This is a genomic window from Microbacterium sp. M28 (genome assembly GCF_025836995.1).
Lineage (GTDB): Bacteria > Actinomycetota > Actinomycetes > Actinomycetales > Microbacteriaceae > Microbacterium.
The window spans coordinates 1,184,892-1,239,840 of sequence record NZ_CP107546.1 but is presented as its reverse complement, the minus strand read 5'-3'; the positions used below and the strand labels follow the sequence as shown (position 1 = coordinate 1,239,840).

At 69.4% G+C, this 54,949-nt stretch carries 60 protein-coding genes, 1 tRNA gene and 1 riboswitch (2 of these 62 only partly in view); of the genes, 26 read left to right on the top strand and 35 right to left on the bottom strand.

The annotated features are described in order from the left end of the window. From atpE to prmC, 6 genes are all read right to left on the bottom strand, one after another. On the bottom strand, positions 1-137 hold the 5' portion of the coding sequence (gene atpE, locus OED01_RS06120; RefSeq protein WP_067198640.1) for an ATP synthase F0 subunit C. 100 nt of this gene lie to the left of the window's left edge; 137 of the gene's 237 nt are visible here — the first part of the coding sequence; its start codon is at positions 135-137; the stop codon falls past the left edge of the window. A 43-nt stretch (positions 138-180) separates the two neighbouring features. Continuing rightward, positions 181-921, bottom strand: a complete 741-nt coding sequence (gene atpB / locus OED01_RS06115) for a F0F1 ATP synthase subunit A (protein ID WP_264157488.1) — start codon at positions 919-921, stop codon at positions 181-183. A gap of 179 nt (positions 922-1,100) precedes the next feature. Further along, positions 1,101-1,610: a hypothetical protein gene (locus tag OED01_RS06110; RefSeq protein ID WP_264157487.1), complete on the bottom strand. Its 510-nt coding sequence runs from the start codon at positions 1,608-1,610 to the stop codon at positions 1,101-1,103. Next, entirely contained in the window at positions 1,607-2,815 is a 1,209-nt protein-coding gene (locus OED01_RS06105) for an MraY family glycosyltransferase (protein WP_264157486.1), read from the bottom strand. Before OED01_RS06105 ends, OED01_RS06110 begins: the two co-directional genes overlap by 4 nt. Next, on the bottom strand, positions 2,812-3,537 hold the full coding sequence (locus OED01_RS06100; protein WP_264157485.1) for an L-threonylcarbamoyladenylate synthase: 726 nt from the start codon (positions 3,535-3,537) through the stop codon (positions 2,812-2,814). Before OED01_RS06100 ends, OED01_RS06105 begins: the two co-directional genes overlap by 4 nt. A gap of 59 nt (positions 3,538-3,596) precedes the next feature. Continuing rightward, complete coding sequence (prmC, locus tag OED01_RS06095) at positions 3,597-4,454, bottom strand: peptide chain release factor N(5)-glutamine methyltransferase (protein ID WP_264157484.1); 858 nt, start codon at positions 4,452-4,454, stop codon at positions 3,597-3,599. Positions 4,455-4,551: 97 nt separating this feature from the next. Between prmC and cysK the strand changes: the two genes are divergently transcribed. Together cysK and epsC are read left to right on the top strand one after the other, a co-directional pair. Next, positions 4,552-5,490, top strand: a complete 939-nt coding sequence (gene cysK, locus OED01_RS06090) for a cysteine synthase A (protein WP_264157483.1) — start codon at positions 4,552-4,554, stop codon at positions 5,488-5,490. Beyond that, entirely contained in the window at positions 5,490-6,074 is a 585-nt protein-coding gene (epsC, locus tag OED01_RS06085; protein ID WP_264157482.1) for a serine O-acetyltransferase EpsC, read from the top strand. Before cysK ends, epsC begins: the two co-directional genes overlap by 1 nt. A gap of 4 nt (positions 6,075-6,078) precedes the next feature. On the opposite strand, the gene OED01_RS06080 is transcribed toward epsC, so the two are convergent. The 6 genes from OED01_RS06080 to lysA form a co-directional block, all read right to left on the bottom strand. Beyond that, positions 6,079-6,483 carry a hypothetical protein gene (locus OED01_RS06080; protein WP_264157481.1) on the bottom strand — a complete coding sequence of 135 codons (405 nt, stop codon included), beginning with the start codon at positions 6,481-6,483 and terminating at the stop codon, positions 6,079-6,081. 47 nt (positions 6,484-6,530) lie between these two features. Then, on the bottom strand, positions 6,531-7,610 hold the full coding sequence (gene prfA, locus OED01_RS06075) for a peptide chain release factor 1 (RefSeq protein WP_264157480.1): 1,080 nt from the start codon (positions 7,608-7,610) through the stop codon (positions 6,531-6,533). Between the two features lie 18 nt (positions 7,611-7,628). Continuing rightward, entirely contained in the window at positions 7,629-9,605 is a 1,977-nt protein-coding gene (rho, locus tag OED01_RS06070; protein ID WP_264157479.1) for a transcription termination factor Rho, read from the bottom strand. Between the two features lie 163 nt (positions 9,606-9,768). Then, the gene (thrB, locus tag OED01_RS06065) at positions 9,769-10,689 is read right to left on the bottom strand and encodes a homoserine kinase (RefSeq protein WP_264157478.1); all 921 of its coding nucleotides are present in this window, start codon (positions 10,687-10,689) and stop codon (positions 9,769-9,771) included. A 2-nt stretch (positions 10,690-10,691) separates the two neighbouring features. Beyond that, the gene (locus OED01_RS06060) at positions 10,692-12,008 is read right to left on the bottom strand and encodes a homoserine dehydrogenase (RefSeq protein WP_264157477.1); all 1,317 of its coding nucleotides are present in this window, start codon (positions 12,006-12,008) and stop codon (positions 10,692-10,694) included. Beyond that, a complete protein-coding gene (lysA, locus tag OED01_RS06055) occupies positions 12,005-13,444 on the bottom strand; it encodes a diaminopimelate decarboxylase (RefSeq protein ID WP_264157476.1) in 1,440 nt (479 codons plus the stop codon). The genes OED01_RS06060 and lysA overlap by 4 nt, the downstream gene beginning before the upstream one ends. A gap of 183 nt (positions 13,445-13,627) precedes the next feature. Between lysA and OED01_RS06050 the strand changes: the two genes are divergently transcribed. Beyond that, positions 13,628-14,683 (top strand): YihY/virulence factor BrkB family protein, encoded by a 1,056-nt coding sequence (locus OED01_RS06050; protein WP_264157475.1) that lies wholly within the window; start codon positions 13,628-13,630, stop codon positions 14,681-14,683. Between the two features lie 3 nt (positions 14,684-14,686). Here OED01_RS06050 and OED01_RS06045 read toward each other — a convergent pair whose 3' ends face one another. Both OED01_RS06045 and argS read right to left on the bottom strand, forming a co-directional pair. Next, entirely contained in the window at positions 14,687-15,529 is an 843-nt protein-coding gene (locus tag OED01_RS06045) for a DUF2993 domain-containing protein (protein WP_264157474.1), read from the bottom strand. 26 nt (positions 15,530-15,555) lie between these two features. Continuing rightward, positions 15,556-17,220, bottom strand: coding sequence for an arginine--tRNA ligase (gene argS / locus OED01_RS06040; RefSeq protein ID WP_264157473.1), 1,665 nt, complete (start codon positions 17,218-17,220; stop codon positions 15,556-15,558). A 70-nt stretch (positions 17,221-17,290) separates the two neighbouring features. Here argS and OED01_RS06035 point away from each other — a divergent pair, with 70 nt between their 5' ends. The 6 genes from OED01_RS06035 (at position 17,291) to OED01_RS06010 (ending at position 20,758) form a co-directional block, all read left to right on the top strand. Beyond that, positions 17,291-18,091 (top strand): SGNH/GDSL hydrolase family protein, encoded by an 801-nt coding sequence (locus tag OED01_RS06035; RefSeq protein ID WP_264157472.1) that lies wholly within the window; start codon positions 17,291-17,293, stop codon positions 18,089-18,091. Positions 18,092-18,107: 16 nt separating this feature from the next. Beyond that, positions 18,108-18,180: transfer RNA gene (locus OED01_RS06030), tRNA-Arg, on the top strand. 190 nt (positions 18,181-18,370) lie between these two features. Continuing rightward, positions 18,371-18,835, top strand: a complete 465-nt coding sequence (locus tag OED01_RS06025) for an HIT family protein (protein WP_264157471.1) — start codon at positions 18,371-18,373, stop codon at positions 18,833-18,835. A gap of 58 nt (positions 18,836-18,893) precedes the next feature. Then, positions 18,894-19,337 carry a MarR family winged helix-turn-helix transcriptional regulator gene (locus OED01_RS06020; protein WP_264157470.1) on the top strand — a complete coding sequence of 148 codons (444 nt, stop codon included), beginning with the start codon at positions 18,894-18,896 and terminating at the stop codon, positions 19,335-19,337. Between the two features lie 21 nt (positions 19,338-19,358). Further along, the gene (locus OED01_RS06015) at positions 19,359-19,781 is read left to right on the top strand and encodes an organic hydroperoxide resistance protein (RefSeq protein WP_264157469.1); all 423 of its coding nucleotides are present in this window, start codon (positions 19,359-19,361) and stop codon (positions 19,779-19,781) included. Then, positions 19,781-20,758: a zinc-binding dehydrogenase gene (locus OED01_RS06010; RefSeq protein WP_264157468.1), complete on the top strand. Its 978-nt coding sequence runs from the start codon at positions 19,781-19,783 to the stop codon at positions 20,756-20,758. The genes OED01_RS06015 and OED01_RS06010 overlap by 1 nt, the downstream gene beginning before the upstream one ends. Before the next feature lie 27 nt (positions 20,759-20,785). Here OED01_RS06010 and OED01_RS06005 read toward each other — a convergent pair whose 3' ends face one another. The 3 genes from OED01_RS06005 to OED01_RS05995 all read right to left on the bottom strand — a co-directional run bounded on the left by OED01_RS06005 (position 20,786) and on the right by OED01_RS05995 (position 22,959). Further along, a complete protein-coding gene (locus OED01_RS06005; RefSeq protein ID WP_264157467.1) occupies positions 20,786-21,274 on the bottom strand; it encodes a nucleoside deaminase in 489 nt (162 codons plus the stop codon). A 42-nt stretch (positions 21,275-21,316) separates the two neighbouring features. Next, on the bottom strand, positions 21,317-21,772 hold the full coding sequence (gene cynS / locus OED01_RS06000) for a cyanase (protein WP_264157466.1): 456 nt from the start codon (positions 21,770-21,772) through the stop codon (positions 21,317-21,319). A 110-nt stretch (positions 21,773-21,882) separates the two neighbouring features. Then, positions 21,883-22,959, bottom strand: coding sequence for a DNA polymerase IV (locus OED01_RS05995; RefSeq protein ID WP_264157465.1), 1,077 nt, complete (start codon positions 22,957-22,959; stop codon positions 21,883-21,885). A gap of 430 nt (positions 22,960-23,389) precedes the next feature. Here OED01_RS05995 and corA point away from each other — a divergent pair, with 430 nt between their 5' ends. From corA to OED01_RS05975, 4 genes are read left to right on the top strand one after another with little or no spacing between them, the layout of a single operon-like run. Further along, entirely contained in the window at positions 23,390-24,409 is a 1,020-nt protein-coding gene (corA, locus tag OED01_RS05990; protein ID WP_264157464.1) for a magnesium/cobalt transporter CorA, read from the top strand. Further along, the gene (locus OED01_RS05985) at positions 24,400-25,104 is read left to right on the top strand and encodes a nucleotidyltransferase domain-containing protein (protein ID WP_264157463.1); all 705 of its coding nucleotides are present in this window, start codon (positions 24,400-24,402) and stop codon (positions 25,102-25,104) included. The genes corA and OED01_RS05985 overlap by 10 nt, the downstream gene beginning before the upstream one ends. A 26-nt stretch (positions 25,105-25,130) precedes the next feature. Further along, positions 25,131-25,763, top strand: a complete 633-nt coding sequence (locus tag OED01_RS05980; protein WP_264157462.1) for a GyrI-like domain-containing protein — start codon at positions 25,131-25,133, stop codon at positions 25,761-25,763. Continuing rightward, on the top strand, positions 25,760-26,872 hold the full coding sequence (locus OED01_RS05975; RefSeq protein ID WP_264157461.1) for a serine hydrolase domain-containing protein: 1,113 nt from the start codon (positions 25,760-25,762) through the stop codon (positions 26,870-26,872). Before OED01_RS05980 ends, OED01_RS05975 begins: the two co-directional genes overlap by 4 nt. Before the next feature lie 5 nt (positions 26,873-26,877). Here the strand turns inward: OED01_RS05975 and OED01_RS05970 are convergent, their stop codons facing one another. The 5 genes from OED01_RS05970 to OED01_RS05950 form a co-directional block, all read right to left on the bottom strand. Continuing rightward, on the bottom strand, positions 26,878-27,270 hold the full coding sequence (locus tag OED01_RS05970; protein ID WP_264157460.1) for a DUF1304 domain-containing protein: 393 nt from the start codon (positions 27,268-27,270) through the stop codon (positions 26,878-26,880). After that, complete coding sequence (locus OED01_RS05965) at positions 27,267-28,610, bottom strand: MFS transporter (protein WP_264157459.1); 1,344 nt, start codon at positions 28,608-28,610, stop codon at positions 27,267-27,269. The genes OED01_RS05970 and OED01_RS05965 overlap by 4 nt, the downstream gene beginning before the upstream one ends. After that, positions 28,601-28,694, bottom strand: a riboswitch (TPP riboswitch). It overlaps the preceding gene by 10 nt. Before the next feature lie 11 nt (positions 28,695-28,705). Further along, positions 28,706-29,533 (bottom strand): CPBP family intramembrane glutamic endopeptidase, encoded by an 828-nt coding sequence (locus OED01_RS05960; RefSeq protein ID WP_264157458.1) that lies wholly within the window; start codon positions 29,531-29,533, stop codon positions 28,706-28,708. Further along, positions 29,530-30,255 carry a tRNA (guanosine(46)-N7)-methyltransferase TrmB gene (trmB, locus tag OED01_RS05955; RefSeq protein WP_264157457.1) on the bottom strand — a complete coding sequence of 242 codons (726 nt, stop codon included), beginning with the start codon at positions 30,253-30,255 and terminating at the stop codon, positions 29,530-29,532. Before trmB ends, OED01_RS05960 begins: the two co-directional genes overlap by 4 nt. 32 nt (positions 30,256-30,287) lie before the next feature. Further along, positions 30,288-31,121 (bottom strand): DUF3097 domain-containing protein, encoded by an 834-nt coding sequence (locus OED01_RS05950; RefSeq protein WP_264157456.1) that lies wholly within the window; start codon positions 31,119-31,121, stop codon positions 30,288-30,290. Positions 31,122-31,269: 148 nt separating this feature from the next. Here OED01_RS05950 and OED01_RS05945 point away from each other — a divergent pair, with 148 nt between their 5' ends. The 4 genes from OED01_RS05945 (at position 31,270) to OED01_RS05930 (ending at position 35,397) form a co-directional block, all read left to right on the top strand. Next, positions 31,270-33,279 (top strand): TPM domain-containing protein, encoded by a 2,010-nt coding sequence (locus tag OED01_RS05945; protein WP_264157455.1) that lies wholly within the window; start codon positions 31,270-31,272, stop codon positions 33,277-33,279. Between the two features lie 62 nt (positions 33,280-33,341). Next, positions 33,342-34,079, top strand: coding sequence for a PspA/IM30 family protein (locus OED01_RS05940; protein ID WP_264157454.1), 738 nt, complete (start codon positions 33,342-33,344; stop codon positions 34,077-34,079). Between the two features lie 65 nt (positions 34,080-34,144). Next, positions 34,145-34,948 carry an arginase family protein gene (locus tag OED01_RS05935; protein WP_264157453.1) on the top strand — a complete coding sequence of 268 codons (804 nt, stop codon included), beginning with the start codon at positions 34,145-34,147 and terminating at the stop codon, positions 34,946-34,948. After that, on the top strand, positions 34,945-35,397 hold the full coding sequence (locus OED01_RS05930; protein WP_264157452.1) for a Fe-S oxidoreductase: 453 nt from the start codon (positions 34,945-34,947) through the stop codon (positions 35,395-35,397). Before OED01_RS05935 ends, OED01_RS05930 begins: the two co-directional genes overlap by 4 nt. Before the next feature lies 1 nt (position 35,398). Here the strand turns inward: OED01_RS05930 and OED01_RS05925 are convergent, their stop codons facing one another. The 3 genes from OED01_RS05925 to OED01_RS05915 all read right to left on the bottom strand — a co-directional run bounded on the left by OED01_RS05925 (position 35,399) and on the right by OED01_RS05915 (position 37,158). Beyond that, the gene (locus OED01_RS05925; RefSeq protein ID WP_264157451.1) at positions 35,399-35,872 is read right to left on the bottom strand and encodes an SIP domain-containing protein; all 474 of its coding nucleotides are present in this window, start codon (positions 35,870-35,872) and stop codon (positions 35,399-35,401) included. Between the two features lie 78 nt (positions 35,873-35,950). Next, positions 35,951-36,685, bottom strand: a complete 735-nt coding sequence (locus tag OED01_RS05920) for a tyrosine-protein phosphatase (protein WP_264157450.1) — start codon at positions 36,683-36,685, stop codon at positions 35,951-35,953. After that, positions 36,682-37,158, bottom strand: coding sequence for a carboxymuconolactone decarboxylase family protein (locus OED01_RS05915; RefSeq protein ID WP_264157449.1), 477 nt, complete (start codon positions 37,156-37,158; stop codon positions 36,682-36,684). Before OED01_RS05915 ends, OED01_RS05920 begins: the two co-directional genes overlap by 4 nt. Before the next feature lie 166 nt (positions 37,159-37,324). On the opposite strand from OED01_RS05915, the gene OED01_RS05910 reads away from it, so the two are divergent. From OED01_RS05910 to OED01_RS05885, 6 genes are all read left to right on the top strand, one after another. Further along, complete coding sequence (locus tag OED01_RS05910; RefSeq protein WP_264157448.1) at positions 37,325-38,242, top strand: alpha/beta fold hydrolase; 918 nt, start codon at positions 37,325-37,327, stop codon at positions 38,240-38,242. A gap of 93 nt (positions 38,243-38,335) precedes the next feature. Further along, positions 38,336-39,853: an ABC transporter substrate-binding protein gene (locus tag OED01_RS05905; RefSeq protein ID WP_264157447.1), complete on the top strand. Its 1,518-nt coding sequence runs from the start codon at positions 38,336-38,338 to the stop codon at positions 39,851-39,853. 7 nt (positions 39,854-39,860) lie between these two features. Further along, positions 39,861-40,811 (top strand): ABC transporter permease, encoded by a 951-nt coding sequence (locus OED01_RS05900; RefSeq protein WP_264157446.1) that lies wholly within the window; start codon positions 39,861-39,863, stop codon positions 40,809-40,811. Further along, positions 40,808-41,677: an ABC transporter permease gene (locus OED01_RS05895; RefSeq protein ID WP_264157445.1), complete on the top strand. Its 870-nt coding sequence runs from the start codon at positions 40,808-40,810 to the stop codon at positions 41,675-41,677. The genes OED01_RS05900 and OED01_RS05895 overlap by 4 nt, the downstream gene beginning before the upstream one ends. Further along, positions 41,674-42,489: an ATP-binding cassette domain-containing protein gene (locus OED01_RS05890; RefSeq protein ID WP_264157444.1), complete on the top strand. Its 816-nt coding sequence runs from the start codon at positions 41,674-41,676 to the stop codon at positions 42,487-42,489. Before OED01_RS05895 ends, OED01_RS05890 begins: the two co-directional genes overlap by 4 nt. Next, positions 42,486-43,280 (top strand): ABC transporter ATP-binding protein, encoded by a 795-nt coding sequence (locus OED01_RS05885; protein WP_264157443.1) that lies wholly within the window; start codon positions 42,486-42,488, stop codon positions 43,278-43,280. The genes OED01_RS05890 and OED01_RS05885 overlap by 4 nt, the downstream gene beginning before the upstream one ends. Here the strand turns inward: OED01_RS05885 and OED01_RS05880 are convergent, their stop codons facing one another. The 3 genes from OED01_RS05880 to OED01_RS05870 are packed head-to-tail and all read right to left on the bottom strand — an operon-like array spanning position 43,281 to position 45,420. Further along, positions 43,281-43,895: a GNAT family N-acetyltransferase gene (locus tag OED01_RS05880; protein ID WP_264157442.1), complete on the bottom strand. Its 615-nt coding sequence runs from the start codon at positions 43,893-43,895 to the stop codon at positions 43,281-43,283. It abuts the gene before it with no gap. A gap of 9 nt (positions 43,896-43,904) precedes the next feature. Further along, entirely contained in the window at positions 43,905-44,630 is a 726-nt protein-coding gene (locus OED01_RS05875) for a uracil-DNA glycosylase (RefSeq protein ID WP_413231610.1), read from the bottom strand. 7 nt (positions 44,631-44,637) lie between these two features. Next, positions 44,638-45,420 carry an SDR family oxidoreductase gene (locus OED01_RS05870; protein ID WP_264157441.1) on the bottom strand — a complete coding sequence of 261 codons (783 nt, stop codon included), beginning with the start codon at positions 45,418-45,420 and terminating at the stop codon, positions 44,638-44,640. Between the two features lie 149 nt (positions 45,421-45,569). Between OED01_RS05870 and OED01_RS05865 the strand changes: the two genes are divergently transcribed. Together OED01_RS05865 and metX are read left to right on the top strand one after the other, a co-directional pair. After that, positions 45,570-46,892, top strand: a complete 1,323-nt coding sequence (locus OED01_RS05865) for a bifunctional o-acetylhomoserine/o-acetylserine sulfhydrylase (RefSeq protein WP_264157440.1) — start codon at positions 45,570-45,572, stop codon at positions 46,890-46,892. Positions 46,893-47,102: 210 nt separating this feature from the next. Further along, positions 47,103-48,311 carry a homoserine O-acetyltransferase MetX gene (metX, locus tag OED01_RS05860; RefSeq protein WP_264157439.1) on the top strand — a complete coding sequence of 403 codons (1,209 nt, stop codon included), beginning with the start codon at positions 47,103-47,105 and terminating at the stop codon, positions 48,309-48,311. A gap of 6 nt (positions 48,312-48,317) precedes the next feature. Here metX and OED01_RS05855 read toward each other — a convergent pair whose 3' ends face one another. Genes OED01_RS05855 through OED01_RS05835 form a run of 5 tightly spaced genes read right to left on the bottom strand, consistent with a single transcriptional unit; the run spans position 48,318 to position 52,550 of the window. After that, positions 48,318-48,944, bottom strand: a complete 627-nt coding sequence (locus tag OED01_RS05855; protein WP_264157438.1) for an NUDIX hydrolase — start codon at positions 48,942-48,944, stop codon at positions 48,318-48,320. A 23-nt stretch (positions 48,945-48,967) separates the two neighbouring features. Next, positions 48,968-50,182 (bottom strand): MFS transporter, encoded by a 1,215-nt coding sequence (locus OED01_RS05850; RefSeq protein ID WP_264157437.1) that lies wholly within the window; start codon positions 50,180-50,182, stop codon positions 48,968-48,970. 9 nt (positions 50,183-50,191) lie between these two features. After that, positions 50,192-50,506: a thiamine-binding protein gene (locus OED01_RS05845; protein ID WP_264157436.1), complete on the bottom strand. Its 315-nt coding sequence runs from the start codon at positions 50,504-50,506 to the stop codon at positions 50,192-50,194. Positions 50,507-50,508: 2 nt separating this feature from the next. Further along, entirely contained in the window at positions 50,509-51,723 is a 1,215-nt protein-coding gene (locus OED01_RS05840; protein ID WP_264157435.1) for a hypothetical protein, read from the bottom strand. After that, positions 51,720-52,550, bottom strand: coding sequence for an NAD(P)H-hydrate dehydratase (locus tag OED01_RS05835; RefSeq protein ID WP_264157434.1), 831 nt, complete (start codon positions 52,548-52,550; stop codon positions 51,720-51,722). Before OED01_RS05835 ends, OED01_RS05840 begins: the two co-directional genes overlap by 4 nt. 50 nt (positions 52,551-52,600) lie before the next feature. Here OED01_RS05835 and OED01_RS05830 point away from each other — a divergent pair, with 50 nt between their 5' ends. Beyond that, the gene (locus OED01_RS05830; protein WP_264157433.1) at positions 52,601-53,668 is read left to right on the top strand and encodes an NADH:flavin oxidoreductase/NADH oxidase; all 1,068 of its coding nucleotides are present in this window, start codon (positions 52,601-52,603) and stop codon (positions 53,666-53,668) included. A 24-nt stretch (positions 53,669-53,692) separates the two neighbouring features. Here the strand turns inward: OED01_RS05830 and OED01_RS05825 are convergent, their stop codons facing one another. Both OED01_RS05825 and OED01_RS05820 read right to left on the bottom strand, forming a co-directional pair. Continuing rightward, a complete protein-coding gene (locus tag OED01_RS05825; protein WP_264157432.1) occupies positions 53,693-54,760 on the bottom strand; it encodes a hemolysin family protein in 1,068 nt (355 codons plus the stop codon). Then, positions 54,757-54,949 carry the final stretch of a hemolysin family protein gene (locus OED01_RS05820; RefSeq protein ID WP_264157431.1) on the bottom strand. Its footprint extends 1,127 nt past the window's final position, so only the last 193 of its 1,320 coding nucleotides appear in the window; the start codon falls outside the window, past its right edge; it ends in the stop codon at positions 54,757-54,759. The genes OED01_RS05825 and OED01_RS05820 overlap by 4 nt, the downstream gene beginning before the upstream one ends.

Below are 54,949 nucleotides of genomic sequence, written 5' to 3'. Positions count from 1 at the left end.
TCGGGCTGACGAGCGACGCCCTCGATCGTCTTGCCGACGACGATGCCCACACCGATGGCCGGACCGATCGCTGCGAGGCCGTAGCCGACCGCCGCGAGGTGACCGTTGATGTCAGCGAGAACCGTAGTTGCGTCCACGGGTTTTTCCTTTCGTTGGGTGGGAAGGCAGTTGCCGACCCGCTCAGTGCTCTTCTGCTACCGCGAGCTGGATGTAGACCGCGGTGAGGACGGTGAAGACGTAGGCCTGCAGGACGACGACCAGCAGCTCGAAGATCGTGAACGCGCCACCGAAGGCGAGCGTTCCGATGCCGAGCAGCGACCATCCGCCGCCTGCGGTGAAGAAGAAGAACCAGGTGGCCGAGAAGCACAGCACCAGGATCATGTGTCCGACGACGAGGTTCATCATCAGTCGGAGCGTGAGCGTCACGGGCCGGATGATGAACGTCGAGATCAGCTCGATGGGCGTGACGATGAAGTACACCGGCCACGGGACACCGGACGGGAAGAGCGCGTTCTTGAAGAAGTTCTTCGGGCTCTTCTTGATGCCGGCGTAGATGAACGTCACGTAGCTGATGATGGCCAGCGTGAGCGGGACGGCGATGATCGCGGTACCCGGCATGTTCAGGAACGGGATGATCCCGGTGATGTTCATGAACAGGATCATGAAGAACATCGTCGTGAGGATCGGCAGGAACCGGTCGCCGTCCTTGCGACCGAGCAGGTCGTGCGCGATGCCGTTGCGGACGAATCCGAGGCCCATCTCGACGACGCTCTGGAAGCGGCCGGGGACGACGGTCATACGACGCGTGCCGAGCCACAGCAGCAGGACGACGGCCAGCACCGAGATGAGTTGGATCAGGTGGATGCGGTGTACGGGGACACCGAGCACACTGAACAGGATCTCCGGGAAGAAGTCCTCCATCGAGGGGCCGTGGAACTCGCCATCGGCGGCCAGGCGGGGAATCAGGGTCGCAGCAAGATTAGACAGCGCGGGCTCCAGCTTCGGGGCACCGGTTCAGAACCGGGGCGACGATGGTCGGTGTGATGCGGTGGCGCAAGCGCTCGTGGGAACGAGCGGGGCACATGACAACCCTATCAGAATCAGGGCTTTCGCAAGTTCGGCCCTGCCCCGTCCTGACCCGTCGACGACTCGTCGTCCTCGGGGTTGACGGTCGGGAGGGAGATGTCGCTGACGTTGGGCAGACGCATGCGGGTGAGCACCACGACGTCGATGATCAGCGACATCGCCACACCGGCGACGATCGACAGGAAGAAGACCATCGGGACGATCCACGGCTGCCCCGCCAGCACGATCATGATGACGATGAACAGGCCGAGCTTGAGCAGCCAGCCGCCCAGCACGATCGCGAAGAAGAACTGCACGTACAGCGGATCGCCGTACCAGCGGTTGGCGATCAGGATGCTCAGGCCGGTGATCCCCAGGAAGAGCACGGCCAGCAGCACGCCGAGCAGTCCGCTGACCAGGCCTTCTCCCCCGGCCACGAGGAAGCCGATGCCGCCGGCCAGGATCGCCAGGATGCCCGCCGCGATGGCGGACCAGATCAGGGTCCGCCGCAGGATCGGGGTGCTGGACACGGGGCTCGGGCTCATCGGGGCTCCAAGGTTTCGGGGTCGGATGCTTCGGCGGGCGCGGACGTCGATGTCGGCGATTCGATGGGGGCCGCCGTCGCCGAGGTGCGGCGGGTGGGCAGGAGGGTGACGACGAGGCATGCGGCGACGCCGATCGCGCCGAAGATCGCGCCGATCCAGTACTGACCAGGCCAGTCCTCTCTCGTGCCGATGTACATCAGCAGCAGGGCGAGCGAGATCACCGCGGTCCAGGCGTAGAAGATCAGCACGGCGTCGCGGTCGCGGTGACCGAGATCGAGCATGCGGTGGTGCAGGTGCTTGCGATCCGGGGAGAACGGCGACTTGCCCGCGCGCATCCGACGGAAGACGGCGAGGCCGAAGTCGAGCAGCGGAAGCATGACGACGACGATCGGCAGCAGGATCGGGATGAACGCACCGAGCAGCTGCGAACGGCCGAACTCCTCCGGGTCGAGCGCCGAGGCCGGCCACTGCCCGGTGAGCACCACGGTCGAGGTCGCCATCAGCAGGCCCATGACGAGAGCACCGGAGTCTCCCATGAACAGCTTCGCCGGGCTCCAGTTCCACGGGAGGAAGCCGATGCACGCGCCGATGAGCGTCGCGGCCAGGAACGTCGACAGGTTGAAGTAGGTGGTGGCGCCGATGTCGCGCGACACGATGTAGGAATACGCGAAGAACACGCTGTTCGCGATCAGACACACCCCGGCGACGAGTCCGTCCAGACCGTCGATGAAGTTCACGGCATTCATCACGATCACGATCGCGAACATCGTCACGGCGATGCTGACCCAGCTGGAGAACAGGATCATCTCTCCGAACGGCAGGGACAGGATCTGCATCCCGCCCCACACCGTGATGATGCCCGCCGCGAGGAACTGCGCGCCGAGCTTGATCATCCAGTCCAGATCGATCAGGTCGTCGATGACGCCGATGACCGCGATCAGCAGGGCGGCGCAGAGCACGGACCACATGGTCTGCGGCGGGATCCACAGCGTCTCGAAGAACGGGTTGGCCGCTGACACGCCGACGGCGGTGGCGATGCCGAGGAAGATCGCGACGCCGCCGAGCCGCGGGGTCGGCGTGGTGTGGACGTCGCGCTCCCGGATGCCGGGGTACAGCTTGAACCTCAGGCTCAGCTGCCAGACCACCCACGACAGCGCGAACGTGATCGTCGCGGTCAGGATGATCGTGAAGAGGTACTGCTTCACGCCGTGCCGTCCGAGACGTCGTCCGGATCGACGTCTCCGGGGCGCTCCTCCGGTTCGAGCAGGTCGCCGAGCACTTCTTCCAGCTGCTCGCGCGTGACCGCGCCCTCGCGCAGGATCCGCACCACGGGCGCCGGAGAGTCGTCGCCGCGCGGCACGAGCGCGGTGGCGTCGACGATCGTCGAGGCGATGCCGTCGCGGCTCATCCCGGTGTCGAGGTACACCGACACCTTGTCGCCGAGCATCTCGACCGCATCGGATGCCGCGATCGCCGCATCCTTGCCCGTGAGGTTCGCGCTGGAGACGGCCAACGGGCCCGTCTCCTCCAGCAGTTCGAGGGTGACCCGGCTGTCCGGCATCCGGACGGCCACGGTGCCCTGCGTCTCACCGAGGTCCCACGTCAGGGACCGCTGCGCGGGCAGGACGATGGTCAGGCCGCCCGGCCAGAACGCGTCGACGAGCCGCTGGACCGCCTCGGGGACGCTCTCGACGAGAGCACCGAGGGTCGCGGGCCCGGAGACGAGCACGGGCGGCGGCTGGTTGCGGCCGCGGCCCTTCGCGTCGAGCAGGCGCTGCACGGCGGCGGGCGAGAACGCGTCGGCTGCGACGCCGTAGACGGTGTCGGTGGGCAGGACGATGAGGTCGCCGCGACCGATGGCCTGACGGGCACGGCGCATACCGGTGAGCAGCTGCTCCTCATCGCGGCAGTCGAAGACGTTGGACATGACGGATCGATTCTACGCGGACGTGTCTGGAAGTAGCGGACGGGACTTTTCGAACGAGCTCACGGCCGGATCGCGGTCGTCGCGCGGTCGCGGTGCGTGAGGTCCGGATGCGTGGCGGCGGCGCGCCAGCCGTCGCCCTCGAGCAGCGCTCTGATGTCGGCGCCCTGCAGCTCGCCGTGCTCGATCACGAGCAGGCCGCCCGGCCGGAGCAGATCCAGCGCGCGCCGGCTGAGCACGCGGACGACGTCGAGTCCGTCCGGACCGCCGTACAGGGCCAGTGCCGGATCGAACAGCCGGACCTCCGGGTCGCGCGGGATGGCATCGTCCGGGACGTACGGCGGATTGGAGATCACGACGGCGGCCTCGCCGTCGAGCTCGTGGAACGCGTCGGCCAGGTCGGCGTGGACGAGCGTCAGGTTGGGTGCCTGCGCCGCGTTGCGCGACGCCCAGGCATAGGCGTCCGGCGACAGTTCGGCGGCGAAGACGCGGGCGTGCGGCACCTCGGTCGCCATCGCGAGGGCGATCGCGCCGGAGCCGGTTCCGAGATCGATGCCGACGGGCGCCGCATCCGGGGCGTTCAGCAGCGCGTCGATCGCGAACTGGACGACCTGCTCGGTCTCGGGCCGAGGCACGAAGACCCCGGGCCCCACCGCGAGCTCGAGGTGCCGGAAGGGCGCGGTACCCGTGATGTGCTGCAGCGGTTCGCGGGCGGCGCGGCGTCCGACGAGCACGGCCAGCGCCTCGGCATCCGCATCGTCCAGCGCATCGCCGCGGACGACCGCCGCCTGCACGGAGCCGCGACCGCGTCCGGTGACGTGACCGATGAGGAGTTCCGCATCCACGACCGGGTCCGGCACGCCGGCATCCGCGAGCTGCTGGGCGACGGAGCGCAGGAGCGCGGCGAGCGAGACGGGCATCCCCCCAGCGTAGGGCGCAACGGAGAGTCACATATGCGATATCCGGTACGTGCTCCCCTAGGCTGACGACAGTCACCCGCTCAGGAAAGGCGTCTTCATGCCCGGAATCCACTCCGACATCACCACGGCGTTCGGCAACACACCGCTGGTCAAGCTGAACCATGTGACCGAAGGCCTCGGTGCCGAGGTGCTCGCGAAGCTCGAGTACTTCAACCCCGGATCCAGCGTCAAGGACCGTCTCGGGATCGCGATCATCAACGCGGCGGAGAAGGACGGCTCCCTCACCCAGGGCGGAACCATCGTCGAGGCCACCAGCGGCAACACCGGTATCGCGCTCTCGCTGGTCGGCGCAGCCCGCGGCTACAAGGTCATCCTGACGATGCCCGCCTCGATGTCGAAGGAGCGCCGCATCCTGCTCAAGGCGTTCGGGGCCGAGCTCGTGCTCACCGACCCGACCGTCGGCATGAAGGGCGCCGTCGCCGAGGCGGAGCGCATCGCCGCCGACACACCGGGCGCGATCCTCGCCCACCAGTTCGAGAACGCGGCCAACGCGCAGATCCACCGTGAGACGACCGCCGAGGAGATCTGGCGCGACACCGACGGCGAGGTCGACATCTTCGTCGCCGGCATCGGAACGGGCGGAACCATCACGGGCGTCGGCCAGGTCCTGAAGGAGCGCAAGCCAGGGGTCCAGGTCATCGCCGTCGAGCCCACCGCATCGCCGTTGCTCTCGCAGGGCACCCCCGGCCCGGCCAAGATCCAGGGCATCGGCCCGAACTTCGTCCCGCCGATCCTCGACACCGAGGTCTTCGACGAGGTCGTCACCGTCGAGTTCGAGGACGCGATCGCCACGTCGCGCGCCCTCGCCGCCCGCGAGGGACTGCTCGTCGGCATCTCGAGCGGTGCGGCCGCATGGGCGGCGCTCCAGGTCGCCGCTCGTCCGGAGAACGCCGGCAAGAAGGTCGTCGTGATCATCCCCGACACCGGTGAGCGCTATCTGTCGACCGCCCTCTTCGAGGATCTGCGCGAGGACTGATGCCGAACTCCGGCACGCACTGGGCCGGGCGGATGCGCGAGGATGTCGCGTCCGCCCGGCTTCGTGACCCCGCCGCGCGCAGCGGCCTCGAGGTCGCGATCCTCTACCCCGGTCTGCACGCCATCTGGGCGCACCGGGTCAATCACGCGCTGTGGAATCGGGGGCTGCGCTTTCCCGCGCGGCTCGGATCGCAGTTCACCCGCTGGTTGACGGGCATCGAGATCCATCCGGCGGCGACGATCGGGCGACGCTTCTTCATCGACCACGGCATGGGCGTCGTGATCGGTGAGACCGCCGAGATCGGCGACGATGTCATGCTCTATCACAGCGTCACGCTCGGCGGTCGGACGAGGGACTCGGGCAAACGGCATCCGACGCTCGAGAACGGTGTCGTGGTCGGTGCGGGTGCCAAGATCCTCGGACCGGTGGTCATCGGTGCGGGCACCGCGATCGGCGCCAACGCCGTGGTCACCAAGGACGCACCGGCGGACTCCGTGCTCACCGGTGTCCCGGCCAAGGTGCGCACGCGCACACCGGGCGAGGACCTCACGCACCTGCTGTCCGCGCCGGACTACGTGATCTGAGCGGTCACGCCTTCGAGCGCGTCTGCTTCCGCTTGTCATCGAGCAGCAGCTTGGTGAGCACGACGGTGACAATGGCCGTGACCAGCCAGACGATCACGCCGCCGGCGATCCATCCTGCGAACCCGTCCAGACGAAGACCGCCGATCGGCAGGAGCACGACGATCAGCAGAGCGATGATCGTCGACAGGATCCCCACGCCTCCGACGAGGACCGGCAGCACGCGGTGCAGGATCTTCTCCGCGATCCACGCGAGCACGGTCTGCACGAGTGCGAAGATCACGATGCAGAGCAGGAAGCCCCACCACTCGGCCCACACGATCGTGAAGTCCTCGAGGACGAGGTCGGCGACGATGAGCCCGAGCGCGGCAGAGGCGAGAAAGATGCCCAGGCGCAGCAAATGCGTGATCACGCCCTGAGCCTAGCGCTCCGTGCGCGACGGACCGCGGAGGAACGCGGTCAGGACTCCTGACCGACCGCGGCCAGGCGCGCCTCCTCGTCGGCCTGGATCGCGCTGTCGATCAGCGGATCCAGCGCTCCGTCCATCACCTGGTCGAGGTTGTACGCCTTGAAACCGGTCCGGTGATCCGCGATGCGGTTCTCGGGGAAGTTGTAGGTGCGGATGCGCTCGGAACGATCCATCGTGCGGATCTGCGACTTGCGGGCGTCGGATGCCACGGCATCCAGCTCCTCCTGCTGCTTCGCGAGCAGCCGCGCACGGAGGACGCGCATCGCGGCCTCGCGGTTCTGCAGCTGCGACTTCTCGTTCTGCATCGAGACGACGATCCCGGTCGGGACATGCGTGATCCGCACGGCGGAGTCGGTGGTGTTCACCGACTGCCCTCCAGGTCCCGAGGAGCGGAACACGTCGATCTTGAGATCGTTCTGGTCGATCTGGATCTCTTCGGGCTCGTCGACTTCGGGGAAGACGAGGACCCCGGTGGTGGAGGTGTGGATGCGCCCCTGCGACTCGGTGGCAGGCACGCGCTGCACGCGGTGCACGCCGCCTTCGTACTTCAGATGCGCCCAGACGCCCTGCGCGGGATCCGTGGAGGATCCCTTGATGGCGACCTGGACGTCCTTGTAGCCGCCGAGGTCCGATTCGTTGCGCTCCAGCAGCTCGGTCTTCCACCCCTTGGACGCCGCGTACTGGACGTACATGCGCAGCAGGTCGGCGGCGAACAGCGCGGATTCGGCGCCGCCCTCACCCGCCTTGATCTCCATGATCACGTCACGGGCGTCATCGGGGTCCCGAGGGATCAGCAGGCGCCGGAGACGCTCCTGCGTCTGGGCGACGGATGCCTCGAGCTCGGGGATCTCGGCCGCGAAGGCGTCGTCCTCGCGTGCGAGTTCGCGCGCGGCCTCCAGGTCCTCGGATGCCGCGACCCACGCTTCGTGGGCCGCGACGATCTTCGACAGCTCGGCGTAGCGCCGGTTCACCCGCTTGGCGCGGGCTGCGTCGGCGTGCACCGCCGGGTCGGAGAGCTCCTCCTGGACCCGGCGGTGTTCGTCGATGAGAGCCTGGACGGACTCGAACACTTCGTCAGCCCGACGGAATCAGCGGATGTTGTTCTCGTGCCCGTGGCTGGAGCCCGTGGCAGGAGCGGGGATGGACTTCTGCATCTGAACCAGGAACTCCACGTTGGAGTTGGTCTCCTTGAGCTTGCCGAGCACGACCTCGAGGGCCTGCTGGGTGTCCAGCCCCGCCAGCGCGCGACGCAGCTTCCAGGTGATCTTGACCTCGTCGGGGCTCAGCAGCATCTCCTCGCGGCGCGTGCTGGACGCGTTCACGTCCACCGCAGGGAAGATGCGCTTGTCCGCCAGCTGACGCGACAGACGCAGCTCGCTGTTGCCGGTGCCCTTGAACTCCTCGAAGATGACCTCGTCCATCTTGGAACCGGTCTCGACGAGCGCCGTGGCGAGGATCGTGAGCGATCCGCCGTTCTCGATGTTGCGCGCGGCACCGAAGAAGCGCTTGGGCGGATACAGCGCCGAGGCGTCGACACCGCCGGTCAGGACGCGACCGGATGCCGGAGCCGAGATGTTGTACGCGCGGCCGAGGCGCGTGATCGAGTCGAGCAGCACGACGACGTCGCGGCCCAGCTCGACGAGGCGCTTGGCGCGCTCGATGGCGAGTTCGGCGACCGTGGTGTGGTCCTCGGCAGGACGGTCGAAGGTCGAGGCGATGACCTCGCCCTTCACCGAGCGCTGCATGTCGGTGACCTCTTCGGGTCGCTCGTCGACGAGGACGACCATGAGGTGCACCTCGGGGTTGTTCTGCGAGATCGCGTTAGCGATCTGCTGCAGGACGATCGTCTTTCCCGCCTTGGGCGGTGCGACGATGAGGCCCCGCTGGCCCTTGCCGATCGGGGCGACCAGGTCGATGATGCGCTGCGTCAGCTTCTCCGGGGCGGTCTCCAGACGGAGGCGCTCCTGCGGGTACAGCGGGGTGAGCTTGCCGAACTCGACGCGGGTCGCGGCGTCCTCGACGGACAGGCCGTTGATGGAGTCGACCTTCACCAGGGCGTTGTACTTCTGACGGCCCTGCTGCTCGCCCTCGCGGGGCTGCTTGATCGCACCGACGACCGCGTCGCCCTTGCGCAGGTTGTACTTCTTGACCTGGCCGAGCGAGACGTAGACGTCGCTGGCCCCGGCGAGGTAGCCGGACGTGCGCACGAAGGCGTAGTTGTCCAGGACGTCGAGGATGCCGGCGATCGGGATGAGGACATCGTCCTCACCGATCTCGGTGTCGAACTCGTCGGAGGTCGTGTTCGCCGCACCGCGACGCTTGTTGCGCTGGCGGTTGCGGCCGGACGTCTGCTCGTCGTCCGACGGAGCCTGCTGCTCCTGGGCGCTGCTGTTCTGGGCGTTGCCGCCCTGGCCGTTCCCGTTCTGGGCGTTGCTGCCACGGCCACCACGGCTGCGGCTACGACTACGGCTACGGCTGCGTCCGGAGCCCTCTTCGCCGTTGTCAGCGGCGGACTCGGCGTCCGAGCCGCTCGACTTCTGCGCGTCGCCGGACGGCTCGTCCTTGGCGGCGTCGTTCGCCTCGCGCTTGGGCGCCTCGGATGCGGCGGCGTTCGTCTCGGGCTTGGCCTCGGACATCGGCTCCGCAGGAGCGTCCGTCTGAGCGGTGGCCTTCTTCGCGGGGCGCTTGCGTCCCTTCGGTGCCGCGGCGGGGGCGTCGCCCTCGGCAGCGGGCGCCTCGGCGGCCGGCGCGGCCTCGGCTGCCGTGTCGGCGGCCGGCGCGTCGGATGCCTGGGCATCCGCCTTCTTGGCGCGGCTGCGGCGCGGGGTCTTCGGTGCGGGCTCCGCCGGCGCCTCAGCAGCGGGAGCGGGAGCGGCCTCGGCCTGCGCTGTGGAGGGTGCCTCGGCCGCTGCGGCCTTGGCAGCCGCCGTGGCGGTTGTGGCGCGACGAGGAGCGCGCTTGCGAGCCGGTGCCTTGGTCTCGGCCGACGCGTCGGCCGCGGGTGCCTCGGAGGGCGCGGACGCCGCTGCGGGCTGGTCGTTCTGGGTCTCGGAGAAATTCTCCACGAGTACTCCCTTATATGTCGTGGGATGTGAGCGTCAGCCGTGCACGACGGGTGCCGTGCACGTCCGTACGCACGGGCGCTTGGCGCTCGTAGGCCAGAGCGATGAAGGCTCTGGATGTGACGTACGGAATTCGCAGATTGCGATGGGGGCCAGATTCACGAAACTACGCGGACCCCTCCGCTCGTACGTTTACTGTACCACCCCGCACATCGACGGCCGGCATGATGGCGTCCCACGGGGTGTCGGTCGCGGAAGCGGCCACGTCGACCGCCTCGAGGCGTCGCCCCGGTCCGTCGCAGAGCACGAGCACGCTCGGGCCCGCGCCGGACACGACGGCCGCGAAGCCCTCCTGTCGCAGCGCCTGCACGAGGGCATAGGTCTCGGGCATCGCCTGTGCGCGGTAGTCCTGGTGCAGGCGATCGGCCGTGGCGTCCAGCAGCAGTTCGGGGCTCTGCGTCAACGCGGCGATCAGCAGCGCCGAGCGCGACACGTTGAACACGGCATCCTCGCGCGGCACCTGCAGCGGCTGCAGCGAACGGGCGAGGGTGGTCGAGACCGTGTGCTCGGGGACGAGCACGAGCGGCGCGACTCCGCGGTGCACCTGCAGTTTCTTGTGGCGGGGTCCGTCCTCCCCCGTCCATGCGATCGTCAGGCCGCCGAACAGCGCGGGGGCGACGTTGTCCGGATGCCCCTCGAGCTCGGTCGCCAGGCGCAGCAGGGCGTCGTCGTCGAATGCGACGATCCCGTCCAGCAGGCCCTGGGCCGCGAGGATGCCCGCGGCGACGGCGGCGCCGGAGGATCCGAGTCCGCGTCCGTGCGGCACGCCGTTTCGTGCGGCGATCCGCAGACCGGGCACCTCGCGGTCGACGTCGGCGAAGACGTGGACGATCGAGCGGTAGACGAGGTTGGACTCGTCCCTGGCGATCTCGTCGGCACCGGTGCCGGAGACCTCGATGTCGAGACGGTCCTCATCGAGAGGCGTGACGACGAGCTCGTCGTAGACGCTCAGCGCGAGGCCGAGTGTGTCGAATCCGGGACCGAGGTTGGCGCTCGTGGCGGGAACGCGGACGACGATCGACGCCATCGTCACTCCCCCTCGACCCGCAGAACGGCGATCACGCGATCGACCACGTCGCTCGCGGCGAGGCGCTCGACCGTGGCGCTGAGCGCGGCCTCGGTCGCGCGGTGCGTGCCGATGACGAGGCGGGCAGTGCCCTCGCCCTCCGCGCTCTGGACGACCGTGGCGACCGAGACGTCACCCTCGCTGAGGATGCCGGCGACGCGGGCCAGGACACCGGGCTGATCCTCGACCTCGAGCGTGATCTGGTAGCGGGTCGTGACGTGCGCGATCGGGACGATGGGCAGGTTCGCCCTCGTCGACTCCCCGACTCCGACTCCACCGGCGATGTGGCGGCGAGCCGCCGAGACCACGTCGCCGAGCACGGCGGATGCGGTCTGCACTCCACCGGCGCCGGCGCCGTAGAACATCAGGGAACCGGCGGCCTCGGCCTCGACGAACACCGCGTTGTTCGCACCGTGCACGGATGCGAGCGGGTGGCTGCGGGCCACCAGTGCCGGGTACACGCGCACCGAGATCGACTCGACCGAGTCGACGGTGATGCGCTCGCACACCGCGAGCAGCTTGATGACGTAGCCGGCGTCGCTCGCCTGCTGGATCATCCCGGCGCTGATGCCGGTGATGCCCTCGCGATGCACCGTTTCCAGCGGGACCGTCGTGTGGAACGCGAGGCTCGCGAGGATCGCGGCCTTCTGGGCCGCGTCGTATCCCTCGACGTCCGCCGTCGGGTCCGCCTCGGCGTATCCCAGGCGCTGCGCGTCGGCGAGGACATCGTCGAAGTCGGCGCCCTCGGTGTCCATCCGGTCGAGGATGTAGTTCGTGGTGCCGTTCACGATGCCCATGATGCGCACCACGCGGTCGCCGGCGAGCGAGTCGCGCAGCGGGCGGATGATCGGGATCGCGCCCGCCGCCGCCGCCTCGTAGTGCACTGAGGCGCCGACCCGGTCGGCCGCGTCGAACAGCTCCGGTCCGTGCGTCGCCAGCAGCGCCTTGTTGGCGGTGACGACATCGGCGCCGGAGTTCAACGCGGCCAGCAGCTGGGTGCGGGCCGGCTCGATGCCGCCCATCAGCTCGATGACGATGTCACTGCCGAGGATCAGATTCTCGGCATCCGTGGTGAGCAGTTCACGAGGAAGCTCGACGTCGCGCGCGGCGTCGAGGTCGCGCACGGCGATCCCGGCGAGCTCCAGACGCGCACCGGCCCGGTCGGCGAGCTCGTCCCCGTGGCGGAGCAGCAGGGAGGCGACCTGCGATCCGACGGCTCCGGCGCCGAGCAGGGCCACTCGAAGCGTTCGATACTGTGCCGGATCGTTACCGCGGGTCATCGTTCTCCTTCTGCGGGGCCGGAGGCCCCGCCGTCAGCGGTGCGGATGCCGGTGATGCCGGCATCCCGCGCAAGCAGGTCGTCGATCGTCTCTCCGCGCACGATCACCCTGGTGGCACCGCCGGAGACGGCGACGACCGCGGGGCGCGGGACATGGTTGTAGTTGCTGGCGAGCGAGGCGCAGTACGCCCCCGTCGCGGGGACGGCGAGCAGGTCACCGGGCGCCAGGTCCTCGGGGAGGTACTCGTGCTCCACGACGATGTCGCCCGACTCGCAATGCTTGCCGACCACCCGCACGAGGACGGGACCACCGCCGCCGGCACGCGACGCGAGCCGGGCGGAGAACTGCGCACCGTACAGGGCGGGGCGGGCGTTGTCGCTCATCCCACCGTCCACGCTGACGTAGCGACGCGTCCCCGCATCGAGCACGACGTCCTTGGTCGTGCCGATCTCGTAGAGCGTGACACCGGCCGTCCCGACGATCGCCCGCCCAGGCTCGAACGCGAGCTCGGGAACCGGGATGCCACGGACGGCGCAGCCCGACGCGACGGCGTCAACGATCTCGCGCGCGAGATCCTCGATCGGTGTCGGGTCGTCCACGCGGGTGTAGGCGATGCCGAAGCCGCCGCCGAGGTTCAGCAGCGGCAGGTCACCATCGGCGCGCAACCGCTCGTGCAGTTCGAGCACCCGCGAAGCCGACTCGCGGAAACCGGCGACGCCGAAGATCTGCGAGCCGATGTGACAGTGCAGGCCGAGCAGGCGAAGGCCGTCGATCTCCCGGATCCGCGCAGCGGCGGCCTCGGCGTCAGGGAACGCGAAGCCGAACTTCTGGTCTTCGTGGGCGGTGGCGAGGAAGTCGTGCGTCTCCGCGTGCACCCCGCTGTTCACGCGGATCAGGACGTTCTGCTGAGAGCGGGTGCGGGCGGTGATGGCCCCGAGCCGCTCGATCTCGATGAGACTGTCGACGATGATCGTGCCCACACCGACCTCGACGGCGCGCTCGAGTTCGGAGACCGATTTGTTGTTCCCGTGGAAGCCGATGCGGTGCGGCTGCACGCCGGCGGCGAGGGCGACCTCGAGCTCGCCGCGCGTGCAGACGTCGACGTTCAGACCTTCCTCGGTGACCCATTGCGCGACGGCTGTCGAGAGGAACGCCTTGCCGGCGTAGTAGACGCGCGACGTCGTGCCGTGCTCGGCGGTCGCCGCGGCGAACGCGTCGTGGAACGCACGGGCCCTGGAACGCACCTCGGGTTCGTCGAGCAGGAGCAGCGGCGACCCGTGCGTCCGGACGAGTTCGGCGGCGCCGACTCCCCCGATCCGCAGTTCGCCTGCATCATCCCGCACGGCGGATGCCGGCCACACGCCGGGAGCGAGATCGTTGGCGTCCTCGGGCACGCTGAGCCAGTCGGGGGCGAGTGAATCGGCAGGGGGAAGCACAGCGGACCAATCGTGGGTTCGGGTTCTCGGGCGACGAGACGCACGGCGAGGTTGCCCCCGATTCTAAGGCAACGGGTCGTCCGGATCCGCCACGGTGACGTTGTGTTCCGCGGCTGTAGTCGATCCTGCCGGATGCTGGCAAGCCCCCTCGTTCCCGGCCGCCGCGTGGCCTACGTTGGCCGCATGGAGTCAGCACACGACGAGCCCTCTCCCCCGCCGCCGAAGAAGGGCGGCCTGCCTCGGATGCTCGAGCGCATCACGGCGTGGGCGCTGCAGCGCAAGCTCGTCCGAGCCGTGCTGCTGTACGGCGAGCGGCGCGGCGCCATGCTGGCGGACAGCGTCACCTACCGCGCTCTGTTCAGCGTGTTCGCCGGCGTCCTGCTGGGCTTCTCGCTCGCCACGGTGTGGCTCGCGGACAACCCGGAGGCGTGGAAGGCGCTCATCGCCTCCGTGGATGCGGCGATCCCCGGTCTCTTCGGCCAGGACGGCGTGATCTCGGACCCTGACGAGATCGCGGTGCCGGTGGGACTGTCGATCGCGAGCATCATCTCGATCGTGGCTCTGGTCGGAGCGGCGCTCGGCGCGGTCGGTTCGTTGCGCACTGCGGTGCGCACCATCGCCGACACGGTCCAGGCGGACGTGTTCATCGTCTGGGTCGTACTGCGCAACCTGCTCCTCGCGGCCGGGATCGCCGCCGCATTCCTGGCCGCGGCGGTGCTGACAGCGCTCGGCCGACTCGGCATCACGTGGGTCACGGAACTGCTCGGCATGCCGACCGACTCGATCGCCGCCGAATGGGGTGTCCGAGCGGTGTCGATCCTCGTCGTGTTCGCGCTCGATGCGGGCCTGGTGGCCGGCGTCTTCGTGCTGCTGTCCGGACGCCGTGCCCCGGCGCGCGCGCTCTGGTCGGGCGCGGGGCTCGGCGCCATCGGGCTCATCGTGCTGCAGGAACTGTCGACACTGTTCGTCGGCGGCGCGGCGTCCAACCCGCTGCTCGCGACGTTCGCCTCGCTGCTGGCTCTGCTGATCTGGATGAACTTCTCGACCCAGGTGATCCTGATCGCCTGCGCGTACATCGTCACCGGGATCGAGGAGTCCGAGGACCGCGTCAGTGCACGCTTCGGCGCCAGCACTCTCCCGCAGCGGCGAGTGCAGCGGGCCGAGCACGACGTCGCCGTCGCGGTGAACGCGCTCAAGGCGGCCAGGGAGGCGGCGGGGGCGACCGCCAAGCCGGACTGACGCCTACCCGCAGACGCCGTTCTCCTGCAGAGCCGGGTCAGTGAGGATGCCGCCGGCGACGGACAGGTCGGCGACCGCTTCCGTCCCGTCGATCGTCAGGCCCGCGAGGGTGAGCCCGGCGGGGAGGCGATCCGCGATGCAGATGCGCTGCGTCTGGGTCAGGCGTTCACCGAGCTCGCCGAACCGATCCGAGACCTGGTCGGCGTTGAGCTCCACTCCCCCGACGAGCAGCTTGACGGGCGTCAGCGTGAGCTCGCCGCCTTCGGCACCCGGTGTGGCGGTGAGGGCGATCGGCAGCGCGAAACCGAGCACGTCGACCGAACCGGCGGCCGTGACATCCGGTGCGTCGAACGTGAGGGAGTCGATCGGCAGGTCCGTCTGCTCGAGCAGACCCTGGAACTGCTCCTGATCGATGCGGACCGTCCCGCTGGCCGATTCCAGGTCGCCGCCTCGGAGCGGGACGCCGAGGGCGGTGACGTCGACGGCACCGGTGATGTCGCCGATGGCCACGGCATCCGTGGAGAGCTTGAGCTCGGTCAGGCTGCCGGCGATCAGCTGGGGCAGCAGGATGCCTTCGGCCTGCACGTCGAGCTGCTGGTCGGCGGGGAGGTCGAGCTGCTCGATCACGATGCCGCGGGCGATTCCCGGCAGCACGGCACGCGCGATCAGCTCGGCCGCGACGACGAGGAGGATGAGGACGACCACCGTGATGCCGACGACCCACGGCCAGCGCTTGCGCTTCGGCTTGCGAGCGGGCGCGGGGCTTTCCACCGATCCGGGGATCACCAGGGTCGGATGCTCGACGGAGAGATCCGGGTACGGCTCGGTGCGGTTGTCGTCGCTCATGCTCGGATCCTGTCCGTCGGTCGGGGTCACATGCGCTCGGGCGCGGAGACGCCGAGCAGGTCGAGACCGTTGCGAAAGACCTGACCGGCGGCGTCGTTGAGCCACAGCCGCGTGCGGTGCACCGACTCGATCGGGTCGTCACCCTGCGGGATGACGCGGCAGCTGTCGTACCAGCGGTGGTAGAGGCCGGCGAGTTCCTCAAGGTAACGGGCGATGCGGTGCGGCTCGCGCACCTGCGCGGCGAACGCGACGATGCGCGGGAACTCCTGAAGGGCGCCCAGGAGCGCCGACTCGGTCTCGTGCGTGAGCGTCTCGGGCACGAATTCGCCGCGATCGACGCCGGAATCGGCGGCATTGCGGGCGACATTGTGGGTTCGGGCGTGCGCGTACTGCACGTAGAACACCGGGTTGTCGTTCGTCCGCTTCTGCAGCAGTTCGGGATCGAGGTCGAGCGGGGAGTCGGCAGGAGAGCGCTCAAGCGCGTACCGGAGGGCGTCTGTGCCGATCCACGCCTGCAGGTCATCCATCTCGATGATGTTCCCGGCGCGCTTGCTCAGGCGAGCGCCACGAATCGACACGAGCTGCCCGATGAGCACCTCGATGTTTTTGTCCGGGTCCTGGCCGGCCGCGCCGGCGACCGCCTTGAGACGGTGCACGTAGCCGTGGTGGTCGGCGCCGAGCAGGTAGATCTTGTTCTCGAACCCGCGGTCGCCCTTGTTCAGGTAGTACGCCGAGTCGGCCGCGAAGTACGTGTACTCCCCGTTCGAGCGGCGGATGACGCGGTCCTTGTCGTCTCCGAAGTCGGTGGTGCGCACCCAGACGGCGCCATCCTCGTCGAACACGTGCCCCTGTTCGCGCAACCGATCGACGGACTGGTCGATGAGGCTGGAGCCGTCCGCGTCCTTCGCGTGCAGGGTGCGCTCGGAGAACCACACGTCGAACGGCACGTTGAAGCGCGCGAGGGACGCCTGGATCTCGGCGAGTTGGAATTCATAAGCCAGATCGCGGGCGACGGTCAGCTGCTGGTCGTCCGGCAGTCCGAGCAGATCGGGGCGCGCGTCGAGCACGCGCCCGGCGAGTTCGGTGATGTACTCGCCCGGGTAGCCGCCCTCCGGGGTGGGCTCGCCCTTCGCCGCGGCCAGCACCGAGATCGCGAACCGCTCCATCTGCGCCCCGGCGTCGTTGATGTAGTACTCGCGCACGGCGTTCGCACCGCTGGCCAGCAGCAGACGCACGATGGAGTCGCCGAGCGCCGCCCAGCGGGTGTGCCCGATGTGCAGCGGACCGGTCGGGTTCGCCGAGACGAACTCGACGTTCACGCTCACTCCGGCCTGCGAATCGTTGGTGCCGTATGCCGGGCCCGCGTCGACGATCGTCTTCGCCAGGACACCGGCGGCGCCCGCCTCGAGACGGATGTTGATGAACCCAGGACCGGCGACCTCGGCGCTGGCGACGCCGTCGACGTCGACGAGGGCCGTCACGATCTGCTCGGCGAGCGCACGCGGGTTGGTGCCCAGCGGCTTCGCGAGGCGCATCGCAAGGTTGGACGCCCAATCGCCGTGGTCGCGGTTGCGCGGGCGCTCCAGCACGATGTCGGATGCGGTGAGGTCGAGAGCCTCGTCCGGTCGCAGGGACGCCGCGATCGGGGTGACGACGGCGAGGAGGGCTTCGGCGAGGGAGTCAGGGTTCATAGCGACCCCAGTTTACGGCTCCGACCGGGTCGGAATTTGCGCTGAGCGGATCGTGATCTACTCTCATGCCATGAACCTGGCTTCCCGCGCGCATCGAGGGCGCGTTCTCGCGTCGTGCGCACTGGGCCTGGTGGCGATCTCGGCGCTGCTCCTGGGCCTGTGGCGACCGTGGGCTCCGCTGCCGGAGGCCGCCCCTGTCGGCGCCGGTGATGCGGCCATGGTGGTCGAGCCCGCGCCCCTCGCGTTGCCGGAGCATCCGGTGGTGCTGGTATTCGGCGACTCGTGGACCTACGGCTCCGCCGCGGCGCCGTTCACCCATGGATACGCTTACCTGCTCGGCGGCCTGCTGAACGGCGAATCGGTCGTCAAGGGCGTCCGCGGCAGCGGATACCTCAAGCCCGGCCTGGACGGTCCGGCCTTCGGCGAGCGGATCGCGGCGCTGAACCCAGGGCTCGCGCCCGATCTCGTGATCATCCAGGGATCGATCAACGATCGACTCCAGGGCGAAGCCGGATACCGCGAAGCCGTGACCGCGGCCTGGGACGCATTGGCCGGTCTCTATCCGGATGCCGCGATCGTCGTGCTGGGACCCGCACCGCACGAGCTGCCGGTCGGCGACGGAACCGCGCGGATCGACATGGACCTGGGCGAACTCGCCGCCGCACGCGGCTGGTGGTACATCTCCCCCATCGAGCGGGAGTGGATCACCCCCGAGAACTATCTCGACGTGATCGATGTGGACCTGGGGCGCAAGCATCCGTCGACCGCGGGCCACCAGTACCTGGCGAGCAAGGTGGCCGAGGCGCTCTCGGAGTTCGGCGGCGAGCCCGCTGCGGCCCCCGTCGCGTCGGAGACCGACCCCGAGCAGTGATATCGTCTTTCGGTACGCCTCCGTAGCTCAGTGGATAGAGCGCCGGTTTCCGGTACCGTAGGTCGCAGGTTCGACTCCTGTCGGGGGCACACGTTTTTCACGCGAAGAGGGCCGTCCATCCGGACGGCCCTCTTCGCGTATCCCACGGCGATCGGGAAAGAAGACGAACGTCGGTTCTGAGCATCCAGAACCGACGTTTCTCTTCTTTTCTGATTCCGATCGCCCCCTAGGATCGGCAACCATGAGCCCCGACACCGCCCTGGACCGACGCACCGCCTGATGCCCTGGTGGACCGACGAGGAATGGACGCAACTCCATGCGGCCGACGGCTGCGGAATGTGCGGCGACGCGCACCTCGAGTCGAACCCGCACAGCATCCTGATCGCCTCGACGGAAACGACCCATCTGCGCCTGGCGCGCAATCAGGCACATCCCGGGTACTGCCTGGTGATCCTTCGCGAGCATGTCACGGACCTGTCCCTGCTCGAACCGACGCAACTGGCCGCGTTCTGGCGCGACGTGCAACGTGCCGGTCGCGCGATCGGGGCGGCCCTGGACCCCCGGAAGATCGACTATCTCGTCATGGGGCATCGGATGCCGCACCTGCACTGCCACCTGCTGCCTCAGCACTCGAGCGATGATCCGACCCGGAACGTCGACATCTCCGACGGGCCCGTGCTCTGCGAAGACGCCGTCCTGGCCGAACGAGCACGCGCCATCCGCCAGGCAAGGATGGCGACCTGACGCGTCGCGTCGTCGCATTTAAGTTGTGCACAACTCAATGGCGTGCAACCATAGTGATATGAGCATCACAGACGAGATGGTGTGCTTCTCCCTCTACTCCGCGGCCCGTGCGACCACCCAGACGTATCGCACGCTGCTCGCACCGTGGAAGCTCACCTACCCGCAGTACCTCGTCCTCGCCGTGCTCTGGAACGAGGGTGACCAGACGATCGGCTCGCTCGGCGATGCCATGCAGCTCGACTCCGGCACCCTGTCTCCCCTGGTGCGACGCCTCGAGCAGGCCGGTCTCGTCACCAAGTCGCGCAGCACCACCGACGAACGCGTGGTCACGGTGCAGCTCACAGACGAAGGGCTCGCGCTCCGCGCCGAACTCGCCCCCGTGCGTGCCCAGGTCGCCGAACTCGCCGGCATCCACGACGACGCCCACCGGCGCAGGCTGATCGCCGAGCTGCAGGAACTCACCGCTCTGCTGCAGGCCGGCGTCCCGGCCACCACGAACTGACAACCGAAAGGAATCCACACGATGGAAGCCCTGTACACCGCCGAAGCCCTCGCCACCGGCGCAGGCCGAAACGGCCGAGTCGCCACGAGTGAAGGACGCCTCGAGCTGAACCTCGCCGTCCCCGCCGAGATGGGTGGTTCCGGCGACGGAGCCAACCCGGAGCAGCTGTTCGCCGCCGGTTATGCGGCCTGTTTCCACTCGGCGCTGCAGAGCGTCGCCCGCGCGCAGAAGGTGTCGATCGCCGACTCGTCGGTGGGCGCCCGCGTGCAGATCGGCGCGAACGGCACCGGCGGCTACGGGCTGGCCGTCCAGCTCGAGGTCGTCATCCCCGACCTGCCGCACGATCAGGCTCAGGCGCTGGCGGATGCCGCGCACCAGGTCTGCCCCTACTCGAACGCGACGCGCGGAAACATCGACGTCGCCATCACGGTCTCGGAGGACTGATGCGCGCTCTCATCCATCACACGTTCGGCCCGGCGGAGGATGTCCTCGTCCTCGAGGACCGTCCGCTCCCCGAACCCGGCCCGGGCCAGGTGCGGCTGCGCATCCTGCTGTCCCCCATCCACAACCACGACATCTGGACGATCCGCGGCACCTACGGGTACAAGCCCGAACTGCCCGCGGCATCCGGCACCGAGGCCGTCGGCATCGTCGACGCGCTCGGCGAGGGCGTCGAGAATCTCACCGTCGGGCAGCGCGTCGCCAGCGGCGGAGCGTTCGGCGCCTGGGCCGAGTACCTCGTCGCAAGCGCGGCAGGACTCATCCCCGTGCCGGATGCGCTCCCCGATGAGGCGGCCGCGCAGCTGATCTCCATGCCGTTCAGCACGATCAGCCTGCTGCAATTCCTCGACGTCCGAGAAGGCGACTGGATCGTCCAGAACGCGGCGAACGGTGCCGTCGGGCGCATGCTCGCGCAGCTCGGCGCCGCGCGCGGAGTCAACGTCCTCGGTCTCGTCCGACGCGCCGAGGGCATCGAGGAGCTCCGTTCGCAGGGCATCGAGAACGTCATCTCCACCGATCAGGACGACTGGCGCGAACAGGCGGCGAGGCTCACCGGCGGCGCCCCGATCGTCGCCGGCGTCGACTCGGTCGGCGGCGCGGCATCCGGCCACGTCCTCTCGCTGCTCGCCGAGAACGGCACCCTCGTCGCCTTCGGCGCGATGAGTTCACCCGTCATGGAGATCTCGTCCGGAGATGTCATCTTCAAGCAGGCCACGGTCAAGGGCTTCTGGGGCAGCAAGGTCAGCCAGACGATGGATGCCTCGACGAAGGGCGCCCTGTTCGGCGAACTGATCCAGCGCGTCTCCGACGGCACGCTCACCCTGCCGGTCGCCGGCATCTTCGACGCCGCGGATGCCGCGGACGCCGTGCGCGCCAGTAACACGGCCGGACGCATCGGCAAGGTGCTGCTGAAGTTCTGAGCCGTCCGGTCGGGGGCGCGGGGGCCATCACACGCCGTCGCGCTCCCATCGGCGCTCGTGCAGCGCGCGCAGCTCTTCGGCGAAGCCGAGTGCCGGGCCATCCACGACAGCACCAGGGACGACGTCCTGGATCGGCAGCGGCGCCACCGGCCCGGCGGGGACGCCGCGCTCGGCCGCCCACGCGACCAGCTGCGCGGTCGAGCCCGCGTACACGATGCGCCCCAGCCCGACCCAGCCGTGAGCCGCCGAGCACATCGGGCAGTGCTCGCCGGACGTGTACACCACGGCATCCGCACGTTCCGCCGGAGTCAGATGCGCGGCTGCCCACCGGGCGATCTCGAACTCCGGATGCCGTGTGCCGTCGCCGTCCTTCACCCGATTGCGGTCCTCGAACAGCACCTGTCCGGCGCCCGACACGAGGACGGAGCCGAACGGCTCGTCGCCGTCCTCGAGTGCCTCACGCGCGAGATCCACGCATCGGCGAAGGTGGACGAGATCGGTCTCCGAGATGGTCATGGTGCCAGCGTCGCGCCTGCAGGGCGACGCGCGCAAGCCGGTTCAAGCGGTTCCTGACACCCACGCGTACGGCAGGAACTTCCCGTCGATCGTGATCACGACGCGGTCCCCGTCCGGATGCGCGACGCGGTCGAACGAGATGCTGCAGTTGATCGCGCTCATGATGCCGTCGCCGAACTCGTCGTGGATGAGCGACTTCAGTGCCGGACCGTATACCTGGACGAGTTCGTGGAAGCGGTAGATCGTCGGGTCTCGGGAGATGTCGGATTCCGGTGCGCGGTTGGGCTGCCTGACGAGGGCGGCGATCAGTTCGTCGTCCAGATCGAGCGCGTAGCCCAGTTCCTCGGCCTGTTCCGAGGTCAGCGGATGCATTCCCAGCGCTGCCGCGGCCAGCCAGACCGGTGGGATGTCGAGCCGGTCGGCCAGAGTCCGCCAGCTGAGCCCTGCGCGTGCACGCCGCTCGTCGATCAGCTCGCCGGCATCCTGCTTCGAGATCATGACCTACCCACTCCTTCCGGCGCACTCGGCGCCTGACGTTCCGTGATCAGAACGCTAGGCAGGCGGTGTTGCGGCGACGCATCCGCCGCGTCACGGGCGCGTTACGTTCGTCAGATCCGGCCCCGGACGGGCGTCCGCTCGGCGGTGTCACCGCCGGTGGGCATCGCCATCTCCGCGCGAACGCCCAGCAGCCGCACCTCTCGCTCGTGATCGAGGGCCTCGGCGAGCGCGACGGCGGCAGCGATCACGTCCTCGCGGTCGGTCGTCGGCGCGGGGAGCTTGCGGCCGAAGGTCTTCGTCTCGAAGGGCGCGTACCGGACCTTCAGGTGCACGCGGATGACCGGCCTTCCTTCGGCCGCGCAATCCTCGAATGCGTCGGCAGCCAGCTCGCGCACGGCATCGACGACCTCGGCTGACGTGGTGAGGTTCTGCTGGAACGTCGTCTCGCGGCTGTGGCTGCGCGCGACCCACGGGGTGTCGTCGACGACGGCCGGGCCGCTCCCGGAGCCGAGCCCGTGGTACCAGACGCCCATCTTCGGACCGAACTCGCCGACCAGTTCGCTCTCCTCGGCATCCGCGAGCTGGCGCACCGTGGCGATCCCGTGCGCGGCGAGTCGCTTCTGGACCTTCGGGCCCACACCCCACAGGTCGCGCGTGGGCTTGTCCCCCATCACGGCGAACCAGTTCTGCTCTGTGAGCCGGAACATCCCGCGCGGCTTGCCGAACTCGGTCGCGATCTTGGCTCTGATCTTGTTATCGCCGATCCCGACGGAGCAGTGCAGACCCGTCGCCGCGTGCACGGCATCCTGAGCTTCGCGGGCGACGGCCTCCGGGTCGTCGGTCTCGATCCCGAGGAAGCACTCGTCCCACCCGATGACCTCCAGTACGACGCCTGGCAGCGACCGCAGCGTCGTCATCACCTCGTGGGACGCCTGCTCGTACGCCTCGTGATCGACCGCCAGGAACACGGCGTCCGGCGGCGCCTTGCGCGCGGCGATCTTCAACGGCATCCCCGAGCCGATTCCGAAGGCCCGAGCCTCGTAGGATGCCGTGGAGACGACCGCCCGCTCGGTCGGATCGCCCCGGCCGCCGACGATCACGGGCAGCCCCGCGAGCTCGGGTCGGCGCAGCACTTCGACCGCGGCGATGAACTGATCCATGTCGACGTGCAGCACCCAGGCAGCCATGCGACGAGTCTGGCGCGCATCCCGGCCGTTGTCACCCCGGCGCTGCTGCACCCACGCCCAGGCAGGGGTCGCATAGTGCCGCGTCGCCCGGCACGCAGCGACGATCTGCGCCCCCTCCCGGCCGCCCGTGGCCAGCCAGGGGTCGCGAATCGCCGCCTCCGGACGCGCGAGGCGACCAGACACGCCACCTCCGCGAATTCGAGACCAGGACGGTGGTGTACCCTTCAGGAGGCCGATCCGGCCCCACGACCGACCCGAAGGCAGGTGATGCGCGATGTCCAGTGATAGTCGCCGCGCCACCGCTCATGCTTCGCTGGTCGGCATCTCGATGCGTTGATCCTCGCACGCAGGCGGTGGCGTGAACGCGCGTGTGCGCGCCCCACCGCGACGTCGCCCGACGTCGTGCAGACGCCCCTGATCGAGGTGACCCATGACCGCACTCATCGACAACGCCGTGTACGTCGAAGGACGTCGCACCGGAGCACCCGGCTCCCTGACAGACACGTACGAGACCATGCGCGAGAACGCCGGCATGGCGTGGATCGGCCTGTACCGTCCGAGCCCCGAAGAGGTGCACTCGATCGCCGAGGAGTTCTCCCTCCACCCCCTCGCGGTCGAGGACGCCCTCTCCGGACACCAGCGCGCGAAGCTGGAACGCTACGGCGAGACGCTGTTCGTGGTACTGCGCCCGGCCCGCTACCTGGACGCCACCGAGGTGGTCGAGTTCGGCGAACTGCACATCTTCGTCGGCAAGGACTTCGTGGTGACCATCCGTCACGCCGAATCGCCGAGCCTGGGGACCGTGCGGCGGCGACTCGAGGCGACACCCGAGTTGCTGGCGATGGGCCCGGAGGCCGTCCTCTACGCGATCCTCGACGAGGTCGTCGACGAGTACGGTCCGGTGATCGCCGGGCTGGAGAACGACATCGACGAGATCGAGGATCAGATCTTCGCCGGCGACGAAGCCGTGTCCCGCCGTATCTACGAGCTCTCGCGCGAGGTCATCAACTTCCAGCGCGCCACGCGCCCCCTGATCGACATGGTCGAGGCGCTGCGTCGGGGCTCCGACAAGTACGATGTCGACATCGAGCTGCAGCGCAGCCTGCGCGACGTGCTCGACCACACCCTGCGCATCGTCGAGCGCGCCGACTCGTTCCGCGCCATCCTGGAGAACGCGCTGAGCCTGAACGCCACGCTCGTCGCGCAGCGGCAGAACGACGAGGTCCGCCGGATGACGGAGCTCAGCCTCGTGCAGAACGACGAGGTGAAGAAGATCTCGGCGTGGGCAGCCATCCTCTTCGCGCCCACGCTTGTCGGCAGCGTGTACGGCATGAACTTCGACGTGATGCCGGAACTGCACTGGAGCTGGGGATATCCGTTCGCGATGCTGCTGATGCTCGGCGTCGGCGTCGGCCTCTACGCCGCGTTCAAGTGGAAGAAGTGGCTGTGACACCGGGCGGATACGCGGACATCACGGAGGACTTCGTCGCCGCGCACTTCCCGGATGTCGAGGTCGCCGTGATCGGAGGCAGCACGTCGCGCGGTGAGCGCACCCGCACCAGCGACATCGACCTGCTGCTGATCGGCGACGCCCTCTTCGACGACTCGCGCGAGTCGATGGCGGCGACGTATGCGCACGCGGGCGAGATCTTCGAGGTGTTCGCCTACACGCCGAGGGGGTTCGACGAGTGGGCGCGTCGCGGTGTCGCGCAGCACCGTCCGGTCATCGTGCACATGCTCGTCGAAGGCGTCGCGGTCCGCTCCGGCCCGGAACTCGAGCGGCAGCGCGCGCACTGGGCGCCGATCCTCGCAGCCGGTCCGTCTCCGACCGATCAGGAGCTCGCCACGCGTCGGTACGTCATCACCGACCTCCTCGACGACCTGCGCGACGCAGAAGACCCGCTCGAGCGCCAGGTGGTCGGCGCGACGCTGTTCGAGCGGACCGCCGAACTGATGCTCCTGACCCACGCCCGCTGGATCGGCACCGGAAAGTACCTGCCACGGCGACTGCGGGAGTGGGACGTCTCCCGCGCCGACGCGCTGGCGCGCCCGCTTCTTCTCGGCGACCACGCCGGGCTCGCGGATGCGGTCTCCGCCGAGCTGGACCGCGCGGGCGGCCGAGTGCAGGCCGGTTTCGTGCGCTGACGAATCGGACGGGCCATGATGGCTACATGACGGAGAAGATCGACTTCAAGAAGTCCGTCGACGCCTACCGGGCACGCTCGGGCGCCTTCCGCATCGTCGACGTCCCGCCTCTGCAGTACCTGATGATCGACGGCCATGGCGATCCGAACGCGGCGCCAGAGTTCACGACCGCCGTCGAGGCGCTGTACCCACTCGCCTACACCCTGAAGTTCGCCAGCAAGCGCGAACTCGACCGCGACTTCGTGGTGATGCCGCTGGAGGGGCTCTGGTGGGCAGAGGATCATGCCGCGTTCACGACGGCGCGTGACAAGTCGCAGTGGTCGTGGACCCTCCTGCTCATGCAACCGGACTGGGTCGACGACGCCCTCTTCGCGGATGCCGTGGCGACGGCATCCGCGAAGAATCCGACCGCGCGCATCGGCGAGGTGCGGCTCGAGCGCCTGACGGAAGGCCTGTGCGTGCAGACGCTCCACGTGGGCGCCTTCGACGACGAGGCCCCAGTGCTGGAGCGCATGCACGACGAGTTCATCCCGCAGAACGCGCTGTCGCTGACCGGGCGACACCACGAGATCTACTTCAGCGATCCGCGCAAGGGCGACCCTGCCAAGCGGCGCACGATCCTCCGCCAACCCGTCACCCGAGGAGACGAGACGTCATGACCGACCTGACCGGACTGCTGGACGACCACGTCGCCCGAGGTACCGCGCCCTGGATCATCGTGGCCGACGGCACGGCGGACGGACGCCTCGACATCACCACCGCCGGAGACGTCGCCGACGACGCGATCGTCCGGATCCAATCGATGACCAAGGCGGTGACGGCGGTCGCGGCCCTGCGCCTCGTCGCGGACGGACGCCTCGGTCTGGACGATCCCGTGGAGCGGTGGCTGCCCGAGCTGGCGGACCGGCGCGTGCTGCGGACGCCGATCTCTCCGCTGACGGACACCGAACCGGCGAACGCCCCGATCACGGTTCGCCATCTGCTCACCAACACCTCCGGATACGGCATGGTCGCGACGCCCTCACCGCTGAAGGACGCGATGATCGCGAACCGGACAGAAGCGTCGCAGGAGGCCGTCGCACTGGGCGCGCAGGACTGGCTGAACGCGCTCGCCGAGCTTCCGCTGGCGTTCAACCCAGGCCAGGGCTGGCGCTACCACCATTCGTTCGGCATCCTCGGCATCCTGCTCTCGCGACTGACCGGAGGTCCGCTCGAGGCGCACCTGACGACGGACGTGTTCGAGCCGGTCGGGATGGTCGACACCCGTTTCACCGTTCCGGCGCAGGACGCCGATCGGTTGCCCGCCGCGTACGGGCGCGATGGCGACGGGACCCGGTACGAGATCGAGCCGCGTGCCGGCGGTTTCTATGTCTCCCCCGCCCCGTTCGATGTCAGTCACGCCGAGCTCGTCTCGACCGCGCGCGACTACGCGGCGTTCGCGCGGATGCTCGCCGCGGGCGGCAGGATCGACGGCCGTTCGTTCGTCTCCCCCGAGCTGCTCGCCGAACTGCGGACCGATCGGATACCCGACGCGCTGAAGACCCCGGACAGCTTCTTCCCCGGGTTCTGGGACGGTCTGGGCTGGGGTTACGGCGTGGCGGTCGTGACGGCAGGCGAGCATGCGGGACGCTTCGGCTGGTCCGGCGGGCTCGGCACCGACTTCTTCATCGACCCCGACGGGACGTTCCGGATCGTGTTGACGCAGATGGAGATGGGACCCGCCGTCATGGCGCTGTTCGACGACCTGCAGGGGTCGCCGGGCCGCTGAACGGCTCAGCCGATCGCGACGCCGATCGCCGTCGCGATGACCGCGAGCAGCGGCAGCGTGCCCTGCATGGTCGCCGCACGCGCCTTGGAGCGGTCCGACAGGATCAGCACCAGCGCCGCCGCCAGCATCATGCCGGTGCCGGCGAAGACGAGCGTGAGTCCGACGGTGGTCGCCCCGACGATGTACATCCCGACACCGAGGAACGCCGTGAGCGCGAGGAACAGGTTGTAGAAGCCCTGGTTGAAGGCGAGCGCCTTCATCGTCTCGGCATCCGCCTCGCTCGCGACGCCGAACACCTTCCGTGTCGACGGCTCCGTCCACTTCAGCGACTCGAGGGCGAAGATGAAGACATGGAAGGCGGCTGCCGCTGCGGCGAGGATGAGCCCTGCGATGATCATGCTCTGATTCTGTCGTCTTTCGCTGCCTCCTGGGCCGCGACGGGCCGATCGACCGGGCGTGCGATCACGGCGCCAACCACTCCGAGGGCCGCGGCGACGATCATGATCGCCGCCACCGGCCACCAGTGTCCCGTCGCCGCGACCAGTGCCGTGGCCGCGAGCGGCGTCAGCCCTCCACCGATGACCCCGGCGATCTCGCGGCCGATCGAGATACCGGAGTAGCGGCGGCGCGCGGGGAAGAGCCCTGCGAACCACAGCGGCTGCACGCCGTCGGCCGCCGCGTTCACGATGCCGATCGTGACGGCGACCACCCCGATGATCGCCGCCGCGCTGCCGCCGTCGAGGATGAGGAACAGGGGAACGGCGAGCAGGCCGAGCCCGGCGAGGCTGCACGCCGTGAGCGTCGTCATGCCGATCCGCTCGCCGAGCGCACCCCAGACGGGGCACATCACCGCGGCGAGCGCCGCCGCGACCAGCACTGCCGTCAGGGAAACCTGAGCCGAGAATCCCAGCACCGTCGTCGCATAGCCGAGGAAGAACACCGTGATCGTGTAGAAGCAGGCGTTCTGCCCCGTCCGTACGAGCACGACCGAGATCACGTTCCGCGGCGCGCTGAGCGCCTCACGCAGAGGTCGCCGCCGCTCGACGCCGTCATCACCGGCGAGGAACTCCGGGGACTCCGTCACGCGGCGCCGCAGCACGAGCCCGACGACGACGAGCAGGATGCTGGCCAGGAACGGCATCCGCCAGCCCCACTCGAACAGCGCCGCCTCGTCCAGCAGTGCGACCACCACGACGAAGGCGAGATTGCCGAGGATGAGGCCGACGTACAGGGAGGCCGCGACGATCCCGCCCCGCAGACCGCGCCCGCGCGGGGCGTGCTCGAGCGCCATCAGTATCGCACCCGGCCACTCTCCGCCTGCCGCCAGGCCCTGGACGAAGCGCAGCGCGACCAGTGCGATCGGCGCGAGCACACCGATCTGCGCGTATCCGGGCAGCAGACCGATGCACACCGTGGCGAGGCCCATCACCAGCAGCGTCGCCGTGAGGACCGGCCGGCGCCCGAACCGGTCCCCGAGGGACCCTGCCAGCAGACCGCCGAGCGGACGGGCGATGAATCCGGTCGCGAACGTGGCGAACGACAGCAGGATGCCGATCAACGGGTCCTGGGCCGGGAAGAAGACCACGGGGAAGACCAGCGCGGCCGCCGTGCCGTAGAGGAAGAAGTCGTACCACTCGAAGGCGGTGCCTGCCGCGGCGGCCGCTAGCGCGAGCCTGCCTCGCCCGGCAGGGCGCTCTGTGGTCGGGTGGACGGGCTCGATGAGTGCGTGCGTGTGCATCGCGACATCCCTTCGCTAGTACGAGCTAGATCAGGTTCGACGGGTGTGATCTCAGCCGCGCGTGCGGCACCCCGTGTCACTGCAGACGAGCTTAGCTATACGAGGAAGATCGGCAGCATCCCCGGGTTGTGCGCGTGCACGAGCACGGCGAACACGACGGCATCGAAGAGCAGGTGCACCGTGACGACGTACGCCAGCGAGTGCGTGCGCAGGAAGATGAATCCCTGCAGCAGCGCGAACGGGATCGTGAGCAGCGGACCCCACTCGCGATAGCCCAGCTCCCACAGGAACGACACGAAGACCACGGCCTGCAGGACATTCGCCACGGCGTCGGGGAAGTGGCGACGCAGCAGCGCGAAGACCGTGCAGATGAAGAACAGTTCGTCCCAGATGCCCACGGCGCCGACACCGACGAAAAGTCGGAGGATGAGCTCCGGGGTGTCGACGACGGGCCAGTTCTGGTAGACGCCGCTGGTGATGAAGTAGAACGGCAGAATGAGCCACCCCAGTGCCAGGACTGCCGCGAGCCAGCCCCACTGCAGTCGACCCCAGCGCTGTCCTGTGCGCCACGGGAACGAGATCGCACGGTCGCGGTAGACGTACCGCGAGACGAGGTAGGGGACGACCACGGCTCCGCCGAGGGCCAGCGTGAAGCGCAGCATGGCGAGGTTGTCCAGCTCGGCCGCGAGCGGGATGACGCTCACGATGAGCATCCCGATCGCGATGAGCGACAGGTCCCGCGTCAGCGACGGCGCGGCTACCGTCACGGCGCGCCGCTCGAGCATCCATGCCGCTCCGACACCTGCGGCCAGCAGCACCCAGCCGAGCCACGCCCACTGCACGACGAAGAAGGCCGGCGCCGCGAGGCAGACCAGCGCAGCGGGTGCGATCCCCCAGCGGGACCGGACGACGGTCGTGCTCACGCGCGCGGCTTCCGGCGGTACGTGAGATCGCGGATCTCGCGCCCCTTCGTGATTCCCTTGCGCTCGAACGCGGTCATGGCACGGCCGTCGAAGCGATCGCCCCACTCCCCCTCGAACGCGCGCTCGAACAGCGGCTCGGCGTCCAGCACCTCGCGCATCTGCAGGGCGTAGTCCTCCCAGTCGGTAGCCAGACGCAGCAGCCCGCCGTCGGCGAGCGCCCTGGCGGCCGTCGCACCGAATCCATCGCGGATCAGTCGCCGCTTCGTGTGCCGCTTCTTGTGCCACGGGTCGGAGAAGAACACCCAGACCTCGGAGGCACTCGCCTCCGGGAGATAGGTCGCCAGGACCTCAGGTGCGTTCGCCTCGACGAGCCGCAGATTGCGGACGCCCGCCTTGTCGGCATCCAGCATCGTGCGCGCGAGCCCGGCGCGGAACACCTCGATCGCCAGGAAGTCGTCTTCGGGGCGCGCGGCGGCAGCAGACACGATCGCGTGGCCCTGGCCGGACCCGATCTCGACGATCAGCGCCGCGTCGCGGCGGTACTCGGCTGCGACGTCGAGTCGCGCATCGGCATGGACGCTCGTCGAGGCGATGGCGCGCGGAACATCGAGCAGGTAGTGACCGGAGAGTTCCTCGAACGCCCGCTCCTGCGCCTCCGACATGCGGCCGCTGCGGCGGACGAAGGACACGGGTTCATCACGGAACGTGCGGGGCTCGGGCATACCTCAAGGGTAGTCGCGGCGGCGAGGCGTCCTCACGGGGCGGTGACGAAGTCGATGAGCTCCTCGATCCGGCCGAGGAGCGTCGGTTCGAGGTCGCGATAGGTGGTGACCTTGCTCAGGATGGCCTGCCAGGCGCGGGCGATGTCGGCCTGGTCCTCGTGCGGCCATCCGAACGCCTTGCAGATGCCCACCTTCCACTCGATGCCCCGAGGGATCTCCGGCCAGCGCGCGATGCCCAGCGCTTCCGGTTTCACGCACTGCCACACGTCGACGTACGGGTGCCCGACGATGCGGACGTGTGCACCGTGCGGTCCTCGTGCGACGGCTTCCGCGATGCGCGATTCCTTGGACCCGGGGACGAGATGGTCGACGAGCACACCATAGCGGCGTTTCGCGCTCGGCGGCTCGGCCGCGAGCAGCTCGTCGAGCAGGTCGACGCCCTGCAGGTACTCGACGACGACGCCTTCGACGCGCAGGTCGGCGCCCCACACCTTCTCGACGAGTTCGGCGTCGTGGCGGCCTTCGACGAGGATGCGGCTCGGCAGCGCCACGCGGGCGCGCTGGTCCGCCACGACGAAGGATCCGGATGCCGTCCGTCGGGGCCCCTTGTCCTTGGGAGCAGGCGGGACGAGTCTGACGGGTTCGCCGTCGATGAGGAATCCCCCACCGAGGGGGAACAGCCTTCTGCGCCCCTTCCAGTCCTCCAGCTCAACGGTGCCCGACTGCACCTTCGTCACCGCGCCGCAGAACCCGTCGTCCGCGACCTCGACGACGAGGTCGGCCTCCGCGGGGACCTCTGGGATCTGCTTCGCGGCGCGTTCGCGCCAGCCCTTCGCGAGCACATCCGCGCCGTACCTGTCCTCCATGCCTTCCAGCGTATGCGGCTCCGAACCGCTTCCCTGCGACGACACAGACAGTTTCCGTACAGTCGGTACCCTCGGTTCACGTCAGTGAATAGACTCGTGCTCAGTGGGGGCCCAGCGTCTCCCTGGAGGGAGCAGAATGCGGTCACGGATGACGATCATCCTGGGGATGATCGTGGCGGTGTTCGCCTCCGGATTCCTCGCCTCGAGCGCCGTGGCGACACCACCGGTCACACTGGATGCCGGGTTCGTGACCGACGAAGCCGGAGTGCTCAGCGCTTCTGAACTCGACGCGGCGAACGCACGACTGGACACGCTGAGCGACGCATCCGAGGGCGACCTGTACGTCGTGATCGTCGACGAATTCACGGACCCGTCCGACAACGTCGAATGGGCCGACCAGACGGCGATCGACAACGGGCTGGGCGCCGATCAATACCTGCTCGCGATCGCCGTCGAGTCCCGTCAGTACGCCCTGTCCGCCGACGGCGAGGGGCCGCTCAGCGACAGCCAGCTCGATACGATCACGCAGGCGATCGAGGACCGGCTTCGCGACGGTGACTGGGACGGCGCCATCGTGGCGGCCGCCGATGCCTTCCCCGGCCCGTCGAACGCGGGATGGATCCTGCTGTTCGTCCTGATCGCCGCCGCGGTCGTCGTGCTGATCATCTGGCTCGTGGCGCGCGCGAAGAAGAAGGCCAGAGGCGCCCAGCCCGCTGTTCCCGACCCGAACGATCCGTTCTCGGCCGTGAGCGACGCCGATCTGGAGCGCCAGGCCGGCCGGGCGCTCGTCGAGGCGGACGACGCGATCACGTCCAGTCGCGAGGAGCTGGGCTTCGCCGTCGCGCAGTTCGGCGACGAGTCGACCGCGCAGTTCGTGCAGGTCGTCGACCAGGCCAAGGCGAAGGTCGCCGAGGCGTTCGCGCTCAAGCAGCAGCTCGACGACGAGAACGAGGACTCCGTCGAGCAGCGCCGCGCCTGGCACATCCGGATCATCCAGTTCTGCACGGAAGCCGACGAACTGCTCGACGCGAACATCGAGACGTTCGAACAGCTGCGGAAGGTGGAGGCCGAGGCGCCAGCCGCGCTGCAGCGCGTGCAGGTGCGCCGCAGCGAGGCGCAGACGGCCGTCTCGGGTCTACCAGCGGCGCTCGCGACGCTTGCCGCGATCTATGACGCCGCTGCCCTGAGCACGGTCGCGGAGAATCCGGTTCAGGCCGCCGAACGGCTCGCACTCGCGGACACCGAGATCGCCGAGGCGGCGAGCCTCATCGCCGACGCCCGCACCGGCGAGGCCGCCTTCTCGATCCGCACCGCCGAACAGGCCGTGATCCAGGCCGAGCAGCTCGCCGCGGCCGTGACGACGCTCGGCACGAATCTGGCCGCGATCGAAGACCAGGCGAAGGCGCTCATCGCCGAACTCGAGGCTGATCTCGCCGCAGCGTCGCAGACACCCGATCCCCACGGAACCATCGCCCCGCTCATCGCCGGCACGCGGGCGAGAGTCGATGAGGCGAAGGCCGCCCTCACCGCTGCGCGTCGCGACCCGCAGCGCACCGTCGACACCCTCACCGAGGCGAACGTGCAGATCGACGGCGTACTCGCCCAGGTGCGCGACGCCGCCGAACAGGCGCAGCGCGCGGCGCGCGCACTGCAGCAGAGACTGATCCAGGCGCAGTCGCAGATCACCGCCGCCAACGATTACATCCTCACGCGCCGGGGTGCGATCGGTGCGACAGCGCGCACGCGCCTGGCCGAAGCCGACGCAACCTACCGCGAGGCCGTCGCCGCGCAGACGACCGACCCGGCCTTCGCGCTCGAGCGCGCGACCCGCGCGTACAACCTCGCCTCTGAGGCGATCAGCGCGGCCGAGGCCGAAGTGCAGTCCTGGACGCCGGGCAATCCGTTCGACACGGGCTACGGCACCGGTTACGGCGGGAACTACAGCCGGGACAGCGGCATCGGCGGAGACATCCTCGGCGGCATCCTCGGCGGACTCTTCGCCGGCGGAGGAGGAGGCGGTGGCGGCGGCTCCTGGAGCGGCGGCAGCAGTTGGCGCTCCAGCGGCGGCAGCAGCAGCCGCGGGCACCGGCCCTCCAGCTTCGGCGGCGGCTCGCGCGGCGCCTCCCGAGGCGGGCGATCCCGAGGCGGTCGCTTCTGACCCGGCATCCGCAGACCTGAACGACGTCAACGACCTCTACGACCAACCGAAAGGAATCACCCATGGTAAAGCAGTCCATCTTCGGGCGAATCTCGACCCTCGTCCGCGCGAACATCAACTCGCTCCTCGACTCCGCCGAGGACCCGCAGAAGATGATCGACCAGCTCGTGCGCGACTACACGAACAGCATCGCGGACGCTGAGGCGGCGATCGCCGAGACCATCGGCAACCTGCGTCTGCTCGAGCGCGACCACGAGGAAGACATCCAGGCCGCCAAGGACTGGGGCAACAAGGCGCTCGCCGCGAGCCGCAAGGCCGACGAGCTGCGCTCGACCGGTAACACCGCGGATGCGGACAAGTTCGACAGCCTCGCCAAGATCGCGCTCCAGCGTCAGATCAGCGAGGAGCGCGACGCGAAGACGGCCGAGCCCACGATCGCGGCGCAGACCGAGATCGTCGACAAGCTCAAGAGCGGCCTGAACGGCATGAAGGAGAAGCTCGGCGAGCTCAAGGCCAAGCGCAGCGAGCTGCTCGCCCGCGCCAAGGTCGCCGAGGCCCAGACGAAGGTGCAGGATGCCGTCTCGTCGATCAACGTGCTCGACCCGACCAGCGAGCTGGGCCGGTTCGAGGACAAGGTCCGCCGCCAGGAGGCCATCGCCCAGGGCAAGGTCGAGCTGGCGGCGTCGAGCCTCGACGCCCAGTTCGAGAGCCTCGACGACCTCGGCGAGCTCACCGAGGTCGAGGCGCGTCTGGCCGAGCTCAAGGCCGGCGGCACGCCGCAGGGCCAGCTCGGCTCCTGACACCAGGCGGATGCTCCGGGCCGGACGGTCCGGAGCATCCGCGTTTCCCCTATCCGGAGGTCGAAATGGCCCACTTCCTCGTCGTGCCGCAGTGGCAGGGCTCCCCCGCCGCTCGTGCGATGCTCCTCACCGACGGGGCCGCGGCCATCGCCGGCGACCTCCCCCGCGCCGCAACCACCGTCCTGGACGTCCCGCTCGAAGCAGGCGAGTCGCTCGGCACGGGAGTGCATCGCCTGAGCGCGCTGCAGCGCGTGCGCGAACTCGTCCGCGACAGTCTCGAACCGGGAGCCGTCCTCATCGGCGGCGACTGCAGCATCACCGTCGCCGCTCTCGACGCGATCGAGGGCGGCACCGACGATCTGGCCGTGCTGTGGTGCGACGCGCACCCCGATCTGCACACGCCGGAGACGTCGCCCTCAGGCGCGTTCTCCGGAATGGCCCTGCGCGCCGTGCTCGGCGAGGGAGAGCCGCAGCTCGCTCTCGCACCCGGCATCCCTGCGGAGCGCGTCGTCATCGTCGGAGCCAGAGCCGTCGACGTCGCCGAGGAGGAACCGCTCTCGCGTCTGACCGGGATCGCCGCCGACGCCCTGTCGGACCCCGATTCGCTCGCCGCCGCCATCGCGGCGACCGGCGCCGCTCGCGTGTGGGTCCACATCGACGTCGACGTGCTGGACCCCTCCGAGATCATCGGCGTCTCGAGCCCCGCTCCGTTCGGCGCGAACGCCGCGGAGCTCAGCGCCGCCCTGCGCCGCCTCCGCGAGCGCGTGCCGCTCGCCGGTGCGACGATCTCGGGCTTCGCGCCGCGCTCCCCCGTGGACGCCGTCGAAGACCTGGGGACGCTGCTCCGCCTGGTCGGAGCCGTCGCGTGAGCCCCGCTCCTCCGGCGGATTGGCAGGAGCGCGCCCAGGCCGTGCTCGACCGAGGCCGACGATTCGATCGTCGCATCCCCTCGTTCCTGCTCCGCTCGCCGATCAGCCGGATCGGCTACCTGTGGGGCACTGCCGTCGGGTGGGTCTGGGGAACGCTGTGGAGCACCGGGCCCGTCGAACGCCGGCACGGCCTGTGGATCTTCCGCGGGATGCCGTCGTGGACGTTCGCCCGCGGCGGCGTCTGCGTGGGCGGCTGCTTCCTCACCGGCGACAGGAAGCCGTCGGACGCCATCCTGCGACACGAGGCCGTGCACAGGGTGCAGTGGCTGCGCTACGGATTCCTGATGCCGGTCCTCTACCTGTTCGCCGGTCGCGATCCGCTGCGCAATCGGTTCGAGATCGAAGCGGGCCTTGAGGACGGCAACTACGTCCGACGCACCGGCCGCTGATTCAGCGTTCGGTGGGGAGGAGACCGAACTGCTCCGGCGCGTGGATCGACGACGCCGGGACGCCGAGCACGGCCGTCAGGTGGTCGACGATGTCCGCCGTGCCGAGGTAGCCGCCCAGCAGCGTGACGTTGGTCGCGGCGCCGTCCTCGCAGAGCATCTCATCCGCCCACGCGCACGTCGCACGTGCCAAAGCCATCCCTGGTGCGCAGCCGCGTCCGGTGCCGAGAGCGCCGGATCGCGCGGAGCGTGCGAGCCACGTGACGGTCATCCGCGGCGGAGCCTGGACCACGCCGATGTCGGCCTGATCGGCGACCTCGATGAAGATCCGCCCGGTCGCGCACAGGGGCAGGGCCGCGAGGAGGACCTCGAGGTCGGCGAGCGAGTTCTCGTCTGCGGTCACCAGATGGTGGGAGCGCTGACGCGCCGCACGGCGCTCGGCGCGTGCGGATCGGTACTCGATGGAGGCGCTGCTCATGATGCCTTCATCGTATCACCGTATGAAGGGTTGCCTTACCTTCGTCAGCTTCCGCACGCCGATGTCGACCGTCCGGTGTCAGCGCGGGTCTGATCCCCCGTCACCGTCCGCCTCGACGAGCGCGTCGCGCAACGCGGTGAGCTCGGCATCCGTCATCCCCTGCGTTCGAAGGTATTCGGGGGTGGAGCCCCAGCGTTCATCGATCGAGGCGAGCAGGCCTCGCATGACAGGAGCGGGCGACTGCGTGGCGAGCGCGACGACGTGCCTGGCGTCCGGGTGCTGCGATCGCAGGTACGCGGCGATCCGCCGATTCCGCTCGACAGGCAGCTGCGATTCGGTCAGGGCATAGTCGGCGATGATCGCCTCGCGATCGGCTCCGACGGCATCCAGCGCCAGCGCGACCGTCACGCCGGTGCGGTCCTTCCCCACCGTGCAGTGCACGAGAGTGCGCCCGCCACGGGCGACGATGCGCAGCGCCTCCACCAGCCGCGGGCCGCTCTGCTCGAGCAAGTGCGCGTACAGATCATCCAGACTGGTGTCCTCCTCGAAGAAGGACGCGACCGACCCCAGGAACAGCGGCAGATGGGTCGTCTGCACCCCTTGCACGGCCGACGGCTCCATGGCCACTTCGTCATCCGCACGCAGGTCGACGATGCGATCGACCCGCTCGCTCAGCGCACGTGCCCCCTCGCTCGTGATCCCTGCCAGGTTCGCCGAGCGCAGGAGCCGTCCGGACGCGATGCGACCGGATACTGCCGGGATGCCTCCGACGTCTCGCGCATTCCACACGCCGTCGATGACGAGCAGGGTCATGCCTGCCCCTGACCACCACGGGGCGGCACCGGGTAGCGCCCGGCCACCACGATCCGGTTGAACGCGTTGATGGATACGCAGGCCCAGCTCAGAGCGGCGTACTCCTTCTCCGTGAACACACTGCCGACAGTGTCGTACACATCGTCCGGGATGCCGTCCTCGTGGATGAACGTGAAGGCCTCCGCGAGCTCCAGCGCCGCCCGCTCACGATCGGAGAACACGCCGCTCTCCCGCCAGGTGGGGATCTGAGTGAGCGCGTCGGCATCCAGCCCTGCGGCGACCGCGCGATCGACATGGATACGCGTGCAGTACGCGCACCCGTTGAGCTGCGAGCAGTGGATCATGACGATCTCCTTCAGACGATCGTCGATGCCGTTCGCCGCACAGATCTCGCCGACGGTCTTGGAGAAGGCATCCAGCGCCTGATAGGCGGCAGGCTCAGTCCTGGAAAGGTGCACGCGCGTCTCGGTCATGGTTCCAGCTTATGACTTTTCCTGCGCAGCAACCCGGCCAACAGAAATGCAAACAGCAAACCTATGTCGTACTCTGATATGCAGATATGCAAGTAAAAGCGGTGCTCAGCCGTGCATTATGCGTCCGCATTTCGCGGCCGCGGAGCGACAGAGCAGAATATGGGTTGTGCCGACCGACATCAGCGAGTTCCGCTACCTGCCCGCACAGGCCCGCAGCGCCTCCGTCGCCGTACCCGCCGCCACCCGCGTGACCGCAGACCTCGGCGACGGACGCGTTCTCAGCGCGTTGCGCTTCGGGGATGCCGAGCCGGAGATCGTCCTCCTGCACGGTGCCGGGTTGAACGCGCACACCTGGGACACCACGGTGCTGCACCTGCAGGTTCCCGCGCTCGCGATCGACCTCCCCGGCCATGGCGACTCCTCCTGGCGCACGGACCTGGACTACTCGCCGAGGACCCTCGCCGCCGACATCGCGGCGGTCCTGCCCCGTTGGGCGACGACCCCCGCGGTGATCGTCGGCCAGTCCCTCGGCGGACTCACCTCCGCCGCCCTCGCCAGCGCCCACCCCGAACTCGTCCGCGACGTGATCATCGTCGACATCACACCGGGTATCGATGCGTCCGGGGGGCCGGCCGAGCTGCGTGAGTTCTTCCGCGTCGCCGACTTCGCCAGCCGAGACGAGCTCGTGGATCGTGCGATGGCCTTCGGCCTCGGCGGATCCCGCGAGGACACCGAGCGTGGTGTGTTCTTCAACTCCCGCATCCGCGATGACGGACGCGTCGTGTGGAAGCATCACTTCGCGCACCTCGCGGCACAGGTCTTCGCCGCTCCGGACGAGGAGGCGCGGCCGGCATCCGGAGCCGTGCTGAACCCGACCGGCTGGGACGACCTGTCCGGCGTGGACGCCCCGCTCACCCTGGTGCGCGCCGAGCGCGGCTACGTCACGGCACAGGATGCCGACGACTTCCGGTCGCGGCTCCCCCGTGCCGAGATCATCGAGATCGACGCGACCCACAACGTCCAGGAGACCGCCCCGGCCCGACTGGCCGCCCTGATCCGCACCCATACGTCCGTCGGAATGTGACACCGCATTCCGGCGTTTCCCTCCCGGTACCCACCGCACCATAGGCTCGACCCGCCCGGCACACAGCACCGCCGGCTGAGAGGACCCGCACTCATGTTCACCCGCACCCGACGCCGCTTCGGCGCCGTCTCCGCTCTGGCGGCCGCCGCGATCGTCCTGACCGCGTGCACCGGCGCCCCCGAGCCCGTCGAGACCTCGGTCGGTGAACCCGACCCGGAAGCCACGCTCACGGTCGGACTCGTGCTCGAGCCCACCAACCTCGACATCCGGCACACGTCGGGCGCCGCCCTCGAGCAGATCCTCATCGACAACATCTACGAGGGTCTGGTCACGCGCACCCAGACGAACGAGATCGAACCCCGTCTGGCCTCCGAGTACGACGTCTCAGAGGACGGGCTGACGTACACGTTCACCCTCAACGAGGGCGTCACGTTCCACACCGGCGAAGCCCTCACCTCCGCCGATGTCGTCGCGTCCTACGAGGCGGTCCGCACGGATGCCACGCTGCAGGGCCACGACGACTTCGCCCAGGTCGCCTCGATCGCCGCCCCCGATGCCACGACGATCGTCATCACTCTGACCGAGCCGAACCAGAACTTCCTGTTCGCGCTCACCGGCCCCGGCGGACTGGTGTTCCGCTCCGGCGACACCACCGACCTGCAGACGGCCGAGAACGGCACAGGGCCGTTCACCCTGACGCGCTGGAGCAAGGGGTCATCGATCACCTTCGCACGCAACGAGGCGTACTGGGGCGACCCCGCCGGCGTCGCCGAGGTGGTGTTCGAGTACATCCCCGACTTCACCTCGGGAGTCAACGCGGCGCTCGACGGCAGCCTCGACGTCTTGACCGCCGTCGACCCCAACCTCGCACCGCAGCTCGAGGACTCCGGCGAGTTCGCGCTCACCACGGGCAGCACGACCGACAAGGCGACGCTCGCGTTCAACAACGCCGCCGCGCCGCTGGACGACGTGCGCGTCCGCGAGGCGCTGCGACTGGCGATCGACCACGAGGCCCTCATCGAGGCCGTGGGCGCCGGACAGACGCTCTACGGTCCGATCCCCGAGCTGGACCCCGGCTATGAGGACCTCTCCGACGTCGCGCCGTACGACCCGAAGCGCGCCCAGGAGCTGCTCGCCGAGGCCGGCCAGGAGGATCTGGAACTGACGCTGACGATCCCGAGCTTCTACGGCACGACGGTGTCGCAGGTGCTCATCTCGGACTTCGCCGAGGTCGGGGTGACCCTCGATGTCGAACCCGTCGAGTTCGCCACCTGGCTCGAGGACGTCTACACGAACAAGGACTTCGACCTCAGCTTCGTGCTGCACGTCGAGCCCCGCGACTTCGGCAACTTCGCGAACCCGGAGTACTACTTCGGCTACGACAACCCCGACGTGCAGGCGCTGTACGCCGAAGCCCTCGCCGAGGTCGACCCCGAGGCATCGGCCGAGCTGCTGGCCGAAGCCGCCCGCATCGTCTCGGAGGACCACGCGGCCGACTGGCTCTACAACGGCGAGACGATCACCGCAGTACGGCCGATCGTGTCCGGATTCCCCGAGGACTCCATCAACTCGCGCATCAATCTGGCCGGCGTGACGGTCGCCGCCGACTGATCAGCGGATGCTGAGATACGCGCTCGCACGAGGAGCCCTGCTGATCGCGGGGCTCCTCGTGTCGAGCGTGCTGATCTTCCTCACTCTGCGGGTCTTCCCCGGAGACGTCGCCCAGTTGATCGCCGGCACCCAGGCGAGCCAGGAGCAGGTCGAGCAGCTGAGGGAATCGCTCGGGTTGAATCGGCCGCTCGTCGCCCAGTACCTCGACTGGATCGGGGGGATCCTGCGCGGCGACCTCGGCACGTCGATGCTGTCCGGTGCCTCGGTCGGCGAGGAGCTCGTGCTGAAAGCGCAGGTGACTGTACCGCTCGGCATCCTGTCCTTGCTGATCGCCCTGCTGATCGCGGTGCCCTTCGGCATCGTGTCCGCCGTGCTGCGCGGCCGTGCCGCGGGGACCGGGATCAGCGTCGCCGCGCAGGCGTTCGCCGCGGTCCCCGTCGTCTGGGCGGGGATGATGCTGATCGTCGTGTTCGCGATCTGGCTCGGCTGGCTGCCCGCCCAGGGCTTCCCGCGCGACGGATGGCGGGAGCCATGGCAGGCGCTGCGCGCCCTCCTGCTCCCCGCTCTGACGATCGGGATCGTCGAGGGAGCCATGCTGCTGCGGTTCGTGCGCAGCGCCACGCTGCAGGCCGCCGGCCAGGACTTCGTCCGGACGGCTGCCGCCAAGGGGCTCAGCCGCAATCGTGCGCTGGTCCAGCACGGCATCCCCGCGGTCGGGCTGTCGATCATCACGGTGCTGGGGCTGCAGGTCGCCGGGATCATCGTCGGCTCCGTCGTGATCGAGCAGCTGTTCACCCTGCCCGGTATCGGGCGGATGCTGGTGGCCGACGTCGGCACCCGCGATCTGATCAAGGTCCAGAGCGAGCTGCTGGTCCTCACCGGCTTCGTGCTCGTGGTCGGGTTCCTGGTGGACCTCGTGCACCACATCGTCGATCCTCGACAGCGGGAGGCCACATGACGCCCCGCTGGCTGCGCGCGCTCTGGAACTCCGCGACCGGGCGCTTCGGCATCATCGTCGTCGTCGTGATCGCCGCAACCGCCCTGATCTCGCTGTTCTGGACGCCGTTCACCCCGCTGACCACCGATCTGAGCGACCGCTGGGCCGCCCCGAGCTGGCCGCACCTGCTCGGCACGGACGGCACAGGGCGCGACATCCTCAGCCTCCTCATGACCGGAGCCCGAACGACGGTGTTCGTGAGCATCGGGGCAGCGATCATCGCGACGCTGGTCGGTGTCTCGCTCGCCGCGCTCGGGGCCCTGACCGCCCGGTGGATGCGCGAGACCGTCGCCGTGCTCGTGGACATCCTCATCGCCTTCCCCGTGCTCATCATCGCGATGATGATCTCCTCCGTGTGGGGCGGGTCGCTGTGGGTCGTGATCTGGTCCGTCGGCATCGGGTTCGGGGTGAACATCGCCCGCGTGACGCGGCCCGAACTGCGGCGCGTGCAGCAGAGCGACTTCGTCCTCGCCGGTCGTGCGTCCGGCCTCACCGCGGCCCAGAGCCTCACCAGGCACCTGCTTCCGAACGTGGCCCCCGTGTTCATCGTGCAGCTGTCCTGGTCGATGGCGGTCGCCGTGCTCGCGGAGGCCGGTCTGAGCTACCTCGGATTCGGCGCGAGCGTCGTCGAACCGTCCTGGGGCATCCTGCTCGCCGACCTGCAGCGCTACATCGGCATCCATCCGCTGTCGGTCATCTGGCCAGGGCTCGCGATCACGCTCACCGTGCTCGGTCTCAACCTCCTCGGCGACAGCCTCCGGGAGGCCACCGACCCGACGCTCGCGCACCGCGCCGCCGAGATCCACACACCGGAGGTCGTCGCGTGAGCGCTCCAGCCCAGGCCACGGCGCGGCTGACCGTGTCGGATCTCGTGGTCGATATCGGCGGCCGGCGCGTGATCGACGGCATCTCGTTTGAGGTGCCGTCGGGCGCCCGGCTCGGGCTGATCGGCGAGTCGGGTTCCGGCAAGTCGCTCACGGCGCTCGCGATCCTGGGCCTGCTGCCCGCAGGCGCCACGGCGAGCGGCAGCATCCGCTGGGGAGACACCGAGCTGCTCGGGATGCCGGACCGCGAACTCGCGCACTTCCGCGGCGACGACATCGGCATCGTGTTCCAGGAACCGCGCACCGCCCTCAACCCGATCCGCACCGTCGGGCGCCAGATCGCGGAATCCCTCCGCATCCACACGGGCGCCACGCGCCGGGAGGCCGCAGCACGCGCGATCGACGAGGCCCGGCGCGTGCGTCTGCCCGACCCGGAGTCGATCGTCGGTCGCTACCCGCATCAGCTGTCAGGCGGCCAGCGTCAGCGCGTGGCGATCGCCATGGCGCTCGCCTGCCGTCCTCGCCTGCTCATCGCCGACGAGCCCACGACCGCACTCGACGTCACGATCCAGGCCGAGATCCTGGACCTCCTGCTCGGCCTGGTGCAGGACGAGGGCATGTCGCTCGTGTTCATCACCCACGATCTCGCGGTCCTCGCCCGGGTCGCCACGCACGGCGTCGTGCTCGAGCACGGCCGTGTCGTCGAGTCGGCACCGGTGTCCACGCTGCTGAGCAGACCGACGTCCCCCATCACCCAGGGGCTGCTGCGCGACGCCACCGCCACTCTGTGGCGACCGGACGGAGGCGCACGATGAGCATCATCGAGGCCAGGGGGCTCAGCCGGGAGTTCGCCGTTCCCCGCCGGACCATGTTCGCGCCCGCCCGCAGATCCACGGCCCTGCACCCGACCGACCTGGACATCGCGCCAGGGTCGTCGGTCGGCATCATCGGCGAATCCGGTTCGGGGAAATCGACGCTCGTCCGGCTTCTGCTCGGACTCGATCTGCCCACCGCAGGCACCGTCGACGTCGATGGCCGTCGAGTGGATGCCTCGGCATCCGCCCGATCCCTGCACTGGCTGCGCCGACTCACCGGCCTGGTCTTCCAGGATCCGTACGCCTCGCTCGATCCGCGGATGAGCGCGGGGCGGATCATCGCCGAGCCGCTGTGGGCGCTCGGCATCGGCGGCGACCATCGTGCCCGCGTCCGGGAGGTCCTCGGGCAGGTGGGCCTGGACGCGGACATGGCCGACCGGTACCCGCACGAATTCTCAGGCGGCCAGCGCCAGCGGATCGCGCTCGCGCGGGCGATCGTGCACCGTCCGCGCATCCTCGTCGGCGACGAGCCGATGTCCGCGCTGGACGTCACCGTCCGCGCGCAGATCCTCGAACTGCTCGCCGAGCTCAAGCGGACCGAAGACCTGACGCTGCTGCTCGTGTCGCACGACATCGGCGTCGTGCAGAACCTCTGCGACACGGTCGTCGTCATGAAGGACGGTCACATCGTCGAGCGGGGCTCGACCGACGCGGTGCTGCTGCATCCGCGCGAGGAGTACACCAGGGCGCTGCTCGCCGCGATCCCGGTGATCGAGCAACGCGACAGCTGATCAGCGGGCGGAGCGCATCCCCCAGCGCCGACCCTTCGGCGCGAGACGCCGTTGCAGGTACACCGACCCGATCGACCGACCGAACTTGTAGTCCACCTTGCCCAGCCGGCCGACCTCGACGAACCCGAGCCGCGCGTGCAGCCGGATGGATGCCTCGGCGTTGCTGTCGCTGATGACCGCCATGATCTCGCGCAGCCCGATGGCCTCGCACGCCTCGATCAGAGCCTGCAGAAGCGCTGTCCCTAGACCCTTTCCGCCTGCGCCAGGGCCGAGGTAGATCGAGTCCTCGACCGTGTAGCGATACGAGTTCCTCCCCTGCCACGGCGAGACCAGCGCGTAGCCGAGGACGTTTCCCGAAGGCGCGACCGCGACGAGGAACGGCAGGCCGAGCTTCGTCAGTGTGGCGAGCCTGTCGCGCCAGTAGCGGTGCGTGCTGCGCCGGCTGTCGAAGGTGACCGCTGAGTTGGCGACGTAGTGGTTGTAGATCTCGCGGACATCGGGCAGATCGCGCGCCGTCGCCGGCCGGATCGTGTACATGAAAGCCTCGGGAGCCGCGTCCGGCTGGCGCAGATGGCGCGGCAGGCGGCGACGGCGATCACCGGGTTCGAACTGCATGCGCTCAGCTTAGAACGAGAGCACGCCGTCCCCGTCGTGCTCTCCGGAGACGTGCCAGTCCACGGCATCCGCCCCCTGCGCTTCGAGCAGGGCGTTGGCGCGGGAGAAAGGCCGTGACCCGAAGAATCCGCGGCTCGCCGACAGCGGCGACGGGTGGGCGGATGCGATCACAGGCGTCGTGCCCAACAGCGGTTGCAGCTTCGCGGCGTCCTTGCCCCACAGCACCGCGACGAGGGGTCGGTTCCGCGCGGCGAGAGTGCGGATGGCGAGGTCGGTGACCTCCTCCCAGCCCCAGCCGCGATGGGATGCCGCGGCCCCTGGCCGCACCGTGAGGACCCTGTTCAGCAGGAGGACGCCCTGGTCGCTCCAGGCCGTCAGGTCGCCGTGCGGCGCGGGTGGGATGCCGAGGTCGGTCGCCCGTTCCCGGTAGATGTTGGCCAGGCTGCGCGGCAGCGGACGGACATGCTCCTCGACGGCGAACGACAGACCGATCGGATGCCCCGGCGTCGGGTACGGGTCCTGGCCGGTGATGAGGACGCGGACGTCGTCCAGTGGACGCTGGAAGGCACGGAGCACGTTCTCCCCCGCCGGCAGGTACCCGCGGCCGGCCGCCTGCTCGGCGCGCAGCCGCTCGCCCAGTCCCGCGATGACGTCCGCGACCGGCGAGAGCGCGTCGGCCCAGCCCTGGTCGATCATGCCGTCGTCGGCGAGCTGCGACAGCGTGCGCGGCAGCATCCGGTGGTCAGTCCTCGAGACGCGGGCTGAGCGGTCCGCGCGCCAGGAGGTGCTGCGCGGACTGCGCCACCGGACGCATCGTCACCAGATCGAGGTTCACGCGCGCCGGCGCGTTCAACGCGTACGCGATCACGTCGGCGACGTCCTCCGCCTGCAGTGGCTCTTCGACACCGGCGTACACGGCATCCGCCGCGACGCGGTCGCCGCCGAGCCTGTTGAGGGTGAACTCCTCCGTGTGGACCATCCCCGGGGCGACCTCGACGACCCGGATCGGTTCGCCGTTCAACTCCTGACGCAGGGCGCGCACGAGCATCGACTCGGCCGCCTTCGCCGCGTTGTACCCGCCACCGCCGGGATACGCCACCTGCGCGGCCGTCGACGTGACGAAAACGGTGTCGGCGTGGCCGTCGGCCTCGGCCGCGCGCCGCAGCAGCGGCATCAGTCCCGACACGAGCCGCTGCGTCGCGAGCACGTTGACGTCGTACATCCACTGCCAGTCGTCGACTGATCCGTCCTCGATGCGATCCGTGCCCCTGGCGCCGCCGGCGACCTGGACGAGAGCGTGCACCTGGCCGGTCGACTCGAGTTCGGAGACGAGCGCGGCGACCGCATCCGGATCGGTGAGATCGCACGCGACGGCGGAGGCGCCGGTGTCGGCGACGAGCGCGGCCAGGCGTTCCTCGCGTCGTGCCACGCCGACGACGTCCCAGCCGCTCGCGCGCAACGCGCGGACGGTCGCCTCCCCGATTCCGGTACTCGCTCCGGTCACCACTGCACGCCTCGTCACCATGTCATCCACCGTACGACGTTCCGGCGGTTTTGCCGCGTCGGCGCGTGTTACGTCACATTTCCCGGCTGTTGTTGACAGGCGTCGCCATTCCGTACTCTCGCTGGAACGGCACCCGCCATACCCGTATCCGAGAGTTCCAGGGGGAACCCATGTCCGCAGCCGAGAACTGGCGCTTCGAGACCAAGCAGATCCACTCCGGTGCAGCGCCGGATCCGGTCACCAAGGCTCGTGCCACCCCGATCTACCAGACCACGTCCTACGTGTTCGACAACGCGGACCACGCGGCCAACCTGTTCGCTCTCGCCGAGTTCGGCAACATCTACACCCGCATCCAGAACCCGACGCAGGACGTGCTCGAGCAGCGCCTCGCAGCGCTCGAAGGCGGCACCGGGGCGCTCGTGCTCTCCAGCGGCCAGGCCGCCTCGACGTTCGCGATCCTCAACATCGCGCAGGCCGGAGACCACTTCGTCGCCTCGAGCTCGATCTACGGCGGCACGTACAACCTCTTCAAGTACACGCTCGCCAAGCTCGGCATCGAGGTCACCTTCGTCGAGAACCAGGACGACCCGGAAGAGTGGCGCCGCGCCGTCCGCCCGAACACGAAGCTGTTCTTCGCCGAGACCATCGGCAACCCGCAGATCAACGTCCTCGACATCCGCACCGTCGCCGATATCGCCCACGAGAGCGGTGTGCCGCTGATCGTCGACAACACGATCGCCACCCCGTACCTGATCCGTCCGTTCGAGCACGGCGCCGACATCATCGTGCACTCGGTCACCAAGTTCCTCGGCGGCCACGGCACGACCATCGGCGGCGTCGTCATCGACGGCGGCTCGTTCGAGTGGTCCAAGCACGTCGACCGGTTCCCCGGCCTCACCGTGCCCGATCCCTCGTACCACGGCGCCAGCTACACCGCCGCGGTCGGCGACGGGCTCGCGTACATCATCAAGGCCCGCGTGCAGCTGCTCCGCGACCTCGGCTCCGCCATCGCCCCGCAGAGCGCCTGGAACCTCATCCAGGGCGTCGAGACGCTGTCGCTGCGCGTCGAGCGCCACGTGCAGAACGCGCAGGAGATCGCCGAGTGGCTCGACGACCGCGACGACGTCGCGACCGTCAACTACTCGGGCCTTCCCTCCTCGCCGTGGTACGCCAAGGCGAACGAGTACGCCCCCAAGGGCGTGGGCGCCGTGCTGTCGTTCGAGCTCAAGGGCGGCGTCGAAGCCGGCCGCGCGTTCGTGAACAGCCTGACCCTGTTCAGCCACCTCGCCAACATCGGCGACGTGCGCTCGCTGGTCATCCACCCCGCCTCGACCACCCACGCTCAGCTGACACCAGAGCAGCAGCTCACCGCCGGCGTCACGCCGGGCCTCGTGCGTCTGTCGGTCGGACTCGAGAACGTGGACGACCTCAAGGCCGACCTGGAGCAGGCTCTCGCCGCCGCTCGCCGAGTGTCGGAAGCCGCACGCGCGTAAGCCCCCTCCTCAGGGACACGGATGCCCCGGACCCGCGTGGTCCGGGGCATCCGTGCGTTCGGGCGCGCGAACGCGCATCTCGCAGAGCGACACGGATCTCGCGGAAATCCGCCGAGAGTCTGCGAGATGACCGCTGTTCTGCGAGATCCGGGTCGGAGGCGGATGCGTAACCTGCGGCCGCCCGGAGCGGAACCGGGCGAGAATGGAGGAATGGACTGGCAGACGACTTCGGAGGAGACGGTGCCCTCGCGGCGCGTGACCGAGGCGCAGGCCAGCATGATGCGCGCACGACCCCCGGTCACGGGTGCATGGCGCGACGGCGATCCCGTCGGCGAGCGCCGATTCGCCGCGTTCGGAGCGTTCACCACCGAGAGCGGCCAGGAGCTGCCCGGCATCCGGATCGCCTATGAGACCTGGGGCGAACTGAACGAGAAGCGCGACAACGCGATCCTCATCAGTCACGCCCTGACCGGCGACAGCCACGTCCGCGGAGAGGCGGCGCCCGGCCATGCCACCGCCGGCTGGTGGGACGACGTCGTGGGGCCGGGCGCTGCGATCGACACCGACCGATGGTTCGTCGTCGCGCCGAACATTCTGGGCGGCTGCCAGGGCTCGACGGGTCCGGCGAGCGTCGCCCCGGACGGCTACGAGTGGGCGTCGCGCTTCCCGTATCTGACGGTGCGCGACCAGGTCGCCGCCCAGGTGCGGCTGGCCGATGCCCTCGGGATCGACCGGTGGGCGGCGGTCGTCGGCGGATCCATGGGCGGCATGCACGCCCTGGAATGGGCCATCACGCACCCGGAGCGCGTCCGTCGCCTCGCGATCCTCGCGTCACCGCCGGCGAGCACGGCGGATCAGATCGCCTCGAACATGCTGCAGCTGGAGGCGATCCGGATGGATCCGCGCTTCGAAGGCGGCGAATACTACGACGCGGCGATCGGTGAAGGACCTCACCGCGGTCTCGCCATCGCGCGCCGCATGGCCATGCTGAACTACCGCTCCCCCATCGAGCTCAACTCCCGCTTCCAGCGCTCCTGGCAGTCGGATCTGTCGCCCCTCGGCCACGGTGGTCGCTTCGCCGTCGAGAGCTACCTCGACTTCCACGGCAACAAGTTCACCCGTCGTTTCGACGCGAACAGCTACATCACCCTGGTCGAGGCGATGAACTCGCACGACGTGGGCCGCGACCGCGGCGGCATCGAGGATGCCCTTCGCACCGTGACCGCGACGACCCTGGTGCTCGGCATCGATACGGATCGGCTGTTCCCCTTGGAAGGGCAGCACCGCATCGCCCGCAGCATCCCGAACACCCTCGACGGGGACGAGGCCGTCGTCATCACGAGCGACTTCGGGCACGACGGCTTCCTCATCGAGACCGACGTCGTCGGCGACCACCTGCGGCGGCTGCTCGCGAGCTGACGCGGGTCAGTCTCGTCGATATCGCCACGGCCGCACCGCGGTCTCCAGACGGTGCACGCCAGTGCCGCCGTCCGGATGCTGCGCGTCTCCGACCCAGCAGAACACGTCACCGGGCAGCAGCCTGGTCGCATACGTCGGGGCATCCGATGCCGCGGTCATCGCATCGGCCGCCGTGTCGAACCGGGAGAGCTCGTGCAGGGTCACCCACGTCGGAGGGAACAGCTCGATCCGCCCTGCCGCGTGCTGCGCCAGAGCGTCGGTCGGCGAGATCCACCGCCACTGGACCACCTCGTCGGGAGACGGCACGATGTCGCCCCCCGGGTCGGCGGCGAGGAAGAACCAGGTACCGACGCGCTTGGGTGCCTGCGCCGGCGGTATCCACCGTGACAACGTCACGAGGTCGGTCGGCCGCACGCCGACCTCCTCGAAGCACTCGCGCGCCGCGGCGATGCGTGCGGCGTCCTGACCGGATTCCGCGGATGCCCGATCCGCGTCTTCGACGAGGCCACCGGGGAACACCCAGGCGCCGGCGAACGACCCCCGAGCCGGGCGCCTCAGGATGAGCACCTCGAGCGCCCCATCATCCCCGTCGCGCAGCAGGACCACCGTCCCGGCCAGCGGCAGCTCTTCCATGCCGCCACTCTACGAGCTCGCGCTCAGACCAGGACGCTCCGGCGCTGCATCCGGAACGCGAGCAGGGTGATCCCCAGCCCGACCGACGCGAGCGCGGCTCCGATCCATGTCGGCGCCGTGAAGCCCCACCCCGCGGCGATCACGACCCCGCCGAGGAACGCGCCGAGGCTGTTCCCGATGTTCAGCGCGGAGTGGTTCAGGGCCGCCGCGATCGACTGGTTGTCACCGGCGACATCCATCAGACGCGTCTGGATCGCGGGGCTCAGCATTGCCGACACGGCGCCGACCGCCGTCGCGAGCAATCCGAGCAGGATGATGTTCGGCGCCAGCAGGGCGAGCAGGACGAGAATGCCGACGAGCAGCGCCATCCCCACCACAAGCGTGCGCTGCAGGTCCCGGTCCGCCAGGTACCCGCCCAGCAGGTTGCCGACCGTCATGCCGATGCCGACCAGCACGAGGACGATCGGCACCGCCCATTCCGGCGATCCTGCGACCTCGGTCACGAGCGGAGAGACGTAGCTGTAGACCGCGAAGAACCCGCCGAAGCCGATGGCGCCGATCCCCAGCGTCAACCAGACCTGGCCGACGCGGAAGACGCCGAACTCGCTGAGCATGCCGCGGCCGGGGTCGCCGGCGTGCTCGGGAACGAACAGTGCGATGCAGAGCGTCGCGACGGCGAACACCACCGTGACGACGAGGAACGCCGTTCGCCACCCGTAGTTCTGGCCCAGATACGTGCCGAGCGGGACGCCGACGACGTTCGCGATCGTGAGGCCGGTGAGGATGAACGCGGCACCCTGTGCGCGCCGCCCCGGCCCCAGCACGTCAGCGGCGACGAGCGCGCCGATGCCGAAGTACGCGCCGTGCGGCAGTCCGGCCAGCAGCCGCGAGGCGCCGACGAGTTCGAAGCTCGGCAGCACGACGGTGAGCGCATTGAAGAAGGTGAGCGCGAGGGCGAGTCCGATCATGACCCTGTGCCGCGGGAAGCGCGCGACCAGGCCGGCGATCGTCGGAGCGCCGATGACGACGCCGAGCGCGTACAGCGAGATCAGCAGCCCTGCCCGGCCGATCGCCTCTTCGGGCGATGATGCCCACAGGTCGGGAAGCAGGTCCTGAGCGATGTCGGGCAGCAGACCCATGGCGACGAACTCGGTCATGCCGATGCCGAAGGAGCCGATGGCGAGGGAGAGGAGCGCCGTCGTCGCCGCACCCCTCGAAAGTGTCGAGGAGTGGTTCACCCGTCAATGCTACGCGGAATCGGCATCCCGGATCGCCGTCTCGAGCCGGTCGATCTTGGCGTCGAGCTCTCCGGTGTACCCGGGCCGGATGTCCGCCTTGAGCACGAGCGACACCCGCGAGCCGAACGGCATGACGGCCTCGGTGGCCCGCTTGACGACATCCATCACCTCGTCCCACTCCCCCTCCACCTCGGTGAACATGCTGGTGGTGCGGTGCGGCAGTCCGGACTCGCGCACGACCGTCACGGCCGCGGCGACCGCGTCGTGGACCGAACCGTCAGCGCTGCCGTCGCCGGAAGGGGCGACCGAGAATGCGATGAGCATGTTTACCTCCGTGTGGGGATGGGTACGCGGATGATCGACCGGATGCCGACCGCGAGCAGGACGATCAGGAGCACGTTGCGCGCCGTCAGCAGCAGCACCGGAACGAGTTCCGTGCGCAGCAGCGCGTCGTATGTCAACGGGTAGATGAGGCAGGTCAGGCCGCACAGTGCCAGCACGAGCCCCGCGGGGATGCGAGCTCTGGTGCGGTCGTACACCCACCACAGGACCAGCGGGGCGATCAGCCAGGCCTGGAACTGCGGGGACCCGACCTTGTTCGTCACGATGAGCGCCGTCACCAGTGACAGCGCGAGCGGCGGGAACAGCCGCGCGAACGCGGCCCCCCTGGCCGCCTTCACGGCGGCGAGCACGGTGATCGCCGCCGTGACGAGCACCATGATCGGCGTCAGCACCGCGGAGACGACGTCGACCGCCGGCCCGTCGATCTGGAACGTGAGGATCTCGAAGCTGTACCCGACGGATGCTGCGCCGGCCCTCGTCGCCCAGAGGTACGGCGTCGCCGCGACGGCCTCGACCTGGAGTCCGCGGCCGGTCTGCTGGCCGAGGAACGCGAACAGGTGCCGATCGGCTCCGAGCAGGAACAGCACAGCGATGATCGCCGCCGTCGCTCCCGCCGCCGTCAGCAGGATCCGCAGCCGGCCGCGTGCGGCGACGACGGCCGCCAGCACGAGGGCTCCCGGCCAGATCTTGATCCAGGCGCCGACCGTGAGCAGGGCCGTTCCGACGACGGGATGCCGCACCAGCAGAAGCCCTCCGGCGATGGCCAGCGGGACGGTCAAGGCGTCGATCCGGTACAGCGCGATCGGTCCGAGAAGCAGCAGCGCCGCCGTCCAGAACCAGGCCGCTGCGCGCCGCGGGGCGGATGGTCGCCGACCGATGAGCATGCCGAAGACCACGGCATCCAGAACCGTCACGAGCACCGCCCAGGCGACCAGATACGCCCCGAGCGCCCCCACCGACGCCACGAGCGGCAACGACAGAGCCTTCGCCAGCATCATGGGCGCGAGCGCGAGCTGGGGGTACACCCACGGCTCGGTGATGCCCATGACCGTACCGCCGGTCAGCGCGGACGTCGCCCACGGCTCATAGACGAGCACGACATCGCCCATCGGCTGGCTCGGATACACCCAGCCCAGCCAGGCCGTCAGCGCATGGACCGACAGGAAGGCGACCCACAGGATCGCGACGCGGCGGCTCACGGCAGCAGATCTCCGACCGCACGGGGAAGGGCCTCCGCCACGTCCAGCGCGACGATCGGATGCCCCGCCCGTCCGTTCACGACACCCGCGGCGAGGCGCGCGGCATGGCCGTGCAGCCATGCACCGGCCGCGGCCGCGTCGGCGGGTGAGGCACCGGCGTTGGCGGCGAGCAGCGCGCCGAGCACTCCCGCCAGAACGTCGCCACTGCCCGCTGTCGAGAGCCACCCCGTGGCCTGCGGGAGGGCGATCACCGCACCGTCCGGCGAGGCGACCAGTGTGCGGGACCCCTTGAGCAGCACCGTGGCGCCCAGTGCCTCGGCGGTCTGCGCGGCATCCGCGGCACGGTCGCCGCTGCCGTCGGGAGTGAGCCGCAGCCGTTCCCGCAGACGCCGGAACTCACCCGCGTGCGGTGTCACCACCAGCGGGGCGGCGGCGCCGGGTGCGAGATCGAGCGCGCCGGCGTCGACGACGACGGGCACGGCCCCGCGCAGGACCGTCCGGAGGGCCTCAGTCTCCTCGGCGGTGCGCTCCGCAGCATCCGTTCCGGAGCCGATCACCCACGCGTCGGGCCTGAGACGACCGATGTCCTGCGCCGCCACGGTCTCCGGTCGCCGCGCGAGCACCGCGTCCGAGGCGGAACCCAGGTAGCGCACGTAGCCGGCCCCGGCCCGCCACGCCGCCTCGACGGACAGCACGGCTGCCCCTGGGTACGCGGACGAGCCCGTCCGAACGGCCACGACGCCGCGAGAGTACTTGTCATCGTCCGGCCCCGGTACGCGAAGCAGCCGCGCCGTGTCGTCCCTGCTCCACTCGCGCACCTCGACCATGACCCCATGCTATTGGGGGTTGCGCGCCCATCTGGCAGTAGCGTCGGAGGGTGAGCCTTCTCTTCTCCCCTCTGCGTCTGCGATCGGTCACCTTCCCGAATCGGCTGTGGGTGTCACCGATGTGCATGTACAGCGCCGTCGACGGCGTCGTACAGGACTGGCACCGCACCCACCTGACCCAGTTCGCGTCCGGTGGCGCAGGTCTCATCGTCGCCGAGGCGACGGCCGTCGTCGCGGAGGGCCGCATCAGCCCGCGCGACGCTGGCATCTGGACCGACGAGCAGCGCGATGCCTGGGCTCCGGTCGTCGACGGCATCCACGCCAGGGGCGCATTGGCCGGCATCCAGCTCGCGCATGCGGGGCGGAAGGCGTCGACCTGGTGGCCGTGGGCCGCGCAGCGCGGGTCGGTCCCGGCATCCGAGGGCGGCTGGGTCACGTCGGCGCCGTCGGCGGTCGCCTTCGAAGGCTTCGACCCGCCCCGCGCTCTGGATGCCGCCGACATCGATGCCCTCGTCGACGCCTTCGCCGTCGCGGCGCGGCGCGCTCTGGATGCCGGATTCGACGTCCTCGAACTGCACGCCGCGCACGGTTACCTGATCCACCAGTTCCTCTCCCCGCTGTCCAACCGCCGCGACGACGAGTACGGCGGCTCGCTCGTGAACCGCGCTCGCCTCCTGCTGCGCGTCCTGGATGCGGTGCGCACGACCGCCGGCGACGATGTACCGGTCTTCGTCCGGATCTCGGCCACCGACCATGCCGACGGCGGATTCGACCCCGAAGAGGCGACCACCGTCGCCGAGTGGGCGCGCGCGCACGGCGCCGACCTGATCGACGTGTCCAGCGGCGGGCTCGTCGCTCATCAGCGCATCGAGATCTTCCCCGGCTACCAGGTCGGTCTCGCCGGCTCTGTCCGGCGCGGTGGACGGATACCGACGTCGGCGGTCGGGCTCATCACCGCGGCGGAGCAGGCCGAGCGGGTGCTGGAGGACGGGGACGCGGATGCGATCTTCGCCGGTCGGGAGTGGCTGCGCGATCCGCACTTCGCGCTGCGCGCGGCGCACGAGCTCGGCGTGGAGGTTCCGTGGCCGCCGCAGTACGAGCGGGCGCGGTGGCGGTGAGTCAGCTCACCGCCACCGCGTGAATCACTCGCCGCGATGGACGACGCGTCTGGTCGCGTCCTGCACCTCGCCGACGAGTTCCTCGAGGATGTCCTCGAGGAACAGCACGGCTGTGGTCTCGCCCAGCGCGTTGCGGACTTTGGCCAGGTGGCGACCGGCGCGACGCATGACCGCGAGGGCGTCCTCCAGGTCGGTGTCCTCCTGGACCGGCACCATGTGGTGGATCCGCTTGGACGGGATGGGAGCCGCGACCTTCGCCTCGGCATCCGCTCCTTCCGAGGCGCGAAGGATGTCCTTGAGGTGCACATAGCCGATCGGCGCACGCTCGTCGTCGACGATCACATAGCGCGAGAACCCGTAGCGGGCCACCGCGCGCTCGATGTCGTCCGGCGTCGTCGACGCGGGCAGCGTCACGAGGTCGGCCAGCGGCACAGCGACATCCCTGGCCTTCTTGTCGGTGAACTCGACAGCGGCGGCCACGGTTCCGGATGCGTCGGTCAGCAACCCTTCACGGCGCGACTGGCTGACGATCGTCGCCACCTCGTCGATCGTGAACGTCGACGCGGCTTCGTTCTTCGGCTCGACACCGAAGAGTCGGAGCACGCTGTTCGCCGCCGCGTTGAGCACCCAGATCACCGGATGGAAGACCTTCGACACCCACACGAGCGGGGTCGCCAGGATCAGCACCGCACGGTCCGGCACCGAGAACGCGAGGTTCTTCGGCACCATCTCGCCGAACACGACGTGCAGGAACGACACGATCACGAGGGCGATCACGAACGCGGACACGTCGACGACGGCATCCGACCAGCCGATCGCGTGCATCGGCACGGCGAGCAGATGGTGGATCGCCGGTTCGGACACGTTCAGGATCAGCAGCGAGCAGATCGTGATTCCCAGCTGCGACGTCGCCAGCATGAGCGTGGCGTGCTCCATCGCGTACAGCGCGGTCTTCGCCGCGCGCGATCCCTGCTCGGCGCGGGGCTCGATCTGCGAGCGCCGTGCCGAGATGACGGCGAACTCCGCGCCGACGAAGAAGGCGTTGCCCGCCAGAAGGACGACGAGCCAGACCAGTCCTGCCCAATCGTTCATCGGGACACCTCCTTGTGAGCGACATCGACCGGCGTCGGGGTGTAGCGCAGACGATCGACACGTCGACCGTCCATGCGCACCACCTCCAGCACGCCGCTGTCGAGGGTGACCTCATCGCCTGCCGAGGGGACGCGCTCGAGCACGCTCATGACGTAGCCGGCGACCGTGTCGTAGACCTCGCCCTCGGGG

Bases quoted from the DNA above. Each gene is read 5' to 3' on its own strand.
- OED01_RS05880 (WP_264157442.1), bottom strand. From the start codon at position 43,895: ATGCAGTTCGAACCCGGTGATCGCCGTCGCCGCCTGCCGCGCCATCTG.
- OED01_RS05825 (WP_264157432.1), bottom strand. From the start codon at position 54,760: ATGAACGATTGGGCAGGACTGGTCTGGCTCGTCGTCCTTCTGGCGGGC.
- OED01_RS05915 (WP_264157449.1), bottom strand. From the start codon at position 37,158: ATGACCGAGACGCGCGTGCACCTTTCCAGGACTGAGCCTGCCGCCTAT.
- OED01_RS05995 (WP_264157465.1), bottom strand. From the start codon at position 22,959: ATGGCTGCCTGGGTGCTGCACGTCGACATGGATCAGTTCATCGCCGCG.
- OED01_RS05935 (WP_264157453.1), top strand. From the start codon at position 34,145: ATGGCCCACTTCCTCGTCGTGCCGCAGTGGCAGGGCTCCCCCGCCGCT.
- corA (WP_264157464.1), top strand. From the start codon at position 23,390: ATGACCGCACTCATCGACAACGCCGTGTACGTCGAAGGACGTCGCACC.
- OED01_RS06020 (WP_264157470.1), top strand. From the start codon at position 18,894: ATGAGCATCACAGACGAGATGGTGTGCTTCTCCCTCTACTCCGCGGCC.
- prmC (WP_264157484.1), bottom strand. From the start codon at position 4,454: ATGCCCGTCTCGCTCGCCGCGCTCCTGCGCTCCGTCGCCCAGCAGCTC.
- OED01_RS06015 (WP_264157469.1), top strand. From the start codon at position 19,359: ATGGAAGCCCTGTACACCGCCGAAGCCCTCGCCACCGGCGCAGGCCGA.
- OED01_RS05905 (WP_264157447.1), top strand. From the start codon at position 38,336: ATGTTCACCCGCACCCGACGCCGCTTCGGCGCCGTCTCCGCTCTGGCG.
- OED01_RS05845 (WP_264157436.1), bottom strand. From the start codon at position 50,506: ATGCTCATCGCATTCTCGGTCGCCCCTTCCGGCGACGGCAGCGCTGAC.
- OED01_RS06025 (WP_264157471.1), top strand. From the start codon at position 18,371: ATGCCCTGGTGGACCGACGAGGAATGGACGCAACTCCATGCGGCCGAC.
- OED01_RS05885 (WP_264157443.1), top strand. From the start codon at position 42,486: ATGAGCATCATCGAGGCCAGGGGGCTCAGCCGGGAGTTCGCCGTTCCC.
- OED01_RS06010 (WP_264157468.1), top strand. From the start codon at position 19,781: ATGCGCGCTCTCATCCATCACACGTTCGGCCCGGCGGAGGATGTCCTC.
- trmB (WP_264157457.1), bottom strand. From the start codon at position 30,255: ATGCCCGAGCCCCGCACGTTCCGTGATGAACCCGTGTCCTTCGTCCGC.
- OED01_RS06035 (WP_264157472.1), top strand. From the start codon at position 17,291: ATGAACCTGGCTTCCCGCGCGCATCGAGGGCGCGTTCTCGCGTCGTGC.
- OED01_RS06100 (WP_264157485.1), bottom strand. From the start codon at position 3,537: ATGTCCAACGTCTTCGACTGCCGCGATGAGGAGCAGCTGCTCACCGGT.
- OED01_RS05835 (WP_264157434.1), bottom strand. From the start codon at position 52,550: ATGGTCGAGGTGCGCGAGTGGAGCAGGGACGACACGGCGCGGCTGCTT.
- argS (WP_264157473.1), bottom strand. From the start codon at position 17,220: ATGAACCCTGACTCCCTCGCCGAAGCCCTCCTCGCCGTCGTCACCCCG.
- thrB (WP_264157478.1), bottom strand. From the start codon at position 10,689: ATGGCGTCGATCGTCGTCCGCGTTCCCGCCACGAGCGCCAACCTCGGT.
- OED01_RS05940 (WP_264157454.1), top strand. From the start codon at position 33,342: ATGGTAAAGCAGTCCATCTTCGGGCGAATCTCGACCCTCGTCCGCGCG.
- OED01_RS05945 (WP_264157455.1), top strand. From the start codon at position 31,270: ATGACGATCATCCTGGGGATGATCGTGGCGGTGTTCGCCTCCGGATTC.
- OED01_RS05865 (WP_264157440.1), top strand. From the start codon at position 45,570: ATGTCCGCAGCCGAGAACTGGCGCTTCGAGACCAAGCAGATCCACTCC.
- OED01_RS05970 (WP_264157460.1), bottom strand. From the start codon at position 27,270: ATGATCATCGCAGGGCTCATCCTCGCCGCAGCGGCAGCCGCCTTCCAT.
- OED01_RS05920 (WP_264157450.1), bottom strand. From the start codon at position 36,685: ATGACCCTGCTCGTCATCGACGGCGTGTGGAATGCGCGAGACGTCGGA.
- OED01_RS05875 (WP_413231610.1), bottom strand. From the start codon at position 44,630: ATGCTGCCGCGCACGCTGTCGCAGCTCGCCGACGACGGCATGATCGAC.
- cysK (WP_264157483.1), top strand. From the start codon at position 4,552: ATGCCCGGAATCCACTCCGACATCACCACGGCGTTCGGCAACACACCG.
- OED01_RS06045 (WP_264157474.1), bottom strand. From the start codon at position 15,529: ATGAGCGACGACAACCGCACCGAGCCGTACCCGGATCTCTCCGTCGAG.
- OED01_RS05965 (WP_264157459.1), bottom strand. From the start codon at position 28,610: ATGCACACGCACGCACTCATCGAGCCCGTCCACCCGACCACAGAGCGC.
- OED01_RS05950 (WP_264157456.1), bottom strand. From the start codon at position 31,121: ATGGAGGACAGGTACGGCGCGGATGTGCTCGCGAAGGGCTGGCGCGAA.
- OED01_RS06050 (WP_264157475.1), top strand. From the start codon at position 13,628: ATGGAGTCAGCACACGACGAGCCCTCTCCCCCGCCGCCGAAGAAGGGC.
- OED01_RS05895 (WP_264157445.1), top strand. From the start codon at position 40,808: ATGACGCCCCGCTGGCTGCGCGCGCTCTGGAACTCCGCGACCGGGCGC.
- OED01_RS05855 (WP_264157438.1), bottom strand. From the start codon at position 48,944: ATGGAAGAGCTGCCGCTGGCCGGGACGGTGGTCCTGCTGCGCGACGGG.
- OED01_RS06060 (WP_264157477.1), bottom strand. From the start codon at position 12,008: ATGACCCGCGGTAACGATCCGGCACAGTATCGAACGCTTCGAGTGGCC.
- OED01_RS05925 (WP_264157451.1), bottom strand. From the start codon at position 35,872: ATGAGCAGCGCCTCCATCGAGTACCGATCCGCACGCGCCGAGCGCCGT.
- atpB (WP_264157488.1), bottom strand. From the start codon at position 921: ATGGAGGACTTCTTCCCGGAGATCCTGTTCAGTGTGCTCGGTGTCCCC.
- OED01_RS05980 (WP_264157462.1), top strand. From the start codon at position 25,131: ATGACGGAGAAGATCGACTTCAAGAAGTCCGTCGACGCCTACCGGGCA.
- OED01_RS06110 (WP_264157487.1), bottom strand. From the start codon at position 1,610: ATGAGCCCGAGCCCCGTGTCCAGCACCCCGATCCTGCGGCGGACCCTG.
- cynS (WP_264157466.1), bottom strand. From the start codon at position 21,772: ATGATCTCGAAGCAGGATGCCGGCGAGCTGATCGACGAGCGGCGTGCA.
- metX (WP_264157439.1), top strand. From the start codon at position 47,103: ATGGACTGGCAGACGACTTCGGAGGAGACGGTGCCCTCGCGGCGCGTG.
- OED01_RS05900 (WP_264157446.1), top strand. From the start codon at position 39,861: ATGCTGAGATACGCGCTCGCACGAGGAGCCCTGCTGATCGCGGGGCTC.
- OED01_RS05870 (WP_264157441.1), bottom strand. From the start codon at position 45,420: ATGGTGACGAGGCGTGCAGTGGTGACCGGAGCGAGTACCGGAATCGGG.
- OED01_RS05975 (WP_264157461.1), top strand. From the start codon at position 25,760: ATGACCGACCTGACCGGACTGCTGGACGACCACGTCGCCCGAGGTACC.
- epsC (WP_264157482.1), top strand. From the start codon at position 5,490: ATGCCGAACTCCGGCACGCACTGGGCCGGGCGGATGCGCGAGGATGTC.
- OED01_RS06005 (WP_264157467.1), bottom strand. From the start codon at position 21,274: ATGACCATCTCGGAGACCGATCTCGTCCACCTTCGCCGATGCGTGGAT.